This is a genomic window from Anaerovorax odorimutans, from assembly GCF_024459955.1.
Classification (GTDB): domain Bacteria; phylum Bacillota; class Clostridia; order Peptostreptococcales; family Anaerovoracaceae; genus Hominibacterium; species Hominibacterium odorimutans_A.
This window is the reverse complement of sequence record NZ_JANFXK010000016.1, coordinates 56,490-98,195: the sequence shown is the minus strand read 5'-3', so window position 1 is coordinate 98,195 and position 41,706 is coordinate 56,490. Positions and strand designations below refer to the sequence as shown.

General features: G+C 48.3%; 40 protein-coding genes and 1 riboswitch (1 of these 41 cut by a window edge). Of the genes, 31 read left to right on the top strand and 9 right to left on the bottom strand.

Going from position 1 to position 41,706, the window contains the following annotated elements; genetic code table 11:
* Positions 1 to 171: 171 nt before the first annotated feature.
* The 6 genes from NE619_RS13790 to pdaA all read left to right on the top strand — a co-directional run bounded on the left by NE619_RS13790 (position 172) and on the right by pdaA (position 4,988).
* Positions 172 to 1,083, top strand: coding sequence for an NYN domain-containing protein (locus NE619_RS13790; RefSeq protein WP_256133015.1), 912 nt, complete (start codon positions 172 to 174; stop codon positions 1,081 to 1,083).
* 7 nt (positions 1,084 to 1,090) lie between these two features.
* Entirely contained in the window at positions 1,091 to 1,498 is a 408-nt protein-coding gene (locus NE619_RS13785) for an NUDIX hydrolase (protein ID WP_256133014.1), read from the top strand.
* A 155-nt stretch (positions 1,499 to 1,653) separates the two neighbouring features.
* Positions 1,654 to 2,046 (top strand): Fur family transcriptional regulator, encoded by a 393-nt coding sequence (locus NE619_RS13780; protein ID WP_256133013.1) that lies wholly within the window; start codon positions 1,654 to 1,656, stop codon positions 2,044 to 2,046.
* Positions 2,047 to 2,109: 63 nt separating this feature from the next.
* A complete protein-coding gene (locus NE619_RS13775; protein WP_256133012.1) occupies positions 2,110 to 3,510 on the top strand; it encodes a glutamate synthase-related protein in 1,401 nt (466 codons plus the stop codon).
* Positions 3,511 to 3,520: 10 nt separating this feature from the next.
* Positions 3,521 to 4,069, top strand: a complete 549-nt coding sequence (locus NE619_RS13770) for a beta-class carbonic anhydrase (protein ID WP_256133011.1) — start codon at positions 3,521 to 3,523, stop codon at positions 4,067 to 4,069.
* A gap of 103 nt (positions 4,070 to 4,172) precedes the next feature.
* On the top strand, positions 4,173 to 4,988 hold the full coding sequence (gene pdaA, locus NE619_RS13765; protein ID WP_256133010.1) for a delta-lactam-biosynthetic de-N-acetylase: 816 nt from the start codon (positions 4,173 to 4,175) through the stop codon (positions 4,986 to 4,988).
* Here pdaA and NE619_RS13760 read toward each other — a convergent pair.
* A complete protein-coding gene (locus NE619_RS13760; protein WP_256133009.1) occupies positions 4,957 to 5,625 on the bottom strand; it encodes an SGNH/GDSL hydrolase family protein in 669 nt (222 codons plus the stop codon). The two genes, pdaA and NE619_RS13760, sit on opposite strands and share 32 nt — an antisense overlap.
* Positions 5,626 to 5,865: 240 nt before the next feature.
* Between NE619_RS13760 and NE619_RS13755 the strand changes: the two genes are divergently transcribed.
* The gene (locus NE619_RS13755) at positions 5,866 to 6,375 is read left to right on the top strand and encodes a DUF1836 domain-containing protein (RefSeq protein ID WP_256133008.1); all 510 of its coding nucleotides are present in this window, start codon (positions 5,866 to 5,868) and stop codon (positions 6,373 to 6,375) included.
* 60 nt (positions 6,376 to 6,435) lie between these two features.
* Here NE619_RS13755 and NE619_RS13750 read toward each other — a convergent pair whose 3' ends face one another.
* Entirely contained in the window at positions 6,436 to 7,449 is a 1,014-nt protein-coding gene (locus NE619_RS13750; protein WP_256133007.1) for an asparaginase, read from the bottom strand.
* A 269-nt stretch (positions 7,450 to 7,718) separates the two neighbouring features.
* Positions 7,719 to 7,822, top strand: a riboswitch (THF riboswitch).
* Between the two features lie 112 nt (positions 7,823 to 7,934).
* Between NE619_RS13750 and folE the strand changes: the two genes are divergently transcribed.
* The 12 genes from folE (at position 7,935) to NE619_RS13690 (ending at position 18,811) form a co-directional block, all read left to right on the top strand.
* The gene (folE, locus tag NE619_RS13745) at positions 7,935 to 8,486 is read left to right on the top strand and encodes a GTP cyclohydrolase I FolE (protein ID WP_256133006.1); all 552 of its coding nucleotides are present in this window, start codon (positions 7,935 to 7,937) and stop codon (positions 8,484 to 8,486) included.
* A 1-nt stretch (position 8,487) separates the two neighbouring features.
* Positions 8,488 to 8,970, top strand: a complete 483-nt coding sequence (locus NE619_RS13740) for an HD domain-containing protein (protein ID WP_256133005.1) — start codon at positions 8,488 to 8,490, stop codon at positions 8,968 to 8,970.
* A gap of 11 nt (positions 8,971 to 8,981) precedes the next feature.
* On the top strand, positions 8,982 to 9,791 hold the full coding sequence (folP, locus tag NE619_RS13735; RefSeq protein ID WP_256133004.1) for a dihydropteroate synthase: 810 nt from the start codon (positions 8,982 to 8,984) through the stop codon (positions 9,789 to 9,791).
* 7 nt (positions 9,792 to 9,798) lie between these two features.
* The gene (gene folK / locus NE619_RS13730) at positions 9,799 to 10,614 is read left to right on the top strand and encodes a 2-amino-4-hydroxy-6-hydroxymethyldihydropteridine diphosphokinase (RefSeq protein WP_256133003.1); all 816 of its coding nucleotides are present in this window, start codon (positions 9,799 to 9,801) and stop codon (positions 10,612 to 10,614) included.
* Between the two features lie 23 nt (positions 10,615 to 10,637).
* Positions 10,638 to 10,931, top strand: coding sequence for a hypothetical protein (locus NE619_RS13725; protein WP_256133002.1), 294 nt, complete (start codon positions 10,638 to 10,640; stop codon positions 10,929 to 10,931).
* 12 nt (positions 10,932 to 10,943) lie between these two features.
* Entirely contained in the window at positions 10,944 to 11,792 is an 849-nt protein-coding gene (nudC, locus tag NE619_RS13720; RefSeq protein ID WP_256133001.1) for an NAD(+) diphosphatase, read from the top strand.
* Between the two features lie 13 nt (positions 11,793 to 11,805).
* Positions 11,806 to 12,894, top strand: a complete 1,089-nt coding sequence (locus NE619_RS13715; RefSeq protein WP_256133000.1) for a GTP-binding protein — start codon at positions 11,806 to 11,808, stop codon at positions 12,892 to 12,894.
* 30 nt (positions 12,895 to 12,924) lie between these two features.
* Entirely contained in the window at positions 12,925 to 13,866 is a 942-nt protein-coding gene (locus NE619_RS13710; protein ID WP_256132999.1) for a GTP-binding protein, read from the top strand.
* A 354-nt stretch (positions 13,867 to 14,220) separates the two neighbouring features.
* A complete protein-coding gene (locus tag NE619_RS13705; RefSeq protein WP_256132998.1) occupies positions 14,221 to 15,810 on the top strand; it encodes a hybrid sensor histidine kinase/response regulator in 1,590 nt (529 codons plus the stop codon).
* A gap of 58 nt (positions 15,811 to 15,868) precedes the next feature.
* Positions 15,869 to 16,258 carry a thioesterase family protein gene (locus tag NE619_RS13700; protein ID WP_256132997.1) on the top strand — a complete coding sequence of 130 codons (390 nt, stop codon included), beginning with the start codon at positions 15,869 to 15,871 and terminating at the stop codon, positions 16,256 to 16,258.
* A 121-nt stretch (positions 16,259 to 16,379) separates the two neighbouring features.
* Entirely contained in the window at positions 16,380 to 17,288 is a 909-nt protein-coding gene (locus tag NE619_RS13695) for a cation diffusion facilitator family transporter (RefSeq protein WP_256132996.1), read from the top strand.
* 149 nt (positions 17,289 to 17,437) lie between these two features.
* Positions 17,438 to 18,811, top strand: coding sequence for an amino acid permease (locus NE619_RS13690; protein ID WP_256132994.1), 1,374 nt, complete (start codon positions 17,438 to 17,440; stop codon positions 18,809 to 18,811).
* A 23-nt stretch (positions 18,812 to 18,834) separates the two neighbouring features.
* Here NE619_RS13690 and NE619_RS13685 read toward each other — a convergent pair whose 3' ends face one another.
* Positions 18,835 to 20,145, bottom strand: coding sequence for a M18 family aminopeptidase (locus NE619_RS13685; protein ID WP_256132993.1), 1,311 nt, complete (start codon positions 20,143 to 20,145; stop codon positions 18,835 to 18,837).
* 274 nt (positions 20,146 to 20,419) lie between these two features.
* Between NE619_RS13685 and NE619_RS13680 the strand changes: the two genes are divergently transcribed.
* On the top strand, positions 20,420 to 21,364 hold the full coding sequence (locus NE619_RS13680) for an SIR2 family NAD-dependent protein deacylase (protein ID WP_330640768.1): 945 nt from the start codon (positions 20,420 to 20,422) through the stop codon (positions 21,362 to 21,364).
* On the top strand, positions 21,345 to 22,181 hold the full coding sequence (locus NE619_RS13675) for a protein-ADP-ribose hydrolase (protein WP_256132992.1): 837 nt from the start codon (positions 21,345 to 21,347) through the stop codon (positions 22,179 to 22,181). Before NE619_RS13680 ends, NE619_RS13675 begins: the two co-directional genes overlap by 20 nt.
* On the opposite strand, the gene NE619_RS13670 is transcribed toward NE619_RS13675, so the two are convergent.
* Positions 22,178 to 22,504, bottom strand: coding sequence for a winged helix-turn-helix transcriptional regulator (locus tag NE619_RS13670; RefSeq protein WP_256132991.1), 327 nt, complete (start codon positions 22,502 to 22,504; stop codon positions 22,178 to 22,180). The two genes, NE619_RS13675 and NE619_RS13670, sit on opposite strands and share 4 nt — an antisense overlap.
* 104 nt (positions 22,505 to 22,608) lie before the next feature.
* Between NE619_RS13670 and NE619_RS13665 the strand changes: the two genes are divergently transcribed.
* The 5 genes from NE619_RS13665 to NE619_RS13645 all read left to right on the top strand — a co-directional run bounded on the left by NE619_RS13665 (position 22,609) and on the right by NE619_RS13645 (position 26,518).
* Positions 22,609 to 23,217 carry a 4Fe-4S binding protein gene (locus tag NE619_RS13665; protein ID WP_256132990.1) on the top strand — a complete coding sequence of 203 codons (609 nt, stop codon included), beginning with the start codon at positions 22,609 to 22,611 and terminating at the stop codon, positions 23,215 to 23,217.
* 16 nt (positions 23,218 to 23,233) lie between these two features.
* Positions 23,234 to 23,878: an ABC transporter permease gene (locus NE619_RS13660; protein ID WP_256132989.1), complete on the top strand. Its 645-nt coding sequence runs from the start codon at positions 23,234 to 23,236 to the stop codon at positions 23,876 to 23,878.
* A gap of 1 nt (position 23,879) precedes the next feature.
* Complete coding sequence (locus tag NE619_RS13655) at positions 23,880 to 24,794, top strand: glycine betaine ABC transporter substrate-binding protein (RefSeq protein ID WP_256132988.1); 915 nt, start codon at positions 23,880 to 23,882, stop codon at positions 24,792 to 24,794.
* 4 nt (positions 24,795 to 24,798) lie between these two features.
* Positions 24,799 to 25,530, top strand: a complete 732-nt coding sequence (locus tag NE619_RS13650; protein WP_256132987.1) for an ABC transporter ATP-binding protein — start codon at positions 24,799 to 24,801, stop codon at positions 25,528 to 25,530.
* 64 nt (positions 25,531 to 25,594) lie between these two features.
* The gene (locus NE619_RS13645; protein WP_256132986.1) at positions 25,595 to 26,518 is read left to right on the top strand and encodes a DMT family transporter; all 924 of its coding nucleotides are present in this window, start codon (positions 25,595 to 25,597) and stop codon (positions 26,516 to 26,518) included.
* Between the two features lie 819 nt (positions 26,519 to 27,337).
* Here the strand turns inward: NE619_RS13645 and NE619_RS13640 are convergent.
* From NE619_RS13640 to NE619_RS13630, 3 genes are read right to left on the bottom strand one after another with little or no spacing between them, the layout of a single operon-like run.
* Positions 27,338 to 28,102 carry an amino acid ABC transporter ATP-binding protein gene (locus tag NE619_RS13640; RefSeq protein WP_330640765.1) on the bottom strand — a complete coding sequence of 255 codons (765 nt, stop codon included), beginning with the start codon at positions 28,100 to 28,102 and terminating at the stop codon, positions 27,338 to 27,340.
* A gap of 1 nt (position 28,103) precedes the next feature.
* Positions 28,104 to 28,796 carry an amino acid ABC transporter permease gene (locus NE619_RS13635; protein ID WP_256132985.1) on the bottom strand — a complete coding sequence of 231 codons (693 nt, stop codon included), beginning with the start codon at positions 28,794 to 28,796 and terminating at the stop codon, positions 28,104 to 28,106.
* A 59-nt stretch (positions 28,797 to 28,855) separates the two neighbouring features.
* Positions 28,856 to 29,689, bottom strand: a complete 834-nt coding sequence (locus NE619_RS13630) for an amino acid ABC transporter substrate-binding protein (RefSeq protein WP_256132984.1) — start codon at positions 29,687 to 29,689, stop codon at positions 28,856 to 28,858.
* Positions 29,690 to 29,951: 262 nt separating this feature from the next.
* Here NE619_RS13630 and NE619_RS13625 point away from each other — a divergent pair, with 262 nt between their 5' ends.
* Genes NE619_RS13625 through NE619_RS13615 form a run of 3 tightly spaced genes read left to right on the top strand, consistent with a single transcriptional unit; the run spans position 29,952 to position 32,337 of the window.
* Positions 29,952 to 30,290 (top strand): helix-turn-helix domain-containing protein, encoded by a 339-nt coding sequence (locus tag NE619_RS13625; RefSeq protein ID WP_256132983.1) that lies wholly within the window; start codon positions 29,952 to 29,954, stop codon positions 30,288 to 30,290.
* Positions 30,291 to 30,327: 37 nt separating this feature from the next.
* Positions 30,328 to 31,077, top strand: coding sequence for a LytR/AlgR family response regulator transcription factor (locus tag NE619_RS13620; protein ID WP_256132982.1), 750 nt, complete (start codon positions 30,328 to 30,330; stop codon positions 31,075 to 31,077).
* Positions 31,078 to 31,083: 6 nt separating this feature from the next.
* Positions 31,084 to 32,337, top strand: coding sequence for a sensor histidine kinase (locus NE619_RS13615; RefSeq protein WP_256132981.1), 1,254 nt, complete (start codon positions 31,084 to 31,086; stop codon positions 32,335 to 32,337).
* On the opposite strand, the gene NE619_RS13610 is transcribed toward NE619_RS13615, so the two are convergent.
* Together NE619_RS13610 and NE619_RS19320 are read right to left on the bottom strand one after the other, a co-directional pair.
* The gene (locus NE619_RS13610) at positions 32,326 to 32,460 is read right to left on the bottom strand and encodes a hypothetical protein (RefSeq protein ID WP_256132980.1); all 135 of its coding nucleotides are present in this window, start codon (positions 32,458 to 32,460) and stop codon (positions 32,326 to 32,328) included. The genes NE619_RS13615 and NE619_RS13610 overlap by 12 nt on opposite strands.
* A complete protein-coding gene (locus NE619_RS19320) occupies positions 32,453 to 33,049 on the bottom strand; it encodes an accessory gene regulator ArgB-like protein (RefSeq protein ID WP_420314510.1) in 597 nt (198 codons plus the stop codon). Before NE619_RS19320 ends, NE619_RS13610 begins: the two co-directional genes overlap by 8 nt.
* Before the next feature lie 227 nt (positions 33,050 to 33,276).
* Here NE619_RS19320 and NE619_RS13605 point away from each other — a divergent pair, with 227 nt between their 5' ends.
* Positions 33,277 to 33,981, top strand: a complete 705-nt coding sequence (locus NE619_RS13605) for a hypothetical protein (RefSeq protein WP_256132979.1) — start codon at positions 33,277 to 33,279, stop codon at positions 33,979 to 33,981.
* A 4-nt stretch (positions 33,982 to 33,985) separates the two neighbouring features.
* Positions 33,986 to 41,706 carry the 5' portion of an RHS repeat-associated core domain-containing protein gene (locus tag NE619_RS13600; RefSeq protein WP_256132978.1) on the top strand. 1,636 nt of this gene lie beyond the right edge of the window, so only the first 7,721 of its 9,357 coding nucleotides appear in the window; its start codon is at positions 33,986 to 33,988; the stop codon falls past the right edge of the window.

The window sequence follows — 41,706 nt, the reverse complement described above, 5'->3', positions numbered from 1 at the left end:
ATTGGGACATTTTCTCAAGTGAATCCTATAGGGACATTATCACAAGTTAACAACACACGGGGACTGCCTCCTATTTGACTTCCGGGCCGAAAAATGATACTATGAAACAGCTTGGAATTACTTGTAATAAGAGCGCTTACCGAGAAGATAAAAGATAGTTAGGAGATAAATGTGGATAAGAGATTTGCACTGCTGATCGATGCTGACAATGTTTCGGCAAAATACATCGATCCGATTTTGGACGAGCTGTCCAAATATGGAAATGTTACTTACAAGAGAATTTACGGAGACTGGACCAGCCGCCAGAACTCCAGCTGGAAGGAGGAACTGCTTTCCAGCTCCATCACGCCGATCCAGCAGTTCAGCTATACGACCGGAAAAAACGCTACCGATTCGGCGCTGATTATTGACGCGATGGATATTCTATATACCAATACCGTTGACGGATTCTGTATTGTTTCCAGCGACAGCGATTTTACAAAATTGGCCAGCCGTATCCGGGAATCCGGGCTTACGGTGATCGGAATGGGAGAACAGAAAACTCCTATGGCTTTCCGTAAAGCCTGTGATATCTTCACCAGACTGGAACTTCTGGAAGGTGAAGAAGAGAACAAGGAAGAAGCGGCGGCGGTCAAGGATATCGACAAATCCACCATTGAAGACGCCATTGTCAAGATCATTACGGAAAATACCAACAATGGCAGAGAGACCGGACTGGCGGAGCTGGGCAACCGGCTGCTGAAGCTGTACCCGGATTTTGACGTACGAAGCTATGGCTACAGCTTGCTTTCCAAACTTTTGGAGGAGTTTCCGAAGATACGGCTGCTGAAAAAAGGCAATTACGTTTCCGTCAAACTGGCTGAAGGAAACAATGTGGAAGAATTTGTGATCGACCTTGTGAAGGCCGGAGGCAAAGAGGGGATTGACCTGGGTATTCTGGGACAGGAGCTACATCAAAAATACGAAAATTTCAATGTGCAGGATTACGGCTTTTCACAGTTTAAAAAATATGTCCGCAGTATCAAGGGAATTGAAGTGCGCAAAAGCGGCAACCAGAATATGGTGAAATACGCAGGAAAGTAGGCCGGACATGCAGGGATATAATTGTATTATGGTCTACAATGCCACCAGGGAAAAGCTGCTGTTCTGCAAACGAACCGGAGATCCCTATAAGGGGAAATTCAATCTGGTGGGAGGAAAGATCGAGCCGGGGGAAGACGGGCTGCAGGCCGCCTACCGGGAGTTGGCTGAGGAAACAGGCATCGGCCGGGACGACATCGTACTTAAACATATGATGAACTTTACTTATTTCAATCAGAACTGCACCGTTGAGGTATATGTGGGCTCACTGAAACAGGAGGTTGACCTGCGGGCAGAGAAGCATCCGCTTTTGTGGCTGGGCATGGATGAAAACTTTTTTGATCTGGAAAAGTTCGCCGGAGAAGGCAATATCGGCCATATGGTGGAGCAAGTGAGAATCTACGGAGACGGAATATAAGTAAATGATCTTATGACAAAAACGCCCCTGCGGCGGATCCTGTTTGGAGCCGGGGATTCGCCGCAGGGGTATTTTATAGCCTCTTTTATTGACAAAAGGTCCAATATCGAATATAATCTTAAATAATAACTATTATCAATAAGGAGGCGATCATAATGCAGACCAGAAATACGCTGCAGAAGGATATTATCCTGAAGGCAGTAAACAGGCTTCACAATCACCCGACAGCGGAAATGATCTACGAGGAAGTGACCCGTGAATACCCGAGAGTCAGCAAGGCGACGGTTTATCGTAATCTGAACCAGATGGCGCAGCAGGGGCAGATCCTGCGCATTCAGATTCCCAACTCAGCGGATCGTTACGATTTTAATACTTCGGGCCATTACCATCTGAAATGTACCGGCTGCGGCCAGGTGTTCGATATGGATATTCCCTATATGGAGCAGCTGAATCAGCTGGACTTGAGTGAGCAGGGGTTTACGATTGAGGACCACGATATCATTTTCCAGGGAACATGTCCGCAGTGTGGTAAAAAGACAGCCAACTAAGACAGCGGGCTGCCGGGAAATAGATAAAGTCGTTGTAACTGTGGTGGAGTAAAGGAGAAAAAAATGGGAGCATATAAATGCAGTATCTGCGGATATATCTTTAACGAGGAAGGAGATAAGACGATTGATACCCTGAGCGAATGTCCGATCTGCGGTCAACCGCGCAGCATGTTCGAACAAATCAACGATGAGGGCGAAGTGCAGACAGCGCAGCCGGAAGAGAAAGCCGAAGGCGATAGTTCGCTGGACTATGATCCGGAGTACGCCAGAATGGACACCTCATGCCGGTACATGGAGGAAATCCATAAGATGGCTGTGAGCGGAGAGACGATTATTGAGGCTATGGGCACAAAGATGTCCATGCCCAATTGGGATGACATCCTGCTTTTGGGCGCGCAGCTCAACCCGCCGCCGCTGCCGGAGCATGCTCAGGTGGATACGAGGACGGTGATCGGAAAAAGGGCGAAAAAACCAATGGTTTTAGAAAGTCCGGTCTATATTTCCCATATGTCCTTCGGCGCTCTTTCCAGAGAAACAAAGATCGCCCTCTCCAGGGGCAGCGCCATGGCCAAGACCGCCATGTGCAGCGGAGAAGGCGGCATTTTGCCGGAAGAGCGGGAGGCGGCCTACAAATATATCTTTGAATACGTACCCAACAAGTACAGCGTCACCCCGGAGAACCTGAAAAGGGCCGATGCCATTGAGATTAAGATCGGTCAGGGGACCAAACCGGGGATGGGCGGACATCTGCCGGGCGACAAGGTGACCCCGGAGATTGCCAAGATACGAAACAAGCCTCTGGGTCAGGATGTTATCAGTCCTTCCTGTTTCGAAGAGATAAAAAATAAGGAGGATCTGCGGTCTCTGGTTCAGAAGCTTAGGCTGGAATCGGAAGGGCGTCCCATTGGAATCAAGATCGCTGCCGGACGCATTGAGCGGGATTTGGAATTCTGCGTGTTCGCAGAGCCGGATTTCATCACCATTGACGGCAGAGGAGGCGCTACAGGAGCCAGTCCCAAGCTGGTGAGGGACGCTACCAGCGTGCCGACCATCTATGCGCTGCATCGGGCCAGAAAGTATCTGGATAAAGCGGGCGCGGACATCGATCTGGTTATTACCGGAGGTCTGCGGGTGTCCTCTGATTTTGCCAAGGCTCTGGCAATGGGAGCAAATGCGGTGGCTGTCGCATCGGCGGCGCTGATTGCCGCGGCCTGCCAGCAGTACCGCATCTGCGGAAGCGGAAAATGTCCGGTAGGCGTTGCTACCCAGGATCCAGAGCTTCGGGCCAGATTCAAAGAGGAAGCCGCGGCTCAGAGAGTAGCCAATTTCCTCAACTGCTCGCTGGAAGAGCTGAAAACCTTTGCAAGAATCACAGGGCACGAGCGCCTGCAGGATCTGAGCAAAGACGACCTGTGTACCATCAGCAGAGAGATTTCAGAGTTTACGGACATACCACACGCATAGGAGAGACTATATGATTGAAGAAATACTGGAATATAACCGAAAATTTGTACAGGATGAGAACTACAAAGCCTATGTCACCAGCAAATATCCCGATAAAAAGCTGGCGATTCTCTCCTGCATGGACACCAGACTGACCGAGCTGCTGCCTGCGGCCATGGGGCTGAAAAACGGAGACGTGAAAATTATTAAGAACGCAGGCGGCGTAATTTCCAATCCCTTTGGCAGTGTAGTCAGGAGTCTGCTGATCGCCATATTCGAGCTGGGCGTGGAGACCATCCTGGTGGTGGGTCATACCGACTGCGGCGTGCAGCATATGGACAGTAAAGCTATGATCGGCCATATGAAGGAGAGGGGCATTTCCCAGGAGTCCCTGGACATGATGGGCTACTGCGGAATTGATTTTGAGCGCTGGCTCAGGGGCTTTGACGATGTGGACACTTCTGTCAGAGAGACGGTGGACCTGCTGCGGAATCACCCTCTGATTCCCGACGATATCCAGGTGGGAGGCTTTGTCATAGATACCGTAACCGGAGAACTGATGCCCGTATCGGAAAAATAAGGCGCTGGCCTTTAGGAATAAACCTTACGGCCTGTACTCTTTCGGGTTTTAAAAGCATAGTTTGGATCACCGCCCAGTATACTTGACTGGGTGGTGATTTTTTATGATTATAATGGTTCGAAAAAAAAGACTGCTGCGCATAACGGCGGCGGTAGCTCTTTTTGCAGTAGCGTTTGTCGGCGTTGGCCTGGCAACCGGCGTTTTTAAAAAGGATGCCGTTTCCACATCCGCGGACGGAAACTGGGGCCTGAGCTTCCAGCAGGCGGGCCAGCCTCCTGTAGCCAACGCAACGGCGGAGTACCTGAAAAAATACGATGCGTATTATGCGGAGAAAACCTCTGAGAAGGTCCTGTATCTGACCTTTGACGCCGGATACGAGAACGGGCATACGGCAAAGATTCTCGATGCTTTGAAAAAACACAAGGTCCCTGCGGCCTTTTTCGTAGTGGGCAATTATATCCAGACCAATCCGGAGCTGGTAAAGCGAATGGTGAAGGAAGGGCACATTGTAGGAAACCATACCTTCCATCATCCGGATATGTCCCAGATATCTACGATGGAGGATTTTTCTAAGGAGATCAATGACCTGGAAGCGCTGTACAAAAAGACGACCGGAAAGAACATGAAAAAATTCTACCGGCCGCCTCAGGGAAAATACAGCGAGTCGAACCTGGAAATGGCAAAGGAGCTGGGCTATCATACGATTTTTTGGAGCCTGGCCTATGTGGACTGGTATGAGAGTCAGCAGCCGTCCAGAGAGGAAGCCTTCAAAAAACTCATACCAAGAGTTCATCCAGGTGCCATCATCCTGCTCCACAGCACCTCTCAGACCAATGCCGAGATTCTCGACGAGCTGCTGTCAAAATGGGAGGAATTGGGCTATACCTTTAAATCATTAGATCAACTAGTGCGGAATTAATCAGCGCATGGCCCTTTTCGTTGGGGTGCATGCCATCCACACAGAGGAGGTCGCCGTAATGGCGGTTTTCCAGAAAGATCCGGCGGATGTCGATCAGCGGAGCCTTGTGCTCCTGTGCCAGCTGAAAGACGGTCAGGTTATAGGCCTCGTGCCAGCGATAGATGTAGTCGATATCGCCCAGCCAGCGAAGCACATTGTCTCTGTTCAGACCCCTGCATACCCAATCGAAGAACCGCTGCGGATTCAGGGGCGGCAGAGAGAGCAGGATCGGCTGGCTGCCGCAGGATCGGATTTGCTCCAGCATATTGGAATAAGTGTCTTTGAAAACGGATGAAGGGACTGCGGGCGCGTGGTCCTTTTCCGGTGTGCGGGCGACTTCTTCCCAATTATAGTTGCAGTCGTTTCCTCCGAATTCCAGAATCGTATAGTCGTACAGGGAAAGCTGCTCCTTGTGCTTTTCCAGGATCTGCTGGCCTTTGGTCGTAGTGCAGCCAAAGCGTGCCAGATTTTTCACCGGAATCTGTCTTATGCTGGAAAATAAATTGATAAAACTGTTTTTCAGAAACGTGTATTTGTTCCGAGCCTCATCATAGATGACCCCTCTGGCTACGGAATCCCCCAGGACACAAATTTTCATCTCGAATTCCCCCTTTTGTTCTTGAAAGAAATAATTGAAACTATTAAATGTAATATCTAATATTATATTATGTAACTAACATAGAGTCAATACTATTTACATTTGTTTTTATATGATATATACTATTCGTATATCTGATGCGGCTCTGTTAAGAGACGCCGTGTTGGTGCTGTATAAAGAATGTCTTTCTATTAGAATGGCATAATGAGGAATTGATTATACGAAAAAGAGGTACAAAATATGGAAACGATTAAAAAAATACTGGAAGAAAAAAGACCGAACAAATGGGAAGATATTCCCGATATCGACCTGTATATGGACCAGGTGCTGAACTACATGCCCAGACAGCACGCAGGGCTGGAGCTGGATGAGAATCTGACGGCGGCGATGGTCAACAATTACATTAAAAAGGGCCTGCTGCCAAGGGCGGTGGGGAAAAAATACAATCGTACGCACATCGCCTATCTGACAGCAATCTGCCTTTTAAAGCAGGTGCTGTCAGTGAATGACACGGGAGAGCTTCTGAAAGCCAAGATACAGGACCAGGAAATACGGGATTTTTATGAGAGCTATATGGAAGTGATGGACGAAGAATTTAAGAAGGTTTCGGCAGAGCTGCAGGAGACGGAAGATAAAGCCGATCTGTCGGAAATGGCCCTGCGGCTGGCGATTTCCAGCTATGCCCAAAAGCTGGCCTGCGAACAGATGCTGAAGGCCCTGGAAGAAACGGACGGCCAGGAAAAGGAGTAGACTTACACTGCCGTCTCCAACACAAAACGCGAAATTTCTGCTTTTACCGCTGTTTTGTTGTTAGCCCTGCTCCTGCAACAGCGTATCGGAATTGATGCGCATGTAGAACTTGCGGCAGATCTCCGGCCAGGAGATATTTTCTTCGGCCATGATCCACATCATTTTGGTGAGAACCGCTTCCAGCGTCATATCTCTGGCCTCCAGAATACTGAAGGATTCGTTGAGTCTGCGGCCCACTTCATAGGTGCCCACGTTGCTGCCCTCATAGGTAACCTGAGTCGTCATAACCAGAACCTTTTCCTCGGGGGCGTATTTACTTAGCTGCCGGAAAAGCTCTTTTTCCAGGCTGTCGGGGATTCCGCCCACGCCAAAGCTTTCAATGATGATGCAGTCGTACAGACAAAAGATCTCCGAAAGGAGCGCCGGAGAAATCCCCGGTGTCAGCTTGAGCAGGAATACTTTCGGATTGAGCCGGTCGTAAAATACGACCGGATTTTTTTCGATGGAAGGAGGCAGGTAGCGGATGATTTTTCCATCGTGAATGGTCGCCAGATATGGGAAGTTAATGCTGGAAAATGCCGAAAAGCTCAGTGTCTTGGTTTTCTTAGCCCGCGTACCCAGGATTACCTTGCCGTCAAAGACGATCTGCACTCCGCGGGAATCGGGATCAGCCGCATAGAGGATGCTGTCCCGCAGATTGGCTTTTGCATCGGTGATCTCAGAGCCGATGGGCTTTTGCGCTCCGGTGAGTACAATGGGCTTTGACGAATGCTGAATCAGGTAGGAGAGGGCCGCCGCCGTATAGGCCATAGTATCCGTACCGTGGCAGATCACAAAACCATCGTAATTATGGTACTCTTCTTTGATGGATTCGGCCAGCATGAGCCAGTGATCCGGCGTTATGTCCGTGCTGTCCAGATTGCAGACTGCTTTTGTCTGTAAAAGAAAATCCCTTCCGATCTCAGGAAGATAGGAAAGCAGCTCTTCCGAAGAAAGAGCTGGTATCAGCCCATGGGGCGTTTTGACGGAGGCAATGGTTCCTCCGGTAGTCAGAATCAGTAATTTTTTTGTCATATGTATGTTCACTTTCTTGTAATATATGGATCGCACCCTGCGCACGCGCTGCGCAGAAAGAGAATTTCCGGAAATAGGATAGCATATAAACGCAGATTTTCCAAGTGACAGTTTTTACAAGGCGCTGCCCGGAATTTGATGGTGCGAACCTGTCCGCTGCCGATTTTGGCCCCGCAGACCCAAGGCAGTCACAGTCAGCCCGGCAGGTGCGGAAACCTCCCTTGTATTTTCCTGAATTTGTACTATAATAGAGTATAATGTAAATAATACGCAAAATAGGAATGTACGCGTCAAGTGTTCGGCGGATGGGGAGTTGCCGCCGAAACGAAAAGCACGAAAAGCTGCTTGCGGTGTATGTTCCGCACCCGTTGCAACAGAAGCTCTGGCATTATGTATGTGAAGGGAGATTTTTCGCCGGAATCACTATAAGATGGAGAGCTTTTTTGTTTTCTGTCAATGGGAGAAAAATAAGGAGACAGAACAACATGGATCATAAAAAAATTGAAGAAGGCGTCCGGCTTATGCTGGAGGGGATCGGAGAGGATACGGATCGGGAAGGACTCAGAGAAACCCCTGCCAGAGTGGCCAGGATGTATGAAGAGATATACGCCGGTATGGAGCAGGATGCCAAGACCCATCTTGACAAGCAGTTTCATGTGGAGAACAATAACATGGTAATGGAAAAGGACATTCAGTTTTATTCCACCTGTGAACATCATCTGCTGCCCTTTTACGGAAAGGCGCACGTTGCTTACATACCCGACGGAACGGTAGCGGGGCTGTCAAAGCTGGCCCGGACCGTTGAAGTTTATGCCAGGAGGCCGCAGCTGCAGGAGCAGATGACCGCACAGATCGCGGATGCCCTGGAAAAATACCTGCATCCCAAGGGAGTCATGGTCGTGATCGAAGCGGAGCATATGTGCATGACCATGCGGGGCGTGCAAAAACCCGGCACAAAGACCGTGACCACCATGGTCAGAGGCGCTTTTGCCGAAGATTATTCCTTACAGCAAACCTTTTTACAAATGGTGAAGTGACATGGACAAAGTAAATCAGATTTTTAATCATCCCTTATATCAGGAAGCGCTGCACGATATAGAAGAGGCGGAAAAAGACCGGATCTTCTGCAAGCACGATATGGACCATTTTCTGGATGTGGCGAGATTGGCCTACATTTACAATTTGGAGGAAAATGCGGGTATTGCCCGGGAAATGATCTACAGCGCGGCGCTGCTGCACGATATCGGCAGAGCCCTGCAATACACGAAGGAAATTCCCCATCACGAAGCCGGAGTCGGCATGGCGGAACAGATCCTGCCGGAATGCGGTTTTTCCGATGAGGAGCAGGCGCAGATCATCGACGCCATACTCTTCCACCGGCGGGAGGGATCGAAAAAGGGCAGTCCTCTCAGGACCCTGCTTTACAAAGCGGACAAGCATTCGAGAAAATGTTTTGTCTGTGGGGCCAGAGAGGAATGCAAATGGTATAAAGAAAATATGAATATGAAAATAGACTACTGAGGAGAGCGTGAATGAAGATAGGCAATCGAGATTTTGACACTGCGAACAAAACTTACATCATGGGGATACTCAACGTGACCCCGGATTCCTTCTCGGACGGAGGAAAATTTAACTGTTTGGACGCAGCTCTTTTCCATGCGCAGGAAATGATAGAAGAGGGCGCGGATATCATAGATGTGGGAGGAGAATCCACAAGACCAGGCCATACCGTTATTACGGAAGATGAGGAAATCGAGCGGGTGACTCCGGTTATCGAAAAGATCCGGGCCAATTTCGATATTCCCATTTCCATCGACACCTACAAGAGCAATGTGGCGCGCGCAGCGCTGGATGCGGGCGCGGATCTGGTGAACGATATCTGGGGACTGAAAAAGGACCCGGCCATGGCGGATCTGATCGCACAGCGAAAGGCCGTCTGCTGTCTGATGCACAATCGGGAAGAGGCTGTTTACCGGAATTTTTTGGAGGACATGGCAGACGACCTGAGCGACTGTGTCCGGCTGGCAAAGGAAGCCGGCATTGATGACGATAAGATCATCCTCGATCCGGGCATCGGGTTTGGAAAGACCTATGAAATGAACCTCATAGCGCTGAACCGGGTAGAAATCCTCCATGATTTGGGATATCCGGTGCTCCTGGCCGCTTCCAGAAAATCGGTGATCGGACTGACGCTGGACCTGCCGGCGGATCAGCGGCTGGAAGGAACGCTGGCCACCACGGTCATGGGCGTGATGAAGGGCTGCGCCTTTGTGCGGGTCCACGATATTAAAGAAAACAAACGGATCATCCGCATGACGGAAGCGATCTTGGGCAGAGATTAGGAGGAACATGGATAAGATCAATATTAAAAATCTGGAGGTGTTCGCCAACCATGGTGTGTTTCCTGAGGAAAACGCACTGGGACAGAAATTTCTCCTTTCCGCGGTTCTCTACACAGAGACGAGGAAGGCGGGCCTGACGGACGACCTGACGGCTTCCATCCATTACGGTGAAGTCAGCCAGACGATGAAGCATTTTGTGGAAACCCATACCTTCAAACTACTGGAAACGGTAGCGGAAAAACTGGCCTTTGAACTGCTGACCGGCTTTCCCAGGCTGCAGCGGGTGGAGCTGGAAATTAAGAAACCCTGGGCGCCAGTGGGTCTGCCTCTGGAGACGGTTTCGGTGGAGATCGCCCGCGGCTGGCACAGGGCATATATCGCGCTGGGGTCTAATATGGGCGATAAAGAGGCATACTTAAGGCAGGCGGCAGCCGCGCTGGCCGCCGATGAAAATTGTCAGGTGGAAAAGGTATCGGCTTTTCTGACGACTCCGCCTTACGGATATACGGATCAGGATGAATTCCTCAACGGCTGCCTTGCGCTGAGGACCCTGCTTGAACCCGGCGAACTGCTCTCATTACTCCATGAAATCGAGCAGGCGGCGGACAGGAAGCGGGAAATCCGCTGGGGCCCCAGAACGCTGGATCTGGACATTCTGCTGTACGACGATCTGGTGCTGGATACGGAGGAACTGCAGATTCCTCATATTGAAATGCACAAACGGGATTTCGTGCTGCGGCCAATGGCCGAAATCGCGCCTTTTGTGCGACACCCTGTTCTGAAAAAAACCGTGCGGGAGATGCTGGAAGAACTGGATATTTAAAATAAAAGAGGTGAAAAAGCAATATGCATAAGATAAAACTGGTTCCCGACAAGCCGTTTCACAACAATTGCGATGTTACCGTATATGATGTGACGGAGGAGAAGGAAAAGAAACGCTGCAAAATCATGGTGGATTACGCGGAGAGCGATATCCGCCAGCTGCAGAAGGAAGGCTACGATTATGAAGCCGCGGTAGGACATTTTGAAGATTGGATCTATCATACGGTAAAGCGGTATATTGCCGATGACTGGGAATGTACCGAAGGCTATGAAGCAGTCATGGAGATCGTCCGCGACCACATCAAAGGATACTACTAAGGAGAAAAAGAGATGATACAGGACATAGAGCCACATAAGCTGAATAATTCCTTTGCCCATGAAGAGGCGGAAAGGGAGCATGTGGTTTTTACTTTTAAAGACGGAAAGATATTGCTTTACAGGGACAGCGAAGATAATCTGTCCCTGCCGACTCTGGGAAAGCTGCCAGGGCCATTTGAAGAAAACAGAGACAAGGCTCTCTACGCCTTTTCCGTAGATCAGGACCCAATGTTTCTGATTCTGGATAAAGACATGGAGCCGGCAGGAGATGAATTTACGTACCGCGACCTGAGAGAACTGTACAATGTGCAGCCCAAATGGGCGGCTCTGGCCGGAGTAACTGCCAGCCATCTTAACCACTGGTACAGTGAGCATCTCTTCTGCGGATGCTGCGGAAGCCCGGCAAAGCTGGGAAAATGGGAACGGGCCATGGTCTGCCCTCAGTGCAAAAATGTCCAGTATCCCAGAATCTCACCGGTGATTATGGCAGCGATTACAGACGGAGACAGGCTGCTGGTTACCAGATACGCAGGCAGGCCTTATAAAGGACTGGCTCTGATCGCAGGCTTTGTGGAGATTGGAGAATCCCTGGAAGGCGCGCTGCGGCGGGAAGTCATGGAAGAAGTGGGACTGGAAGTGAAAAACCTCCGCTATTTTGGAAGTCAGCCCTGGGGCTTTTCCGACTCCATCATTTCAGGCTTCTTTGTCCAGCTGTCAGGAAGCGATCAGGTCCGGCTGGACCGGGACGAGCTGTCGGAGGCCGTTTGGCTCAAAAGGGATGAAATCCCGGAACAAAATAACCACATCAGCATCACTGCGGCAATGATAGAGGCGTTCCGCACGGGAAAGATAAACTATTAAGGGGGAATCGAAAATGACAAAGGTAGATATTATATCGGGCTTTTTGGGAGCCGGTAAAACGACCTTCATAAAAGAACTGATTTCAAAAGTATGGAAGGATGAGAAGATCGTCCTGATTGAAAACGAATTCGGTGAAATTGGGATAGACAGCCGTTTTATGCAGAATTCGGGCATCGAAGTCACGGAGATGAATTCCGGCTGCATCTGCTGTACTCTGGTGGGAGACTTCGCCAGATCGCTGAAGCAGGTGGTGGAGCAATTCAATCCTGACCGGGTAATCATTGAACCCTCGGGTGTAGGCAAGCTATCCGATGTCGCCGGAGCTGTTGAGGAGATACAGGAGGAGGCTCATGTGCAAATCAACAGCCGGATCACGGTGGTGGACGGAAAGAAAGCCAGAATGCACATTAAGAACTTTGGCGAGTTCTTTAACAATCAGATTGAAAGCGCCACAACCATCGTAGTCAGCCGTACGCAGATGATGACTGAGGAAAAGCTGAAAGAATGTGTGGCACTGCTCCGGGAGCACAATCAGGATGCGACAATTATCACCACTGCCTGGGAGCAGCTTTCCGGAAAGATGATACTGGACGCCATCCATCACGGCCATAATCTGGAGGAAGAGCTGCGGGAAGCCCACTCTCATCATGCCCATGAACATCATCACGATCACGGGGAGCACGATGAGCATCACCACCATCATGGGGAGCACGACCATCACCACGACGAAAGCTGCGGATGCGGTCACGACCATCACGATCACAGCGATCATAGCCATGGCCACGACCATCACCACGATCATGATCACGAAGGGCACCACCATGCCGATGAGGTGTTCACCAGCTGGGGAATCGAGACCGTTCACAAATTCAACCATGCAGAGCTTGCGGATACGCTGAAGATGCTCAGCATGACCGATGAATTCGGCACGGTCCTGCGGGCCAAGGGGATCGTGGAAGGCGAAGATGGACAATGGATGGAGTTCGACATGGTACCGGAAGAGACAGAGATTCGCCAATGCCAGCCGGACTATACAGGCAGAATCTGTGTGATTGGAACGGAGCTGAAAACGGAAGATCTGGAAAGGGTCTTCGGTAAATAGCAGGCCGGAAAACTAAAGGAGGCAGAGATTATGGAAATTCCTGTTTATTTATTTACAGGACTTCTGGAGAGCGGAAAGACAACGCTGATTCAGGAGGTGGCGGGTGAAGAAGATTTCCTGGAGCCGGGGACCACGGTGCTGATCCAGTGTGAAGAGGGAGAAACCCCATTCAGCGAAGATTTTCTGAAAAAATACAGTATCGTAAAGATTGACGTGGAAGACCCGGACGAACTCAACGAGCTGTTTTGGAAACGGTGTGAGAAGACCTACCGTCCCGCACAGATCATGATCGAGTACAATGGGATGTGGGAACTGAGTACGCTCTTTGAAAGCGGTATCCCGGAGGAATGGTTTATCGGGGGAATCTATTCCACCGTGGATGCTTCCACAGCGGAAATGTATATCAGTAATATGCGCAAGACTTTCATGGAACCGTTGAAGGAATCCAATCTGATTATCTTCAACCGCTGCAGCGAGGAGACGGATCGGCTCAAATTCAGGAGAAGTCTGAAAGCGCTCAATCCTCAGGTGCAGGTGGCTTTTGAACGCACCGACGGCACAATGTATGAAAACGAGGTCGAGGAAATGCCTTTCGATTACAGCGGACAGACTGTGGAGATCGAAGATATGGACTATGGACTCTGGTATTTGGACGCTATGGACCGTCCGGAACGCTATATGGGAAAAGAGATCGTTTTCACGGCCAGATACTGCGCCAGCGCCAAGGCGTCTCAGAAATACTTTGTACCGGGAAGGCATATTATGACCTGCTGCGAAGATGACATTCAGTTCCTGGGCTTTATCTGCGATTTTGAGGGCGATATGCCCTTTGAACATGGAGACTGGGTCCGGGTGACAGCGCAGTTTGATTATGGTTTCAGCAAAATGTACGGGGAAGAAGGGCCTTTGCTGCATTTAATTCATATAGAGGAAGGAAACAAGCCAGAACAGGAACTGGTTGCCTTTACGTGAGGAAAAAACAGATCGGAAGATAGAAAAGGCACAGTTGACATCCATCTGTGCCTTTTCTTTTTCGTAAAACAGACGCATATCGGATATATTATCCATATCTGTCATACTTTGTCGAAAAGAAATTTACTCATTTCCTATAATTAATTGTAAAATCATGTTATGTAAGGAGTTAATTTACTGAAATGTTATCATCTTTAGAAAAAAATGGAGTATAATGGCAGCAGGAGCATTCTATGGGAGCATTAAAACACGAATAATTTCAGATAAAAACAATTTGCGTATACGGATATTGGCCAGATACTGGGGCGGCTGTGATTATCCGAAATCTGCGATAAAAGAAAAGAGGTTAGAGAAATGCTGAGGAGGAACAGAGAGCGGGGGAAAGGTTCGGAATATGAATTTCTGGACATGGTTTTTGGCAGTATGGATGATATTCTGATTATTGCGGACCGCCTGCGGCTCAATATCGAATATATCAGTGCCGGAGCGGAACGGCTGCTGGGAATACCGGAGGCTTGGGAAGGGCCGGTTCTTTCTTTGCTGGAACAGATCGGCGTGCCTCAGGAAACCATCAATTCCATAAGGTACGGATCGGAACTCACAGAAGCGGAGTGCTGGCTGAGAAATCTGGACAGGGATCAGGGTATCTGGTGTAAGTGCGGGTGGTTCTTTGCGGCTCCCTTTCATACTGAAGAGGAGAAATTGATTTTCCGTATTTCCGACCGTTCAAAAGAAATGACCCTTCTGGAGAAGACCAGACAGGAGCTGACGGAGGCAAAACGGTCCAACGCAGCGAAAAGCCGCTTTCTTTCAACCATGTCCCATGACATACGTTCCCCTCTCAATGCGATTATCGGCCTGACGGAGCTGGTGATGGAGCACAAAAACGATCAGGAGAGGACAGTGGAGTACGTACATAGAATCTTCCATTCTTCCAACTATCTTTTGAGCCTGCTTAACGATGTACTCGATATGTCGAGGATCGAGAGCGGAAGGATGTCTCTGGATTATGAAAGTTTTCAAATGTCAGAGCTTTTAGAATCCGTGACGGGCATCATCCGCACTCAGGCGGAGGACAAAAATCAGGAGTTGGAAACGGAATGGATCATTGCCCACGACAGTGTAAATGGAGACGCTGTGCGCATCAAGCAGATACTCATCAATCTTCTGTCCAATGCGGTCAAATATACGCCTGAGGGAGGGAAGCTGTTCTTTCAGGCCGTAGAAACCCTGAGCAAGGCCGATGAGGATGATACGTATGTTACTTATCAGATGAAAGTCTTTGATAACGGATACGGGATGTCCGAGGAGTTTCTGAAAGTGATCTTTGAACCTTTTGAGAAGGAACGGACCGGCATTTACGGAGGCGTTGAGGGAACTGGTCTGGGAATGGCCATAACCAAAAATCTGGTGGAGATGATGGACGGAAAGATATCCGTGGAAAGCAAGCTGGGAGAAGGCACTGTCTTTACGGTCAATCTGCCCCTCCAGCTCCAGCTGCAGGAAACTGCCAGCATGGGAAGGACGAGCCTGGCCGGAAAGGAAACGGATGACCTGACAGGACTGAACATCCTGCTTGTGGAGGACAATGAACTGACTGCGGAGATCCTGAAGGATATTCTGGAGCTGACCGGATGTAAAGTGAAATGGGCAGGAAACGGATTGGATGCCGTTAACATTTTTCGGACTGAAGGTGAAGCCTTCGACGCCGTTCTCATGGACGTACAGATGCCGGGCATGAATGGGTACGAGGCCACCAAGCGTATTCGCCATATGTCGCAGGCAGGGAAAAAGGTGCCTATCATCGCTCTTACGGGAAACGCCTTTACGGAGGATGTTCAGGCGTCGAAAGAGGCGGGAATGGACCGTCATATTTCCAAGCCGGTGCAGCGAAGGGAGCTTTCCAGGGTTCTCAGGGAAGTGCGCGGCGTTGACAGAAAATGAGAATTTATGTTAAAATACGCCGGAAAGAAAAGACTGTATGGAAAAGGAGATATAGATTATGTTAGAAACAGGAATCAAGGGAACGCAGCAGGTGAAGGTCAGTGAGGAAAACAGCGCTCTGGCAATGGGCAGCGGCACGCTGAAGGTGTTTGCGACTCCGGCCATGATCGCGCTGATGGAAAAGACTGCCTGGATGAGTGTGGCCCCTTATCTGGAGGAGGGAAACGGAACTGTGGGAACTGCCCTGGACGTGCAGCACAGCGCGGCGACGCCTCTGGGCATGACGGTGACCTGCGAGAGCGAGCTGACCGCCGTAGACGGCAGAAAGCTTACCTTTCAGGTGGTCGCAAAAGATGAGACAGGCATCATAGGGCAGGGAAAACACGAACGTTTTATCGTGCAGAACGAAAAATTCCAGGCCAAGGCAGACAGCAAAGGAATAAAATAAAAGGAAGAATTTCCGGAGAATCCGCAAATCAGTCCGCATATACCGCAAATTTTCACTGTAAAAACCGCAACAAAGTGCCAAATGAAAGGCGTATAATGAAAAGGTCGGAAGGAGTGAAAATGTGGACGACAGTTTACGATTGGAAAAACGAATTTTAAAACTATCCTTTGCCGGAAGCGCGGCATTTCTGCTTGCGGAGTGTATCATGGCCTTTATCACGGGTTCCCATGCGGTGTTGATGGACTGTGTATATGATATCGCGGATATTGTGATGCTGGGACCTTTCATGATCCTGGTACCGCTGCTGTACAAGCCGGTGAGCGAAAAGAGACCTTATGGATTTTCACAGGTCGAATCGCTGTTTATTATCATTAAATGCGGACTTCTGATCTTTATCACAGCTCAGTTGATCGTGGAAAGTGTTCAGATGATTCTGGACGGAGGGCATATCGTCAATGCGGGAGTGATCGCCGCCTTTGAGCTGGGCGTTTCCGCCTGCTGCGTGATTATGTACTTTACCCTCAACCATTTGAATAAAAAGTATTCCTCGCCTACGGTAAAGGCGGAGTTATATATCTGGAAGCTGGATGCCCTGAGCACCATGGGCGTGGGCGCTGCATTTCTGATCCAGCTGGTTCTGCAGAGGACGCCCCTTGTGTGGCTGTCACCGTACATCGACCCGGGCATCGCTGTGATCATGGCGGTGATTCTGCTGAAAGAGCCGCTGTCAATGTTTATAGAGGGAATTAAAAATCTGATTCTCTTCGCTCCCAAAAAAGAAGTTATGGAGCATGTGAGAAAGGTAGCCGACGACTGCCTGGCAAAATATCACTTTGACATCAATTTCGTGGATGTGATTAAGACCGGCCGCAAGATCTGGATTGAAATCTATATCCTGCAGGAGGACGATTTAATCAGCATCAGCGACCTGAAACAGGCCCGCAGCGATATGATGGAGGAGCTGGAAGAGGACTACAATCAGGTATATATCGGACTGATTCCTGAAATCGACGCGGTTCAGAGCGCGTAATAAAAAAGAATTTGAAAGGAGTGTGCCGCGCCGGCGGAAAACCGGCGCAGTCACTCCTGTTTTGTTTTTTGAGGAAAGCGGGAACCATTAATAATTCTTCGTTTTGCTAATATACTTTAAAGAGTATCTTGGCGGAAAGAGGAAGTGAAATGAGAAATTCTGTGTTTCGGAAATTGCCCATAGGAAAGGTCGTCGGAAGCAGGGGCGGGCTGAAAAGGAGTCTGGGCGCTTTTGAACTGACCATGATGGGTATTGGCGTTATCATAGGGTCGGGCATCTTTGTCATTACGGGGGTAGCGGCTGCGGAACACGCGGGGCCTGGGCTGGTCCTGTCCTTTCTTCTGGCAGGGGCGGCCTGCGGATGCGCGGCGTTGTGCTATGCGGAGCTGGCATCGGCCGTTCCGGCCTCGGGCGGAGCTTACACCTTTGTCTATGCGGGCCTGGGGGAAATCTTCGGATGGTTCATAGGATGGTGTCTGACTCTGGAATATGTGGTGGCAATGTCGGCGGTGGCCGTGGGATGGTCGGCCTATGTGTCCAATGTTCTGCCCATGCTGGGCGCCGATCTGCCGCAGGAGGTGATGGCATCTCCCTCCGGCGGGGGCATGGTCAATCTTCCGGCAGCGGCGGTCATTACGGTCATGGCCCTGCTGCAGCTGAAAGGAACCAGGGAGAGCGCAAGGCTGAACAATATCCTTGTGGCAATCAAGATGACGGTCATTCTTTTGTTTATCGTACTGGTCGCAGGCCGCATCGATCCGGCCAATTATGACCCTTTTCTGCCCTTTGGATGGGAAGGGGTCTGCTCAGGGGCAGCAGTGGTGTTCTTTGCCTATCTGGGTTTTGATGCCATTGCCAATTCAGCGGAAGAAGTGATTGAGCCGCAGAAGAATATGCCTAAGGGAATCGTCGGTTCACTGGTCATCGCTACGATTCTGTACATTATTGTCACCTTTATGCTGACCGGCGTGACCCGCTATTCTTCCTACGCCGGGGTCGCGGCACCGGTGGCCTTTGCCCTTAACGAAGCGGGCGTCCGCTGGGGGTCGGCTCTGGTGTCGGCAGGTGCCATCGCAGGACTGACTACCGGCGTGCTGGTTTTTTTAGGCAGCGAATCACGGCTGATCTATTCCATGGCCCGGGACGGTTTGCTGCCTCCGGTGTTTTCCAGGGTCAGCAAAAACGGCGTCCCCGGCAGAGCTGTGGCCTGCGTATGGCTGATGGGATGCCTTTTGGCGGGTTTCCTTCCCATCGGCACCATTGCGGAGCTCTGCAACATGGGAACGCTGTGGGCCTTCTGCCTGGTGTCGGTCACTGTGATCGTGCTGCGGATCAGCCGGCCGGAGCTGCGCCGGGGCTTTCGGGTACCGGCAGTACCGGCGGTGCCCCTTGCTGCCATGGTGATGTGCGGATTTCTTGCTTTTCAGCTGGACAGCGTCACCTGGACGGTTTTTCTTATCTGGACGCTGCTGGGCATGTGTTTCTACCTGGGATACGGGAGAAGACACAGCTCCCTCAGATAGCGACTTGGAATGTATAAAGCCCGTCAGAAAATCTCGTAGCTGCCGTCCTTTGAACAGAGTATCCGGCTTTCGTAGAATCCCCTTATGGCCCGGATCAGATAGTCGGTATCCTTTGCTCCGGCCGTTTCATAAGGGGAATGCATGGCCAGCTGCGCCAGGCCGATGTCTATGGTATTCATTGGCACCTGGGTATTGGAGATATTGCCCAGGGTGGAACCGCCCGCCATATCGGACCGATTGAGAAAGGTCTGACAGGGAATGTCCGCTTTTTGGCAGATGGCCTTGAATATGGCCGCCGATACGCCGTCGGTCGTGTATTTCTGGTTGGCATTGTATTTGATTACCACGCCCTGGTTCATATAAGGGCGGTTGGTGGGGTCGGTCTTATCCGTGTGGCCGGGATGGACGGCATGGGCATTGTCCGCCGACAGCATGAAGCTTTTCGCCAGCATGGTATGGTAGGATTCCTGATCCGCTCCCAGGCCGATGAGAATTCGCTTTAAAGTATCCTTCAGGAAGGTGGATGCCGCGCCCTGTTTGGTTCCGCTGCCCACCTCTTCGTTATCCAGCACGCAATGAAGGGAGATGGCCGCAGGCTTCTCTGCGGAAAGAAAGCCCTTCAGAGAAGCAAAGGCGCATTGCAGGTCATCCAGTCTGGGGCTGGAGATATATTCGCCGCCAGCGCCCCAGATGCTGCCCTTCATACGCAGATACAGGAAGAGGTCATTTCCCAGAATGGCTTCTTTTTTCACTCCTGCTGCTTTTGCCACCTGTTCCATAAAAGTTCCGGCGGCTGATTCGTCGCCGTAAAGCGGCAGCAGGTCGGTCTGGGGGTTGAACTTATATCCGTCGTTAACGTCTTTATTCATATGGATGGCAAGGCTGGGAATCAGCAGCAGATCCCGGTCGAGATTGACCAGCCGGGTCTCTACCGACGAACCCTCCTTCACCAGAACGCGTCCGGCCGCGGACAGAGGCCGGTCCAGCCAGCCGGGCATCGCCATACCCCCATACTTTTCCACGTTCAGCTGCACATAATGCTTTTCTTTTTCCAGCTCACAGTTTTCCTTGATCTTAAAGGTGGGCGAATCGCTGTGGCTGACCGTGATATGAAAGCCGCCGCTGCTTTCCTTGGGAACGCGAAAAGCAATGAGCGAAGAAAGGTTTCTGGTTACGAAATAGCGGCCTCCCGAGGCGAGCTTCCACGAATCCGCTTCGTTCAGCTCTTCAAAGCCTTCCTCGATTAACTCCTGCTTCATATTGAAAATCGCATGGTAACAGCTGGGGCTTTTTCCGATAAAGTCCAAAAGCTGATCGTTTGTTGTATGTTTCATAGGTAATCCTCCATATTTCCTTTTGTAGTTTCTATATTTTATAATAACCGGTTTTGCCTTGCAAGATGTTATGTTTCGGCAGGGCGCTGTATTTTCCTTTAAATGCGCACAAATAATATTTGACTTGTTATTTGTGATGAAGGGGCAGTATAATAATATCCATAGCCGCAGGACAGGTTACCTTTTGGTGCCTACTCCACTTTAAAGTGCGTTCTTTACAAACGGCCGGAACATGAAGCATAATAGGCATATGAAGAGAAAGGAGCGCGGTTTGATGAGAGCGATGAAAGATGGGAGAGGCTGGGAGCGTCAGGCCCAGGACTATGAAGATGCCATAAGGGAGATTGGGCAACAGCTTTGCCGGGCGGACGGAATCGTTATCGGAGCGGGCGCGGGTCTTTCGGTATCGGCAGGCCTGGCCTACGACGGCCCCCGCTTTACGGAAAATTTCGGCGAGTTTATCGAGAAATATAAAATGACCGATATGTATTCGGCGGGTTTCTATCCCTTCCGGACCCAGGAAGAAAAATGGGCTTACTGGAGCAGGCACATTTATGTCAACCGTTACGATACAGAAGCAGGACAGGCATACAAAGATCTTTACGTGCTTTTAAAGGATAAAAATTATTTTGTAATCACCACAAATGTGGATCACCAGTTCCAGCTGGCCGGTTTTCCGGAGGAGAGGATTTTTGCCACCCAGGGAGATTACGGACTGTTTCAGTGTAAAAGGGCCTGCCACAAAACCCTGTACGATAACGAAGCGCAGGTGCGGGCGATGATCAAGCATCAGGAAAACTGCCGGATTCCCGCGCAGCTGGTACCCAAATGCCCGGTCTGCGGCGGCGATATGGAGGTCAATCTGCGCTCCGACGGTTATTTTGTAGAAGATGAAAGCTGGCATCGGGCGGCGGAAAGGTATGAGGAGTTTCTAAATAAGAATTTGCGGAAGAATCTTGTATTTGTGGAGCTGGGCGTAGGCATGAACACGCCGGTGATTATCAAATATCCCTTCTGGAAAATGACAAAGCGCATGAAACAGGCATCCTATATCTGCATCAACAAAGGGGAGGCCTGGGCACCGGAAGAGATTGGGGATCGCTCGATTTGCATGAACGAAGATATCGGGTCAGTATTGAAGGATTTAAAAAACCGGGCCTGCCGGAAGAAGCGGGGTATTATGGAAGAGAGGGGAGCAGATGTCAGTGAAACAGTATGATTCTCAGGAAAAACGGTTGGACTTTCTGGTAAAAGAGCTGCGCCGGGACAGCAGGCGCTACGGGAATATTGATATCCCAGAGGATGAGAAGGAAAAAAGAAGACTGATGCGTTCCTTGATGAATCTGCGTATGCCGGAGCCCATCAGTGAAGAATTCCTGCAGGTGCAGGATCAGTTTCTGCAGCAGGAGGCCAGGGAAAAAGGGATCGTTTCGGTATCCCGGCTTTTGACTGTGAAAGAAGCGTTTGGATGTGATATGGACGGCGCGGAGCGAATGATGCTCTGGCAGGGGGATATTACTTCTCTGGCGGCGGACGCCATTGTCAATGCGGCCAATTCACAGCTTTTGGGCTGCTTTGTGCCATGTCACGGCTGCATCGACAACGCTATTCATTCGGCGGCGGGGGTTCAGCTGCGGGAGGCCTGCGGCAGAATCATGAAAAAACAGGGATATGAAGAGCCTGTGGGAAGGGCTAAGATTACGGATGCTTACAACCTTCCCAGCAAATATGTGATCCATACGGTAGGGCCCATCATTCGCGGACCGCTTACGGACAGGGACTGCCGGCTGCTGGCGGATTGCTATAAATCCTGTCTTGAGCTGGCGGCGGGGCAGAAGATAGAAAGCATCGCCTTCTGCTGCATTTCCACCGGGGAATTTTGTTTTCCTCCCCGCAGGGCCGCGGAGATCGCAGTGGAAACCGTACGTCATTTCCTTTCAGAAAATGCAGGACCGGAGAAGGTGATCTTCAATGTTTTCAAGGATGAAGATTATGGGATTTATCGGGAAATTTTCAGTGGAACGGACCGCTCTTAGACGTCGTTTAGGTTTTCCTTGTATGCGGTGCCCCAATTGCTCATGGAATTGAGTACCGGCTGCAGGCTGAGGCCGGTTTCGGTCAGGGTGTATTCCACCCGGGGAGGTACTTCCGGATAGACCGTTCGGGTCAGAAGCCCGGCGCTTTCCATATCCCGAAGATTGCTGGTGAGGACTTTCTGGCTGATGCCGGTGACGGAGCGCATCAGCTGGTTGAATCGTTTAGTCCCGCTGAGCAGATCGCGGATGATGAGCACCTTCCATTTGTTTCCGATCAGCTGCAGGGTCATTTCCACCGGACATTCAGGGATTCCTTTAGACATAGGTATCGTCTCCTTTCTATTATGAAGCATCCCTTTGGATACTTAGTTTCAAAGTGACTATATATTGTTTATTATACTGAAAAGATGAGAAGAGGTAAAGAAGAATGAATCAGAAGGCAAGAAAATATGTGGATCTGTTCCGTCAGGTCAAGATCGCATCTGCCGCTACTGTGGATGAAAAGGGGTATCCACAGAGCAGGATCATCAATGTGATGATCGCGGCCGATGAAGGCATGTACATCGTTACGTCCAGGGGAAAGCCTTTTTACAAACAGCTGATCCAGACCGGACGCATTGCTCTCAGCGCCATGTGCCCGGACTGTCAGTCGCTGAAATTTACCGGTAAGGTTAAACGGGTCGATCAGAAATGGGTGGACCGGGTGTTTGAGGAAAATCCCGGAATGAACGAAGTTTATCCGGGTAAGACCAGATACGCGCTGGAGGCCTTCCTTATTTATGAAGGCAGCGGAGAGTGGTTCGACCTGCTCAGCTACCCCATCAACAGAGAGTCCTTTGCTTACAATGCAAAGGAGGAGCCGGCGGGATTTGAAATCATGGAAACCTGTATCGGCTGCGGCGCCTGCCTTTCCGTCTGCCCACAAGGCTGCATAAAGGAAGGACAGCCCTATGAAATAGCCAAAAACCATTGCCTTCAGTGCGGGGCCTGCCAGGAAGCCTGCCCTGAGGAAGCAATACGCAGGATACATCCGTAAGAGGGAGGGCGCTGTTTTGGAGTTTTTTAAAGAAGTTATCGACCTGTATGTAGAACGGAAGGACTGGTTTGCCCAGTTGATCGCAGAGCATATCGCCCTGTCTTTAATCGCTATCGTTTTGGCGGGGGTGATTGGTCTGCTGCTGGGTATCTGGATCGCGGAGCATGAGAAGGCTGCGCCTCCGGTCCTGGGCATTGCCAATGTCTTTTATACCATCCCGTCCATTTCCCTTTTGGGTATGCTGATCCCCCTTCTGGGCATCGGCAATACAACGGCGGTGGTGGCCCTGACCATCTACGGAATCATGCCCATGGTGCGTAACACCTATGCCGGTATCAGAGGCGTGAGTGAAGATGTGATTACTGCGGCCCGGGGCATGGGGAGTACGGACTTTCAGATCATGACCCGGATCAAGCTGCCTCTGGCGCTGGGCGTTATCATCGCCGGCCTGCGCAATATGGTAGTCATGACCATTTCCGTGGCGGCTATCGCCTCCTTTATCGGAGCCGGCGGCCTGGGAGTGGCCATTTACCGGGGCATCACCATTTACGATACCGCATTGACCTTTGGCGGCAGTTTTCTGATTGCGTTGATTGCGCTTATCAGCGACCTTCTGCTGGGGCATATGGAAAAACGAATCAAGAGAAGGAGAGGAAACTAAAATGAAATCATTCAAAAAAATCATCGCAGTCACGTTAGTATTGTTAATGACGCTGGTCTTTGCCAGCTGCGGCGGAAGCGGCGGAGCGGAAAGCGAGCCCATTAAAATTGCCACCAAGCCGATGACGGAGCAGTACATCTTGGGAGAAATGATTAAGCAGCTGATCGAAAACAAGACGGATTACAAGGCGGAGATCACCAAGGGCGTGGGCGGAGGAACCAGCAATATCCAGCCAGCCATGGAAAAGGGCGATTTCGATTTGTACCCGGAATATACCTCATCGGGCTGGTCGATGGTGCTGGGGCATGAGTCCAAGGGTGTCAGCGATGAGGATATGCTGAAAAAGCTAAGAGAAGAATACCATGACAAATACAATATGACATGGACCGGACTCTACGGTTTTAATAATACCTTTGCCGTGGCAGTACGCAAGGAAGTGGCGGACAAGTACAATCTGGAAACCTGTTCGGATATGACGAAAGTGGCGGACAAGCTGGTGTTCGGAGGAAACCCGGATTATTTTGAAAAGGAAGAAGGCTTTGATGCCTTAAAGGCAGCTTACAACTACAATTTCAAAGCTCTGAAAGATGTGGATATCGGCCTGAAATATGAGGCCATGAAAAAGGGCGACATTGATGTTACCAATGCATTTACCACAGACGCGCAGCTGAGCAGAGATTATGTAAAGGTTCTGAAAGACGACAAGCATTTGCAGTACAATTACTATTGCGCTACCGTAGTGCGTGAGGACGCCCTGGAAAAATATCCGGATCTGGAAAAAACGCTGGCTCTGATGGACAACATTCTTACGGATAAGGAGATGGCGGCATTGAATTATCAGGTAGAGGTGGACGGCAAGGATGAAGCCGACGTGGCAAAAACTTTCCTGATTTCCAAGGGACTGATTGAGGAATAAGTCTATGGATATGATTAAATTGGAGCACATAGTAAAGAGCTTCGGCGGCCGCAGGATTCTCGACGATCTCTCCCTTTCCGTAAGGGAAGGGGAGTTCCTGACGGTAATCGGCCGTTCCGGCTGCGGCAAGACGACAATGCTGAAAATGATCAACGGCCTGCATCAGCCGGACAGCGGGAAGGTTTTCATAGAGGGGCAGGATATCAGTGAAATTGATATTATCGGCCTGCGGCGGCGAATCGGCTATGTGATCCAGAACAAAGGATTGTTCCCTCATATGACAGTGGAAAAGAATATTACCTACGTGCCGGTTATCAGCGGCAGAAAGGACAAAGAAGAAAACCGCAGGCTGGCCCGCCGCCTCATCGAAACAGTGGGGCTGGAAGAAGACATGCTGAACCGCTATCCGTCGGAGCTTTCCGGCGGACAGCAGCAGCGGGTAGGCATTGCCCGGGCGCTGGCTGCGGATGCCAGGATCATGCTGATGGACGAACCCTTCGGCGCCCTGGATGAAATCACCAAGCAGGCCATGCAGGAAGAGATCGCGGCCCTCAAACGCAAGCTGGGGATTACCATTGTATTCATTACCCATGATATCCGCGAGGCTATGAAGCTGGGTGACCGGGTGCTGGTGATGGATCAGGGCCGTATTCTGCAGCTGGATACGCCGCAGGAGATCCGCAGCAATCCGGCGCATCCTTTTGTGAAGCAGCTGGTAGGGAGCAGGGTGGAATGAAACGGACGGCGTTTGGGCTTTTCACTTGCATGGCTGAAAAGAAGTGTGCTATAGTTGATATATTATGGAAAAGATATTAAAAAAACCATCGGTAAGATGTATACTGGCAATCCTGTGCTGCGCTTTATGGGGCAGCGCTTTTCCATGTGTAAAGACAGGGTATGAATGGCTGCGGATCGAGACGGTGGGAAGTCAGATCCTGTTTGCCGGCTATCGCTTTTTCCTGGCGGGAATCATAACCTTTGCGGTGGCCTGCGTTCTGGAAAAGCGAATCATTACAATTAAAAAGCCGTCAATTCCGCATATCATGGGAATCGGTTTTCTGCAGACTACGGTGCAGTATGTGTGCTTTTATATCGGAATGAGCCATGTGACGGGAACCAAGGGCTCGATCATCAATGCGTCCAGCGCTTTCATATCCATTCTGCTGGCCCATTTTGTGATCAAGGGTGAACGCATGAGCTGGAAGAAGGGCGCCGGCTGTCTCCTGGGCTTCGCAGGTGTTGTGATGATTAATCTGGGCGGCATCGGCGGCGGATTTTCCTTTATGGGAGAAGGTATGATTATCATTTGTACCACAGTATATGGAGTTTCCTCTGTGCTGATGAAGCTCATTGCCCATCGGGGAACGCCGATGGCCATTACTGCATACCAGCTTTTGTTCGGCGGATTTCTGCTGGTTGTCATCGGCCTGCTTGCGGGAGGCCGCGTGACAGGATTTGATATGAAGTCCGTGGTGCTGCTGATTTATATGGCCCTTATATCGGCCATCGGTTTCAGCATCTGGACCGCGCTCCTGAAATACAATCCGGTGGGAAAGGTAGCCATTTTCGGTTTCAGCATACCGGTTTTCGGCGTACTGCTGTCTGCTATCTTTTTGGGTGAACATTTTTGGTCGCTGAAAAACCTTTCCGCGCTGATCTGCGTAAGCGTGGGCATTATCATTGTCAACCTGCCGGAAGTAAAGGAAGCGGTCAGCGACTGCTGACCGGTGATTGGAACACGGTGGCAGCCAGACCATCCGGTAACCGGAGCCAGATTTTAGCTAAAAGTTACGCATTTTTCAATGATCCTGAGGCCTGCGAAACGGCTTGCAGCACAAATTTTCTTTTTTTTCGGTTTTGAGCACCCGCAAACCCACAACTTTGCGTAACTTTGCACGGATTTTCGTAAAAGGTTACCGCAGCGGCCCCTTGCCGCAGGGTGCAAAGGGCTCAGGATGCGGAGAGCTCAAAGAGTGGAAAACTGCCTAAAAGGCAAATTGCTATTTTTATAAACACGCAGCGAAAAAACAGGGTTTTGTTGAGTTTTTTTCAAAGATACAGAGCATAAAAGCGTAGTATCTCGATCAATATGCCATTTTCAACAGGGACAGAAGTCGCAAACCTTGGAAATACCTCAACAACAAAGTCGAAATGAATTCGTTGTTGAACAAATATAGAAATCGGGTAGAATAGTGTGCCAGTTTCTCTGCCTGGGAACAGTTTAGCAGCAGGCTATGATGCTGCGGTAAGCTACGGCCTGCAGTAAGTTACGATCTGCGACCAAAGTGCATTTTTCTAGCCAATGGTCGCGGGTTTTGCCAGTAAAATCAGCATTTGGTCGCAAAGCTGCGCTCATTCTCTGTTGCAGCTGGGCGGTGTTCTGCGGCCGGGATTGCCATAGTATAATAAAAAAATCACCTTCGGTGAGTTATTTGCGCATAGCGCTCATTTTCATATTGTAGATTTTTTTGAAATATAGGAAATGCCACGCATTCGATATTTCCTATATTATAAAAAAAGTGCCTTTTCGGCACTTTTTTCTATTATTTCAGCATGGAGCTGAGGAAATCCCTCAGACGTTCGCTCTTTGGATTTTTAAAGATTTCTTCCGGTGTTCCCTGTTCGACGATTTTGCCCTGGTCCATGAAGATGACCCGGTCGGCCACCTCTCTGGCAAAGCCCATTTCATGGGTAACCACTACCATTGTGATATGCTCTTCCGCCAGCTTCTTGATAACGTTCAGCACTTCTCCGGTGATTTCCGGGTCCAGCGCAGAGGTTGGTTCATCGAAAAGCATGATCTGCGGATTCATAGCCAGACCTCTGGCAATGGCGATTCGCTGCTTCTGCCCTCCGGACAGCTGGGCCGTGTAAACGCCCTCCTTGGATGCCAGACCCACCAGCTCCAGAAGTTCACGGCCGCGGGCCTCTGCTTTTTTCCTGTCCTCTTTTTTGACCTTGATCGGTGCGTAGCAGATGTTCTGCAGACAGGTCATGTGAGGGAAGAGGTTAAAATGCTGGAAAACCATTCCCGTTTCCGCACAGATGCGGCGAAGTTCCTTATCGGGGATGTATTCCGCTTTTCCGCCGGCCGGTGTGCTTACGAAGGTTTCTCCGTTGAGACTGATGCTGCCCGACGTGATCCGGTTCAGACAGTTGACGCAGCGCAGCAGCGTACTTTTTCCCGATCCCGACGGTCCGATGATGGCAACGGTCTCGCCTTTATCAATGGAAAAATCCACGTTATCCAAGGCGCGGCAGTTGGCAAAATCCTTTACAATGTGTTTCATTTCTAAGATCTGTCCCATTTTACCATTCCTCCTTTGCGTCATAGACTGAGAAGCGCCGTTCCAGATAATTGGAAAGCAGCGTCAGCAGGAATGTGAAAATCAGATAGATAACAGCGGCAATCAGATAAGCGACTGCGCTTACGTCCCGATTAACCGCGGCAGTTGCCGCTTTCATCAGCTCGCCGACACCCATGACAGAAACCAGAGCCGTATCCTTGATGAGTACGATTGCCTCGTTGGATACCGGCGGCAGAACGCATTTCATCGTCTGCGGCAGAATAATGCCGAAGGTGGTCTGCGTCCGGGAAAGCCCCAGGGAATGGGCCGCCTCGTACTGCCCTTTGTCGATGCTGTTGATGCCGCCGCGGTAGATTTCCGCAAAGTAGGCCGCATAGTTCAGCACAAAGGTGAGGGTGGCGGTGGTGAAAGCTGAAAACTTGATCCCGAATGTGATCGGGAGGAAGAAATAAAAGAAAAACAGCTGTAATAATAGAGGAGTGCCTCTGAATATCCATATATAGGTTTTGCAGATCCCCCTAAGGATCCTGAAGCGACTGTTGCCGCCCAGAGCGAAAGGAAGGCCCAGGGGCAGAGACAGGATCAGGGTCACGACAAAAAGTTTTACCGTATACCAGGCTCCTAAAAGAAGCGATGGCATCAGGACACCGACATAAGACATCGTTTCCTGAAAGTTGGAAATAAAATCATTCATAAAAGCAGCTCCTCCAAAATTAATGTAAGACAGACCAAACGCGTGTCAGAATGTCCTTACTATTTATCCAGCGGTTCGAAAATTACGATGTTTTTGCCGAACCATTTGTTGCTGACTTTTTCAGCTTCGCCGCTGTCGATCGTTGCTTTGATGGCATCGTTCACTTTTGCAGCCAGAGCTTCATCACCCTTTCTGAATCCGATGGCATAGAAGTCGTCGCCGAAGTTAAAGTCGCATACGTTCATTTTTTCCTTCATCTTGGAATTCTTGTATTCGCCCAGAACCTGGTCTACAACGATGCAGTCAACTCTGCCGGCCTGCATGTCCATGATTGCCTGGTCGTAAGTCTTGTATTCGGAAATCTTGTCTTTGTAGGAATCATAAGCTTCGTTGTCCTGCAGCATTTTCAGAGCGGAAGAATCCACCTGAGTACCGATTTTGTAGTTTGCCAGATCTTCGGCTTTTGTCACTTTAACGTCATCCTTCAGTGCCATAACAATGATCTTGTTGTTTATGTACTTGTTGGACAGCGTCATCTTTTCCTGTCTTTCCGGTGTGATGGACATGCCGTTCCATACGCAGTCGATATTCTTGGCTTCCAGTTCCATATCCTTGGAATCCCAGTTGATCGGCTGGAACTTGGCTTTTATGCCCATCTGTGCACATACGGCGTTGGCCAGATCGATATCGAAGCCTACCAGATTATTGCCTTCGTCTCTAAAGCCCATCGGCGCGAAGGTGTCGTCAAGTCCGATAATCAGTTCGCCCTTTTCCTCTACGTAACTCCAGGAAGCGTCCTCTGATGTTTCTTTGTCTCCGCCGCATCCGGTCAGTGCCAGGGAGCCGACAACCAGTACCAGCACAGCTGCCAGTAATAAAAGTTTCTTTTTCATGATGTGTTTCCTCCATAACAAAATGAGTAATAAATAAGAATAATTTCGCTTTATCCCTATGCGGCATTTGCACATTATTGGAATAAAGCGATATTACAATAAAAATATACCATAGATATGGGTGAAAATCAATGGATTTGTGCAGGGATAATGGTACAAATTTGTGCAATATAGGCCCTTAAAGGGTTATATAAATAGCCCCTTACTATCAGTCTAATAAATTTCGTATGAATGGGATAAACTGTAAACAGGGAGGGCACATATGAAAAACAAAGTGATCAGCCGAATTCTGGAGCTTTGCGATGAGCGCGGGATTAGTCTATACAAGCTTGCGAAACTGTCGGATATATCGAGGACGACATTGAACAATACGGTATCTCAGAATAAAATGCCTACGATCCCTACCATTGAAAAAATTTGTAATGGACTGGATATTACGCTTGCGGAATTTTTTTCTTCAGAAAATCTTTTTCCGGATGTAACAGAAGAGCAACGGGAACTTATTGTTCTTTGGGAAGCCTTGCTTCCGGAGGATCGAAAACTAGTTAAGAAGTATATGGGGATGCTGGAGGAGTTTCGCAAAGAGAATGATGGGCAGTGAGAAAATGCAAGAAATATAGAAAGAAGATGACAAGAAAATGTTATTAGCGATGATCGTTGAGGATAATAAAGCCGATGCGGCCCGGCTACAAGAGATTTTGACGTGTATCCAGCCGGAATTGAATTTTGTCACATGCAAAGATGGAGAAGATGCCATTGCCTATCTGAACAAAGCCGGAAAACTAACGGATATTTTTTTCATCGACAGAGAGCTGCCGCAGATAGATGGATTTTCCCTGGCACAAAAGATAAGGGACATTCAGGAATACATACTAACGCCTATTGTTTTCGTTACAGGATACAATATGGACCAGTTGGATGCTTTTCAGGAATATCACTGTTACAGCTATATTGTCAAACCATTGAAGGAAAGCACGGTGCGCCGCTGTATCGAACCTCTGCTCAAGAATCTTGGCGGTGCAAGAAAAAAATTGGAAAGGGTGATTCCTCTCGATACGGCTGACGGGACGAAGCTGCTGCGATTTCAGGATATTTTGGGGATCGAAGTAATGGGAAGGGCTTGTTATCTTTATACCAACCGTGAACAGATACGACTTCCCTGGAAACCTTTAGAAAAACTATTGGTGGAAATTGACGAACCATACTGCATTCGATGCCATAAGTCTTTTGCTTTGAATGTAACTAGAGTTGCGGACATTGTGAAATCCCGAAGAAACATATGGAAACCGGTTTTTGATATTTCCACTTCTTTTGGATGCGAAATCAGTAAAACTTATTATGAACGCGTTTTGGAAAAATATAGGAAATATTTATCTGAAAGGGAGTAATGCCGTATGGATGGTACCATATTTAATGGGATAGCATCATTATTGGAAATGCTGATGTTGTGCGGTGTTTTGTGTATATTGCGCAGGGATTACCAGAAAAAAGGAAAAATTATTATCACTGCAGTTATTATGGCTGTCGCAGCGACAGCTGCCGACCAATTGTCTATTGATATAAATACAGGTTTGAATGTTTTTTTAATAACAATGATCGTATTTCTATGTTATAGGGGTCGTTTCTTGGATGTTTTTTTCGATACGATCAGCAGTTTGATGATTTGTCAGATTTTTCAACTGATTGTACTCTTTATTTGTAATTTAATTTCTCCGTCCTTTTTGAATCATCCAATGTATATTTTCTCTGTATTACTTCTGATGACAGCGGTAATATACGGGGTTATAAAGTTAGTAAAATTAGAAGCTCTGCAGCTTTACTATCACCGATACAAACGTGTGATTTGGGTTGTGCTTCTGAATTTTTATATTATTCAGGCTGCATATATGTATAATTGGAATGAGACTAACACAGTGGAAGAAAGCGTCTTTATTCTGGTACTCCTTGTGATAGCGACCAACGGATTCTTAGCCTATAATCTGCTTGTTTCTAAGAGGCAGGAAGAAATCATTCAGTATCATCAGAAGCTTTTCGAAACCAAGGAAGCGTTTATTAAACAGATGGCACAGAAACAGCATGAATTTGCGAAGCATATTCAATTGATTCATGATTTGACGGAATCTGAGGACTATGAAAAAACGGTTGAGGAAATACGCAGGTATACGCAGGAACTGATTACAGAGAGAAATGAAAATCGCTCCACCCTAGTATATTCCGGGGACAGTATTTTATCGGCTTTTTTGATGAAAAAGAAAGAAACGGCAGATAAGAGAAATCTGCAGCTTAGTACGATAATAAAAGATCCGCTTCCGGCTATGCTCTGCACACAGAAAGAATTAATCGAGGTTGTAGGAAATCTTCTTGATAACGCTATGGAAGCAGCTTCGGACTTTGTGGGGGCAAAAAGAAAAATATTTTTTGAAATAGGGGAAGAAAATGAAAAGAGTTTTCTGCAGACAATCAATTATCGCCCTGAGAATTCTGCGATAGATCAAACGCAAATGATGAGCAGAGGATATTCAACAAAAGAAGGAACTTTGCGCGGCTATGGCCTGCCAAACATTCGGTCTATCGCAGAGAAATATCAGGGGAGGCTGGAAATCAGAATGAACGATGAAGTAATTCTGATTAAAGTTCTATTTCCATAATTCTTTTGGACAATCCGGTTCGCCCCAATGCATGATTGTACTTGTGGAGGTCGCCAGATCAGAAAGTGCGATCAAAGCCATTGCAATCATAGGGAGCGTACACTTTTTTAACTTTTTAAACATTGGAATTTCTCCTTTCTTCGTTTACCTTTCGGTAGAAATATGTCATGACCATCTGTACTGCCTGCAGGTTGAAAAACCATATTCCGCAGTTCCTCAAATATGTATCAGGGACGAAGAACAACAAACATACACACCATAAAAGGCTAAAGAGGATTGCGTTTTTTTTACACAATTTATATCTTTTCTGTCCCTGAAATGGCCGCTTGTAAGAGGCAAGAGGCGACAATCCGCAGATGATCAAGACGCTGATGAGCAAGAGCACCTGATACACAGAATCAGGAAAGGCTGCCAGCCTCGGAAGCAGTATAATCTCCGCATACAAGAAAATAAAGCTCAAGGTAAAACAACCTATATTTGTCTTCATGTGCATTCCGCCGGCAAACACGCGAACCGTACAGGCAATGGCCATACAAAGGATGAACTCCTTGAAAAAGCCTGCAAAGGAGAAAACAAACAACAGAATAAGCGTTTTTAATCCTTCATTCCTTAAAAGTTCCAAAGCGTATCGAACCTTTAAGGTGTCCGTGTGTGTCAAAGCCAACTGAGCATTTAAAACTGAAACGATTTTTTCCTGGAATCCTTTTTTCATATTTACTATACCCTCCGCTTCCATGTCTCTCAGCTTAATAAAAAATCCACAAAATGACAATTAAAATTACATCAAATTGCAAAATCCCGTATGAAATTGCACCCGGCGACAATTTCATGCGGGATTTTGTCATGCTGTGTCAGAGGCATTGCATTAATACACCAATCTTCGGATAATTAAATGTGATAAACACATGAAATTTATTTGAAGAAAAAAGGAGAAGGATCATGCAGCTATTAAAAAACAGACCCATCGCCATATGGGCATTTACGGGCTCGCTGACTCTGGGCGCGATAGGGATTTGGCTTTTACCGGGGATTATGGAATATGTGAGGATTCATATAAACATGGAAGTTCCTGCATATGTGGGTTTTTTTACGGTTTTCGCGGGATTGTCCGTATTTATAACTGCTATGCTGACTTATCAAGTGGAGAGGGCATGCGGCATCAGTCGGTACAAGGGTCTTGGCTCCTACCTTTCCCGAATGGCGCTGTTCCTTCCGGCGGCAGCGGGATTCTATCTGGTATTCGGTCTGTTGAACGGAGTCTTTGCGGTTTTCCTATATGAATTACTGAAAAACAGTTGGAATTTCGAAGTAATTAAATGGACGATCCATCTATTGTCACAGATCCTGTCTGTGCTGATAACCCCAATAATTCTGATGCAATTTCTGACCTTCTCTTTATATAACGCAAGGTTTTGGCGTACTCTGCGAATGGGATTTATTACTCTTCGATTTTGTTATTTGAAACTATTGGCTGTCACGGCGTCCTGCGGCATTCTGGGATGGATAATTCGGCAGACGGCAGATCTTTTTTCTGCCGATTGGGCGCAGAAAGTTTGGATGTGTCTGTTTTACAGCATACTGGGAACACTGGCGGCGGCTCTGCTTTTTCAGATAGGGCTGACTGTTTATAAGAAGAGGAGATAAGACCATGAGTCAACTTGATAAAACGAAAAAAATGATAAAAAAATCCATTGCCTATATCTTGATTCTGCTGCTTTTGACCGGGTTAATACCGCAATCGGTTTTTGCCACCGAAAACAGCCCGGAGAAAATTCAGGAAGATATCAAAAAGCAATCCGAGGAATTCGACCGCAGACAGAAAGAAAACCAAACCAAAGAGACAACACCGTCAGAAGAAAAAGAAACTCATCAAAAGGCGGATAACGAAACGGATATATCGGACGTTAAAAAGGAAAAAACAACAGGAGTCAGCGTAAAAAGAGAGCCGACACTTGATGAAGAGCTGCCTGAAATCGATGGTACACTGGTTGAAGAGAGCGGAAACAGTGCCACTTATCAAGTAGGGAAAAACGAATATATCACCAGAATCACAGACGAACCACTGACCTATAAGGATGAAAACGGAAAAGAAAAGCAAGTGGAAAACGATCTGGTGAAAGCCGGAGACCATTATACAAATAAAGCAGGCAGCTATGACATTCATTTGCCAAAAGAGGGAAGCTCCATTGCTATTGAGCAGGAAGACACGAGCTTTAAAATGGCCCCGGATTTTGGCAAACTGAAAGACGAAGTCGTCCTGGAAAACGCAATCCGCTACAACAATGTGGCGAAAAACATAGACCTGCAGTATACAACCCATGGGGACTATGTGAAGGAGGATATCATTCTCAACAAGCCGGCGGAGCTAAAGGAGTTCCGCTATATTTTGGAGGGAAGAGGCCTGAAGTATCGAATAAAAGATAATCAGCTGCAAGCATATCGTAATGAACAGTACAGTACAGTATTCACCATAGATGCTCCTTATATGATTGATAATGCAGGGGAGCAGTCTCTGGGAATTACTCTGGCGCTTACGGAAGAAGACGGAAAGCAGGTCCTGACAGTAACGCCGGATCAGGAATGGCTGTCCGCGCCCCAGAGGGCATATCCAGTTACCATTGACCCCAAAATCAATCTGACCAAAAGCAAACTTGTATGCAACATGGTTGAAAATGGAGTAGATACCTCCGGGAAGGGCCATGCGGGTCCCGATGTGGACCATACGGGAGTGTCTTACCTGTATGCGGGTTATGAGCGGGGCAATATGACAGGAGTTCCTTCGATTACCTATAAGAATACCCGTTCTTACTTACGGATTAAATATAATTTTACAAAAATACAGGAAAACGCGACCATTAAAAAAGCCGAACTGAAGGCCTTCAAATATGCAGGAAATCCTGCATCAGGGAGTAAGGTTTACTGCGACATGGTTCTGGATGACTGGAAAAGCGACAGCAACCGAACCTGGAACACAAAGCCAACTAATTTCAAAAAAATTGATGACGGGCAGGATGTTTCCGGGGGTGATAAATGGGTCACCTGGAATATTAAGACAGCAGTAAAGGCATGGGCGAAAGGTGATAAAAACTACGGTCTGGTGCTGCGGCCGGAAAAGGAAGATCAAGATGCCGTATGTTTTTCCGGACCGGGAAATCAGCATGGAGAGCACAAAATGTATCTGGATCTCAACTGGACCGTGCCTGAGGAGGTGGATCAGGACTATCCGCTCAAAGCACCTGTAATCAATCTGCGTCCGCTGACTAGCAATCCGGGAAACCGGCAAGCATTGAAAGGCGTGCTGGCCGACGGTGTAGTGCGCCCTGAGCTGGATGTGGATTACCGTCTCAACAATGGGCAAAAAGGTACATATAAGGGAGCGGAATACGGAAAAGTATATCCAAACAGCAACCTGGTGAAAGATCAGGTCAGCTTTGAAAAAGGGTATACCGGATATACGGATTCCAACTGGCAGAGCCATGCGTTTAAAAGTTTTTCTTATGCGACGCCTTACCGAGTATACGCAAAAGCTTCGGATGATGAAAATACAACGCCGGAAGGCAAGAGCGACGAGTTTATTGTATATAAATTTAAGAAAAAGGATACGCTGCCGTATGTAGCGAAATTTTATGGTGTAAAGGTAAAACAGCTGGTAAAAGATAATCGGCCTGTGGACTACCTGTGCTATGCAGGCAGCACCATCTTTATTCGCAGTCCTAAAAAGAATAAAACGAAAAATTATACCAGAGAAGCCAAGCTGTCTAAGAAGCACAGAAAGGCTCTGGTAAAGGCGAACCTGGGTAGAGGAAAATGTGCGGCTTTTGACCTGGAGCCGATCAATACAAGTCTCGGCAACTATTATTTTGAAAGTGTGGATGCCGAAAACACAGAATTCAACGGAGACTTTGCCTTGACGCGTTCATATAATTCCATGGGAGATCAGTCCAGCGGCATATTCGGCGAAGGCTGGAATTTTGAATATGAACAAAATCTGACTGGTGATGAGGATGGCAGTATGACCTGGAAAATGGGGGACGGCAAAGAAATTATTTTCCCACAGTCCGGAACAGGGTGGGGATCTCCCGATGGCTATTACATGGAGTTAAAAAAAATTGAAAGCTCAGAGCTGGAAAATACCTATTACGAAATCAGAGATTTGCAGGAAAAGAAGCTGTATACCTTTAATTCTTACGGGCTGCTGACAAAAATCACCGATGAAAAAGGCCTGGAAACAAAACTGGAACTCAATGAAGACGGCCTGATACAAAAATTGACCACCGGTAGCGGTAGGGTTTATCATTTTGCTATCAGTGAAGATGGTTTGGCAACGGCAATCACACTTCCCAACGGAGGTGTTCTTTCCTATGGCTATAATGTGGATGGCTATATGACCTCCTATACCAATGCTGACGGAGACCAGGTGAGCTATTACTATGACGCAAACGGCTATATGACTTCCTGGACAGATGGAAATGGAAAGAAAGTCGTGGAAAACACCTATGACGAATATGGCAGAGTGTTAAAACAGAAAGATGCCAATGGAGGAGTATCCGACATCACCTATGAAGATGATGAAACACAAATCACCGATGCGGAGGGCAACGAATCTATATATGGATTTGACGAGGATTACAAGACGACCGATATGGAAATTGCCGGAACAGAGGCAAAACAGGAGTATGATGAAGATTATAACCTGATTTCCCAGACTGATGAAGAGGGAAATACTATCCGTTACGAGTATGACCAGCAGGGAAAGGTAACAAAAGAAACCCGCAGTGACGGCGCTTCCCGTCAGTCTCGTTACGATGCGGAGGGTAACGTGATATGGGAACAGGATTTTAACGGCAATATTACGGAAAGCGTCTATGACGCAGACAGCAATCTGCTGAGCCAGACAGGGCCGACTGGAATCAAGGTATCCTACACTTACGATGGTTATGGGCGTATGACTAGCCAAACGGACGGTGAGGGGAATACCACACACTATACCTATGACGGTCTTTCCAAAATGACCGAGACAGATCCAAAAGGAAATCAGACGGTCAGCTATTACGATGCCATGGGGAATTTGATCAATGAGGTGGACCCGGAAGGTGTTGAAAATAAGAACATGTACACAAAGGGAGGGAAGAACTCCGGCACCTGGCAGACAGGCGGAGCGGGGGAAACTTACGGTTACGACCGGACCGGCAACTGCACATCAATTACAGACAGCGAGGGTGCGACAACCACGTTCAGTTATGATGCCATGGGAAATATGACTTGTGTCAAAGGACCGGATGGCAGTATGCTGTCCTATACCTATGACGCATTGGGACATAAGACTTCTGAGACTGATTCAAGAGGCAACAAAACTCATTATCAGTACGATAAATTTGGAAATCTGACCGAGGAAACCGATGCTCAGGGAAATGTAAAAACTTATGAATATGACGGCCTTTCTCAGCTGACGAAGGAAACCAATGCCAAGGGAGGCGAGACGGTCTACGAGTACGATGACAATACCGGGCAAATCATAAAACAGACCGGTCCGGAAGGAACCGAAAAATTTGATTACGACAGTGAGGGAAACCTTCTGTCTTCCGTTGACGGCAAGGGTGGAAAAAGCGCCTTTTCTTATGACGCCATTGGAAATATACTTACGGAGACTCAGCCATCAGGACTGAAGATACATTATACCTATGACAAGAATCGAAACTTAATCCAAAAGACGGACTCTGCGGGCCGAACTATAACTTTTCAGTATGATGAACTGGGAAATATGGTCAGTGAGACCGACGAACTGGGAAATGAGACTCAATATATTTACGATAAAGCAGGAAAACTGATTCAGGAAACCGGGCCGGACGGAAGAACATCCAAATATGAATACGATGGTGCGGGCAATATTATCAAAGAAACTGATGCGGAAGGCAACGTAACCAAAATGACTTACGACACCCTGGGTAATATGACTTCCCAGACGGATGCCAGGGGAAATGTAACCAGATATACGTATGACGCTATGGGAAATCTGCGTAAAACCATTGATGCGGTAGGTAATGAAACAAATTACACCTACAATGAAGCGGAGATGCCGGTTTCTGAGACAGATCGGAATGGAAATACCACCCGTTACGAATACGACAGTCTGCATCAGATTACTAAGGTCATTGATCCTCTCGGCAATGCAGTAACTACTACTTATGATGAACTGGGTGGAGAAAAGCGCATAAACAGCCCTGACGGAGGATTTGAAGAAAATACCTACGATAAATATGGCAACCTGATTAAAACCGCGGATAAAGAAGGTTTAATCACTCAATATGAATATGATAAAGCGGGCCAGCTTATCCGTGAATGGGATAACGCCGGTAATGAGACAGCCTACGCCTATGATCTGTCCGGCAATATGATCAGTCAGACTGACAGCGCAGGCAGGACAGCGTCCTATATTTATGACGCAGCAGGGGATCTGATCAAAGAAATCAGCTTCGACGGCGATGTGACCGAGTACGCTTATGACAAAAAAGGTCAGCTGATTTCTACGACAGACAACGCAGGAAACAAGACGACTTTCACCTATGACTGCGCAGGAAATGTGATTACGGAAACCGATCAGGCAAAGAGAACCTGGACTTATGCTTATGACAGGCTGGATCAGCTGAAGAAGGAGACCGATCCGCTGGGACAGACCAGCAGCCATACATATGATGCGGCAGGTAATCTGATTAAGACCGAAAACCCTGACGGTACGGCTGTTTCTTATCTCTATGATAAGCTGGATCAGCTGACAGGGGAAATTGATGAGGCGGGCAATAAGAATACCTATACTTACGACAGAGAAGGCCAATTGATACAGGAGACGGATAAAGAAGGCGGAAGCACCGAATATCTGTACGATGCGGCAGGCAATGTAATCAGTACAAAGGATGCGAACGGTGCAGTAACCAAAACAGAGTATACCAAGACCGGGAAAATTAAAGAAGTGATCTATCCCCGAGGAGGGAAGGAAGCCTATACCTATGATACTCACGGAAATGTCCTGACTGAAAAAAGCGCTGCAGGAGCAGTGACCAGCTATACCTATGATAAAGACGATAAACTGCTCCGGCAGAAGGAACCGAACGGACTTTTGTATGAGTACGCTTACGATAGAGCCGGCCGCATTACGGAAATTAAAGATAGTATGGGTGCGCAGTCCGGCCTGACCTACGATCGGAAGGGAAATGTGTCCCAGGAAAAGAGGGAGAACGGCGGTGTCATCCGGTATAACTACGATAAGCTGCATCAGGTGACCCGAATTGTGAATGAAAAAGGCGCAGTAACCAGTTATGCTTATGATGAAGCTGGAAATCTGGCCAGCGAGCTTTCACCGTCAGGAGCAAAGACCAGCTACACATACGATAAATTGGACCGGATCAAAACTATCAAAGAATCCATGCTGGCCAAGGTGGAATATACTTACGATAAGGCAGGAAATCTGACCAAAGTAAAACAAAAGGACAAGAACGAGACCTACGCATACGATAATACCGGAAATCAGATTAGAACCGTCAGCCCGGGAGGAAGGACTGAGGAATTTTCCTATGACAAAAACGGCGAAATGACCGGAGAACGTAACGGCAAAGGACAGCAGACGAAAATGGCCTATGACGCCATGGGACGGCTACGGCAAACGATAGATGCCAAAGGCAACGTGACGAAAACAGACTATGATGAAGAGGGAAACCTGATCAAAGTTACGGATCCTATGGGTAATTCCATGTCCTATGGATACGATTTGGGCGGACGCATGGTGCGCGTAACGGATCCGCTGAAAAATACCACCTCCTATACTTATGACGATATGGATAACCTGACTGCTGTTACAGACGCGGCCGGAAACAGCACCAGATACAAGTATGACCTGCATGGAAATCTAACCCGTGTCACAACGCCGGAAGGAAAAGTGGAGCAATTTAAATACGATGTGGCGGACCGTCTGATCAGCAAGACCAGACCGGACGGCAGCCGTATTAAATATAACTACGATAAGCTCAACAGTCTGGTGGGAAAATCCTACAGCGACGGAAGCAAAGGTACGGTATACGGCTATGACAAAGCAGGCAACAAAATTTCCATGAAGGATGAAAGCGGGAAAAGCAAGTATACCTATGACAAGCTGGACAGGCTCAAAACTGTAACTGATGGCCAGGGAAAGACAATTTCCTACTACTACGATGAATACGATCGTATTTCGAAAATCACTTATCCTGACGGAAGAAAGGTGAGCTATCAGTACGATCTCGATGATAATCTGACTAAAGTCTCTGACAGCAGAGGGCTCACGGTTAAATACCGTTATGATAAAAACAATAATGTGATTAGCTGCAGCCGCAGCGACGGCACCGTGACCACATACAAATACGATGAACTGGATCAGCTGATTCAGCTGGTCAATCGCAAAGGAAAGAAGAACCTGTCCTCGTTTTCCTACACTTATGACGCAAATGGAAGAATCACAAAGGAAACGGCGTTACAGGACAGTAAAAAAGAGACCAGAATCTATACCTACGACAAGGCAGGGCAGCTGACCGGCTGCGCAGAAAAGAAAGGCGGCAAGACGGAGAAAACCAGGTATACATACAATAGCTCCGGTGATAAAATAGCTGTAACCGAAGGAAAAGAGACCATCGTTACCCGCTATAACGACGACCACCAGATCACCAGCAGAACCAACAAAACAACTGGTGAGACGATTCGCTATACCTATGATAAAAATGGAAATCTGATCGCCAAAAAGGAAAACGGAGAAAAAACAACTTATAAATACGATGCCGAGGACCGTCTTCGGGCAGTATCTTCGGGCGGCCAGGTATTAATGTCCGCCACCTACGACGGCGAAGATAACAAGGTCTTTCAAATGACAAGAAAAATTGTCAGTACAGAAGGCTCTACGGGTAGTACAGCTGCCGCATCCCTGCAGGCAGACAAAGAAGGAGAGGAGGATGATGAATCAGATTCGACCGCAGGAAAGGGAAACTCAGAGCAGGGTGGGACATCCGGCAAGGCTTCCCAATCCTGGTTCGACCCGGATATCTTTGGCTACGGTTTTATCCAGGGCCTTGCCAAAAGCTGCGCCAATCTGAATCAGGGCCTTGCTTATGGCATCGGAGACAAGATCCGGGAGCTGTGGACCGGAAAGACTGCCTATAATACGGATGGAACCGCAAATGGAACGGTTGCGGGAGATGCGGGCAGCGATGATCCTGAGCGGATCGAGGACGTTATCGTGCCGGGAGCCGAAACGGACTATCTATCCACGATCGTTATTCCAGGAACTGATCCCGGTACTGCCGTTACCTATGACCTGACCTATTATGTCAACGATGTCAACACAGAATACGC

Bases quoted from the DNA above. Each gene is read 5' to 3' on its own strand.
- NE619_RS13635 (WP_256132985.1), bottom strand. From the start codon at position 28,796: ATGAATGATTTTATTTCCAACTTTCAGGAAACGATGTCTTATGTCGGT.
- NE619_RS13605 (WP_256132979.1), top strand. From the start codon at position 33,277: ATGCAGCTATTAAAAAACAGACCCATCGCCATATGGGCATTTACGGGC.
- folK (WP_256133003.1), top strand. From the start codon at position 9,799: ATGGATAAGATCAATATTAAAAATCTGGAGGTGTTCGCCAACCATGGT.
- NE619_RS13650 (WP_256132987.1), top strand. From the start codon at position 24,799: ATGGATATGATTAAATTGGAGCACATAGTAAAGAGCTTCGGCGGCCGC.
- NE619_RS13640 (WP_330640765.1), bottom strand. From the start codon at position 28,102: ATGGGACAGATCTTAGAAATGAAACACATTGTAAAGGATTTTGCCAAC.
- NE619_RS13710 (WP_256132999.1), top strand. From the start codon at position 12,925: ATGGAAATTCCTGTTTATTTATTTACAGGACTTCTGGAGAGCGGAAAG.
- folE (WP_256133006.1), top strand. From the start codon at position 7,935: ATGGATCATAAAAAAATTGAAGAAGGCGTCCGGCTTATGCTGGAGGGG.
- NE619_RS13760 (WP_256133009.1), bottom strand. From the start codon at position 5,625: ATGAAAATTTGTGTCCTGGGGGATTCCGTAGCCAGAGGGGTCATCTAT.
- folP (WP_256133004.1), top strand. From the start codon at position 8,982: ATGAAGATAGGCAATCGAGATTTTGACACTGCGAACAAAACTTACATC.
- NE619_RS13670 (WP_256132991.1), bottom strand. From the start codon at position 22,504: ATGTCTAAAGGAATCCCTGAATGTCCGGTGGAAATGACCCTGCAGCTG.
- NE619_RS13685 (WP_256132993.1), bottom strand. From the start codon at position 20,145: ATGAAACATACAACAAACGATCAGCTTTTGGACTTTATCGGAAAAAGC.
- NE619_RS19320 (WP_420314510.1), bottom strand. From the start codon at position 33,049: ATGAAAAAAGGATTCCAGGAAAAAATCGTTTCAGTTTTAAATGCTCAG.
- nudC (WP_256133001.1), top strand. From the start codon at position 10,944: ATGATACAGGACATAGAGCCACATAAGCTGAATAATTCCTTTGCCCAT.
- NE619_RS13715 (WP_256133000.1), top strand. From the start codon at position 11,806: ATGACAAAGGTAGATATTATATCGGGCTTTTTGGGAGCCGGTAAAACG.
- NE619_RS13700 (WP_256132997.1), top strand. From the start codon at position 15,869: ATGTTAGAAACAGGAATCAAGGGAACGCAGCAGGTGAAGGTCAGTGAG.
- NE619_RS13770 (WP_256133011.1), top strand. From the start codon at position 3,521: ATGATTGAAGAAATACTGGAATATAACCGAAAATTTGTACAGGATGAG.
- NE619_RS13775 (WP_256133012.1), top strand. From the start codon at position 2,110: ATGGGAGCATATAAATGCAGTATCTGCGGATATATCTTTAACGAGGAA.
- NE619_RS13780 (WP_256133013.1), top strand. From the start codon at position 1,654: ATGCAGACCAGAAATACGCTGCAGAAGGATATTATCCTGAAGGCAGTA.
- NE619_RS13645 (WP_256132986.1), top strand. From the start codon at position 25,595: ATGGAAAAGATATTAAAAAAACCATCGGTAAGATGTATACTGGCAATC.
- NE619_RS13630 (WP_256132984.1), bottom strand. From the start codon at position 29,689: ATGAAAAAGAAACTTTTATTACTGGCAGCTGTGCTGGTACTGGTTGTC.
- NE619_RS13610 (WP_256132980.1), bottom strand. From the start codon at position 32,460: ATGTTTAAAAAGTTAAAAAAGTGTACGCTCCCTATGATTGCAATGGCT.
- NE619_RS13615 (WP_256132981.1), top strand. From the start codon at position 31,084: ATGGATGGTACCATATTTAATGGGATAGCATCATTATTGGAAATGCTG.
- NE619_RS13620 (WP_256132982.1), top strand. From the start codon at position 30,328: ATGTTATTAGCGATGATCGTTGAGGATAATAAAGCCGATGCGGCCCGG.
- pdaA (WP_256133010.1), top strand. From the start codon at position 4,173: ATGATTATAATGGTTCGAAAAAAAAGACTGCTGCGCATAACGGCGGCG.
- NE619_RS13705 (WP_256132998.1), top strand. From the start codon at position 14,221: ATGCTGAGGAGGAACAGAGAGCGGGGGAAAGGTTCGGAATATGAATTT.
- NE619_RS13655 (WP_256132988.1), top strand. From the start codon at position 23,880: ATGAAATCATTCAAAAAAATCATCGCAGTCACGTTAGTATTGTTAATG.
- NE619_RS13675 (WP_256132992.1), top strand. From the start codon at position 21,345: ATGTCAGTGAAACAGTATGATTCTCAGGAAAAACGGTTGGACTTTCTG.
- NE619_RS13690 (WP_256132994.1), top strand. From the start codon at position 17,438: ATGAGAAATTCTGTGTTTCGGAAATTGCCCATAGGAAAGGTCGTCGGA.
- NE619_RS13740 (WP_256133005.1), top strand. From the start codon at position 8,488: ATGGACAAAGTAAATCAGATTTTTAATCATCCCTTATATCAGGAAGCG.
- NE619_RS13750 (WP_256133007.1), bottom strand. From the start codon at position 7,449: ATGACAAAAAAATTACTGATTCTGACTACCGGAGGAACCATTGCCTCC.
- NE619_RS13785 (WP_256133014.1), top strand. From the start codon at position 1,091: ATGCAGGGATATAATTGTATTATGGTCTACAATGCCACCAGGGAAAAG.
- NE619_RS13665 (WP_256132990.1), top strand. From the start codon at position 22,609: ATGAATCAGAAGGCAAGAAAATATGTGGATCTGTTCCGTCAGGTCAAG.
- NE619_RS13625 (WP_256132983.1), top strand. From the start codon at position 29,952: ATGAAAAACAAAGTGATCAGCCGAATTCTGGAGCTTTGCGATGAGCGC.
- NE619_RS13755 (WP_256133008.1), top strand. From the start codon at position 5,866: ATGGAAACGATTAAAAAAATACTGGAAGAAAAAAGACCGAACAAATGG.
- NE619_RS13680 (WP_330640768.1), top strand. From the start codon at position 20,420: ATGAGAGCGATGAAAGATGGGAGAGGCTGGGAGCGTCAGGCCCAGGAC.
- NE619_RS13725 (WP_256133002.1), top strand. From the start codon at position 10,638: ATGCATAAGATAAAACTGGTTCCCGACAAGCCGTTTCACAACAATTGC.